We start from the raw sequence: 41,927 nt of genomic DNA on the forward strand, positions 1-41,927 counted from the left end.
CGTCGCTGACCGAGGTGACGGCGACACGCAACTCCGGCCATGCAGTGTCGAGCAGGAATTCGAGCCGCGACTGCACATCGGCCGCCTTGGCGGTCGAGGTGGTCATGAAGAAGCGCGTTTCCGAGAGCCGCGTGGTCGTGCCGTCGTCGAAGACGATGCCGTCATCGCGCAGCATGACACCGTAGCGGGCGCGGCCGACCGGCAGCTTGGCAAAGCCGTTGGCATAGACACGGTCGAGGAAAATGGCCGCGTCCGGGCCTTGCACGTCGATCTTGCCGAGGGTGGAAATATCCATCAGACCCGCGGCGCCGCGCACCATGCGCATCTCGGCGACATAGGCCTCATTCACGTCGCGGCCGGCGGCGCGATAGAAATACGGACGCATCCACAGCCCCACCTCGAGCATCTCTGCGCCATTCGCCATATGCCAGTCGTGCATCGGCGTGCGGCGAACCGGCTTGAAATGGTGACCGACGGCGCGGCCGGCGAGCGCAGCGATGGCGACCGGTGCATATGGCGGACGAAAGGTCGTGGTTCCGGTTTGCGGGATCGTCTCTTGGCGTAACGCCGCCATCGCTGAAAGTGCGGCAAAATTACTGGTCTTGCCCTGGTCGGTGCCCATGCCGAGCGTGGTGTAGCGCTTCAGGTGCTCGACCGATTCATAACCCTCGCGATGAGCAAGCTCGATGTCCTTGGTGGTGACATCCATTTGGAAATCGATGAAGGCTTTCCCGCGCCCAACGAAGGAGATCGCACGGAACGCGTCGGCTGCGGTTTCGCCGAGATCGAGCCTCGCGGAGGGCGGTGGCGTTGTAGATTTTCCGCAGAAGATTGCCGCATCGGTGCCGGCGCGGTGTCCATCCTCGATGGCATTGGTGGTCGAGAAGCGGCCAATCATCGCGCCCGCGCCAAAATGCCCTGCCGGAAAGCCGCCGGGAATGAAGCCGTCCAAATCGTCGCGATAGACGGGTTTGACACCGAGATGCGCGGTAAGATGCACGGTCGGTGACCAACCGCCGGACATGCAGACGAGATCGCAAGGGATCTCCGTATTGCCGTCCGGCCCGGTAAGCTTCGCGCCCCTGACCGCATGGCCGCCACGCAGATCGGCGATTCGGGTCCCGGATCGGATCGCGATGTTCAGGCGCTTCGCTTCCGCGGTCAGACCGGCAGGCGAGGCGCTGCGCTGATCTGCGACTGTCACTTGCGCACCGGCGGCGGCAAGGTCGATGGCAGTGCGATAGGCGCCGTCATTGGTGGTGGCAACCAGGATCCGTCTCCCAGGCAGAACGGCGAACCGGTTGAGGTAGGTCCGCGCGGCCGATGCCAGCATGACACCCGGCCGGTCGTTGTTGGAGAACACCAGCGGCCGCTCGATGGCACCGGCCGCGAAGACGATGGAGCCTGCACGAAGCATGGTGAAGGCCTGCCGTGCGCCTTCCACCGCCGGATCGTCGTTTCGTTCGATCAGACCCAAGGTGTTGCCGTCATAGGTGCCGAACGCCATCGTCTTGCGCAACACGGTGACGTTGGACAGGCCTGCCAGTTCGGTCACGATTATCTTCAGCCAGGCTGCCGCTTCGCCATCGGAGCGCTCCGACAGCAGCTGGCCGCCGAGAAGGAAATCCTGCTCGATCAGGGCGACGCTCGCGCCGGCGCTTGCCGCGGCGCGCGCCGCCGAGAGGCCAGCAGGGCCGCCGCCGACGATCGCCACGTCGGCAAATGCGTGGCGCATCTCGTAACGGCCGGGATCGGGCTCGGTGCCGGCCCGGCCCAGGCCTGCCGCCCTGCGGATGAAATGCTCATAGAACATCCAGGCGCGCCGCGTCGGTCCCATGAAGGTCTTGTAGTAGAAGCCGGCGGAAAGGAACGGCGCCAACAGCCCGTTGATGCTCTGCAGGTCGAAGGCAAGTGACGGCCAGCGGTTCTGGCTTTCGGCAGACATGCCTTCCGCCAGTTCGAGCGTGGTGGCCGGCAGGTTCGGTTCGCGCCGTCCCCCGCTCCCGAGCGTGACCAGAGCGTTCGGTTCTTCGGGGCCGGCCGAGAAGATGCCGCGCGGCCGGTGATATTTGAAGCTACGTCCGGTGAGTGTGATCCCGTTGGCCAGCAAAGCCGAAGCCAGCGTGTCGCCTTGGTAGCCGTTCAGCGTGCGGCCATCGAAGCTGAAGCCAATCGGTTGCGCACGGTCGATGCGGCCGTCTGCTGGCAAACGTCTGTCATTCGAGTTCATGCTTCTATGTCCTGGCGAAGCCGACGGAGAGGATGGAATGGTCGCGGGTGTCGCGCTCGACGACGAGCCATTGCCGGCAGCCGGCGACATGTTGCCAGAACTCGCTGTGCGGCCCGGGCGGGTTTTTGCGGACATAGACATAACGATACCAGGTCTCCGGGTCCGGATCGTCATGACCTGGACGCGTGACCGAAGCGTCCCCGCCATAGCGGAACTCGTCATGGTCGCGCGGGCCACAGCACGGACATTCGATGCGAAGCATTTGTCTTGCCCTTTATTGAAGCCAGGCGGAGGGGCCGGCGCCAGCCTCGTCGAGTGTGTGGCCGGAACGGAAACGGTCGAGCCCGTAGGCGGCGATCAATGGATGCGGCTTGCCGGTCGCCAGCGTGTGCGCAAAGCACCAGCCCGAAGCCGGCGTCGCCTTGAAGCCGCCATAGCACCAGCCGCCGTTGAGATAGAGTCCGTCGATCGGTGTCGGGCAGATGATCGGGCTGGCGTCGGGCGTCATATCCATCACGCCGCCCCAATGGCGCAGCATCCTGACGCGTGAGATGCAGGGCATCAGCGCGATCGCGGCCTCGGCCACCTCGCGCACGACGCCGAGATTGCCGCGCTGGGCGTAGGAGTTGTAGCCGTCGAGATTGCCGCCGAAAACCAATCCACCCTTGTCGGACTGGCTGACATAGAAATGATCAGCGCCATAGGCGACGACATGGTCGACCAGCGGCTTCAGCGGCTCGGTGACGAAAGCCTGCAGCACGTGGCTTTCGATCGGCAGTTCCAAGCCGGCCTTCTGTCCGAGCACGGAGGTATGGCCGGCAACAGCGAGACCGACTTTGCCGGCGCCGATCCGGCCCTTGCTCGTCTCCACGCCGACGATCCTGTCGCCGTCCCGGACAAAACCGGTCACTTCACAGTTCTGGATGATGTCGACGCCATGGCCGTCGGCGGCACGTGCATAGCCCCAGGCGACAGCATCGTGACGGGCCGTGCCGGCACGGCCCTGCAGGATCGCGCCATGGATCGGAAATCGCGCCGTTTCGGAAAAATTGAGATAAGGGACCAGCCGCCGCACTGCGTCGCGATCGAGTATGTCGGCATCGATGCCGTTTAGCCGCATGACATTGGCACGGTGGCTGAAAGTATCGAGCTGGTCCGCCGAATGGGCAGTGACGATCTGGCCGCGTTGCGAGAACATGACGTTGAAATTCAGCGCCTGCGACAGGCCTTCCCACAGCTTGACCGAGAATTCGTAGAACTGGGTGTTGCCGTCGAGCAGGTAATTGGAGCGGATGACGGTGGTGTTGCGGCCGACATTGCCGCCGCCGATATAGCCCTTCTCCAGCACGGCGACATTGCGGATGCCGTGATTCTCCGCGAGATAGAAGGCCGTGGCCAGCCCGTGTCCGCCACCGCCGACGACGATCACATCGTAAGCCGGCTTCGGCTCTGCGGCGCGCCAGGCGCGCTGCCAGTTCTTCTGGCCGGACAAGCCGTTGCGGAAAATCGAGAACGCAGAATAGCGCGACATGTTCATGGTCTAGCGGACGATCGAGCCGGCCGGGGTGCGGGTCAGCACTTCAGCGCCTGCGTCGGTCAGCAGCACCGTGTTTGACATGAAATGGTCGCCGCGGCCGGTGCCCATCAGCCAGGACAGGATGTGGAAGCTCATGCCAGTCTCGATTTCGAGATCGGAATCGTGCCTGAGGCCGGTCACCGAATTGCCGCCGGTCCAGGATGGCGGCTGGCCAATGCCGACCAGATACCCGCAATGATGGCGCCGATAGTGCGAGAGACCGGCTTCGTCGGCGACGCCTTGCCAGGCGGCATAGACGTCGCGCGCTCTGACGCCAGGTCTGAGCGCCTTGACGACGGCATCGAATGCCTTGGCCGTCACCTCGGCCATCGCCGCGTCTTGATCCTTGGTGCTGCCAATACGGATCAGCCGGCCAAGCGGCGCATGATAGCGCGAGACGCAGCCGGAGAGTTCGACGAAGACAGGCTCGCCGGTGCGGTAGATGCCGTCGCCCCAGGTCGTGTGTTCTTCCCCGAGCCTGGTGGCGGGACGAATGAACGGGCCGAAGCCCGGCGCGTGGCCCCCGGCGCGGATCATCGCCGCCACGCATTGGGCGGCGACCTCCTGCTCGGCGGCGCCGGCGGAGATTGCCGCGATCGCCGCACCTGCAGCAGCGTCCGTAACCTTGGCGGCGCGGCGCATCAGCACCTGTTCCTCGGCACTCTTCACCAGCCGCATCTTGTCGACGAGCCCGGAAACGTCGCTCCATTTGCCGTCGGCCCGCACCTCGAGCCTCAAGGCGAGGCCATGGCTCAGACCGGAGGTCCAGTGTTCGAGGCCGATCTGTTTGCCTGCCAGGCCAAGCTCGAAAATGAGGCGCGCGGCCAGATCGGCAGCGGTTTCGCTGTCGGAATGACCGCGGAAATCCGCCGCCTTCACCTGGTTCTCTATCGTCACCTTTTCCATTGACCGGGTGACCAGAACCGGTCGACCGTCGAGTGGGACAATCAAGAGGTGTGGCGCGAAATAGCCCCAATGGTCGAGGCCGGTGAGGTAGAAGATATTCTCAGGGGAAGCGAAGATAGCGGCATCAAGCCCGCGTTCTGCCAGCGCCGTGGACACCTTCGACAGGCGGCCGGCGATTTCGGCTTCGGAAAAGGGATTGCGGTCCATTGGGTATCCTTGAGGTTACCGGCTCTTGGGCTGGTGGTCAGTCAATGACGATGAGATCGCGGGTCACGTCGCAAAGCCGTTCGCCGCCGCCTTCGGTAACGACGAAGGATTCGGAAATGGCGACGCCGAAATCGTCGAGCCATACGCCGGCCATGAAGTGGAAGCACATACCGGGCTGCAGTTCGGTCTTGTCGCCAGGCCTCAGGCTTGCGGTGCGTTCGCCCCAATCCGGCGGATAGGCGAGGCCGACAGGATAGCCGACGCGGCTTTCCTTCTTCAGCCCGTTTCTACGCAGCACCGCCTGCCAGGCGGCCTCGACCTCTTCGGCGGTGTTGCCGGGCCGTGCCAGATCGAGGCCCGCATCGACCCCTTCGACGATCGCCTTTGCCATATCGGAGAGGGCGGTCGGCGGCTTGCCGAAATGCACCGTCCGGGTTAGCGCCGCGTGATAGCGCCGTCGCACACCGGCGATCTCGATGATGGCCAGCCCGCTGTCCGGAAGAGGCGCGTCCGACCAGGTCAGATGCGGTGTGCTCGTGCCTTCGCCTACCGGCATCAGCGGGCAGATTGCTGCGTAGTCGCCGCCGACGCCTGGCAGGCCCATGATCTGGGCGTGATAGATTTCCGCGATCACTTGGTTCTGCGGCACGCCCGGTCGCATCTTTTCGACCGCGCGGTTCATGGCATTGTCGCAGATCGCGCCGGCTTGACGGATCAGCACCAGTTCGGCCTCCGATTTTACCAGCCGCGCCCAGTTGACGAGGTCGTGATTGTTGCCGAAACGCGCTGCGGGCAGGCCGCCGACAAGATGGGCATGACAGCGCGCCGTGTAATAGTGCGCGTCCATCTCGACGCCGATGCGCGCCTGTTCCCATCCGCGTGCCCGGATCAGGCTGGCGAGTTCGTCATACGGATGCTCGATAGGCTGCTGTACCAGCCGCTCGGAGAACGCGACGATGTTTTCTTCGGGCAGGCCGGTGGTCAAGCGGGCGCTCCTGGCGTCCTGCGCCCTGCCGAACCAGATCGGCAGATTTTCCTCCAGATGGACGAGCACGCATTGCGGCACGTAGAAGGACCATCCGTCGTAACCAGTAAGCCAGCACATGTTTGCGGGATCCTGGCAGACGATGAGATCGAAGCCGGCCTTCTCCATGCGCCGCTTCACGCCCGTCAGGCGCTGCGCGTATTCCGTTTTCGTGAAGTTGGCCGACCTGCTCAAAACTCGTCCCCGTGACCATCGTGATCGATTGCAAGTCCGCCGCTCCATTTCGAGGCAGATACCTCTAATTGTGCACAACTAGCAATCGATCCAGCCGCGCATTCGGGCTGATATCAACGATTTTCCAGATTCGTACAGGGTGTCTTGCGATATGTCCAGATGAGTTGTATACGTCTTACATGTTCGATGCGACGATGGAGAAACGTCCTTCGAGCCGGTAAGCTCATCCAAAAAGAAAAGGGGAATGCATGCTCATGTCACAGATATCTCGCCGCACGGCCATGAAGACGGCTGCCTGCCTTGCGCTCGTCGCGACTATGTTAACGGCGCTTCCGGCTCAGGCCGAAACGACCCTCGAACGCGCCAAGAAGGACGGTTACATCCGCGTCGGTTTCGCCAATGAGGCGCCGTTCGGGTTCGCAACGCCTGACGGCAAATTGACCGGCGAAGCGCCCGAGGTCGCCAAGGCTGTGCTCGCCAAGATGGGCATTTCGCAGGTGGACGGCGTGCTGACCGAATTCGGGTCGCTCATACCTGGCCTGAAGGCTGGGAGATTTGACATCATCGCTGCCGGCATGTTCATCAATCCAAAGCGTTGCGCGGAGATCAATTTCTCCGAACCGTCCTATGGTATCGGTCAGGCCTTGCTGGTGGCGAAGGGCAACCCGAAGGGCATAAAGGATTATTCGAGCGTCAAGGACAATCCCGATCTCAAGCTCGCCGTGATGGCGGGCGCGGTCGAGGGTGGATACGCCAAGGATGCAGGTGTCGCGCCAGGGCAGATCGTCGCTTTGCCTGACCAGTCCAGTCTCGTTGCCGCCGTCCAGGCAGGGCGCGCCGACGCCGCCGCGCTTACCGCATTGTCGATCGCCGATATGGCCAAAAAGGCCGATGGCGTCGAATCGACCAAGCCCTTCGGCGAGGTTGCCGGCAAGTCGGTTAAGGGGCACGGCGGCTTCGGCTTCCGCAAGGAGGACACCGATCTCCAGGAAGCGTTCAATGCCGAACTGAAGAAATTCATCGGCTCACCGGAGCACATTGCGCTGGTCGAGCCACTCGGCTTCGGTAAGGATTATCTGCCGAACAAGACCACCGCGCAGCTCTGCAAGGGCGAATAAGTTCCCAACTGCTGGGCGGCGTGAAAGCGCCGCCCTTTTTTTGCTCGGAGAAGCAGATGGGAATTCGCACGCTCGTTGCCATGCTGGTTGTCTCGCTGGCCGTGATCGCCGTGCTTGCAACACAGGCAACATACAGGCTGTTCCTGCCGGGGCTGCTGCAGGGCGCCGTCCTGACAATGGAGATCGCCATCCTGGGCAGCCTGCTGGCGGTCATCATGGGCGTGCTCGCCGCCTTGGCACGTATGTATGGCCCGGCGCCGCTTAGATGGCTGGCGACGGTCTATGTCGAGATCTTTCGCGGCACCTCGGCGCTGGTGCAATTGTTCTGGCTGTTTTTTGTGCTGCCGCAATTCGGCGTCACGCTAGACGCATTTCTCGTTGCCGTACTGGCGCTCGGCCTGAATGTCGGGGCTTACGGATCCGAATGCGTGCGGGGGGCCATCCAGTCAGTCGCGCGCGGCCAGTGGGAAGCGGGAACTGCGCTCAACATGAGCCGCGCGCAGATGCTGCGCCGGATCATCCTGCCGCAGGCCTTTATCGCCATGATCCCGCCTTGGGGCAATCTGTTCATCGAGTTGCTGAAGTCGACCGCGCTGGTCTCGCTGATCACCCTGTCGGACCTTGCCTTTAAGGCGCAGCAGATGAACCAGAACACGTTCAAGACCATTCCAATCTTCACGCTGGTGCTGCTGATGTATCTCGCCATGTCGCTCACCGTCTCCATCGGCATGCGGCTGCTCGAAAAGCGGGCCTCGCTCGGCTTGGCGCGAGGGAAGGCAGCATGATCTGGGATTGGAGTTTTGCCCTCGAGATCCTGCCGGTGCTGGCGCGCGCCGCGGTCATCTCGATAGAGGCGACGCTGCTCGGTTTCGCCATCGCGGCCTCGCTCGGCCTGGTCCTGGCGGTGATCCGCATCGCCGTGCCGTGGACCGGTTGGTCGATCTCGGTGCTGGTCGAGCTGATCCGCTCGACGCCATTGCTCATCCAGATATTCTTCCTCTATTTCGTCTTTCCGAAATTCGGCCTTGTGCTCGACGCGTTCACGGCTGGTGTCATGGCGATTGGCATTCACTATGCCGCTTACTGCTCGGAGGTCTATCGCGCCGGCTTCGACAATATCCATCGTGGTCAATGGGAAGCCTCGATCGCGCTGAATCTCTCGTCCTGGACGACCTTTCGCGACATCATTATCCCGCAGGCCATCCCGCCGATCGTGCCGGCGCTCGGCAACTATCTCGTCGCGCTGTTCAAGGAAACGCCGCTGCTTTCGGCTATCGCCGTGCTGGAACTCATGCAGACAGCCAAGATTATTGGCTCCGAGACTTTCCGCTACACCGAGCCGATTACCCTGGTCGGCCTGTTCTTCCTTGCGATGAGCCTGGTTTCTGCCGCGCTTATTCGTGCCCTCGAACGCCTGCTCAACCGGAGGAACACGCGATGACGGAACAACCGATGGTCCGCTTCGACAATGTTTCCAAACGCTACGGCGCGTTGACCGTTCTCGACGGCTTGAACCTCGAAATCGCGCGCGGCGAGAAGGTTTCCGTCATTGGCCCGTCCGGTTCGGGCAAGACCACCGTGCTGCGCATGCTGATGACGCTGGAGACGATCAATGACGGTGTCATCTGGGTCGAAGGCGAGCCGCTGACGCACATGCAGCAGGGCGGAACGCTTGTGCCTGCCAACCTTGCTCACATCCGTCGCATCCGGGCAAAGATCGGTATGGTCTTCCAGTCCTTCAATCTGTTCCCCCACATGACGGCGATGGCAAATTGCATCGAGGCGCCGATAACCGTGCTTGGCATGAAAAGGGCGGATGCCGAGGCGCGGGCGGCCGAGCTTCTCGACATGGTTGGGCTGTCGCAGAAGAAGGATCATTACCCTTCCCAGCTTTCCGGTGGCCAGCAACAGCGCGTCGCCATCGCCAGGGCGTTGGCGATGCGACCCAAGATAATGCTGTTCGACGAGGTGACCTCGGCGCTTGATCCGGAACTTGTCGGCGAAGTGCTGCAAGTGATAAGGCAAATCGGCCGCGAGCATGATTTGACGATGCTCATGGTCACGCACCAGATGGGCTTCGCCAAGGAATTTTCCGATCGCGTCTGCTTCTTCTACCAGGGCAAGATATGCGAGCAGGGACCGCCAGGCGAGCTGTTCGGTGCCCCTAAGAACGAGCGGACACGGCAATTCCTGCATGCTGTCCTGGAGGCTGGATGACACTGGAGACGGATGCCTCGGTCACCACGGCGATCCTGGAGGCGCCGCGGCCGCTTTCGGCGCGGGAACGGTTCGAGCGTATCTACCGGATCCTGCGAGACCGCATCTGCCTGCTCGACTACCCGCCGGGAAGCCGGCTCTCCGAGGAAGAACTCGCTCAGGAATTCCAGATCAGCCGCACGCCGGTCCGCCGCGTGCTGGCACGTCTTGAATCCGAAGGTCTGGTTCAATCCGTGCACGGCGTCGGCACCATAGTCACCGATGTCGACATCGAGGAATTGCAGCAGGTCTATCACTTGCGCCTCGAATTGGCGCTTCTGGTCGGCAAGCTTTCGCCGATCCCGCGGACGGCGGCCGACCTGGATCGAATCCGGACGCTCATCGCGCGCTGTGATTCCGACATGCTCAATCCGGATCAGCGGGCTTTCCTGCAGCTGAACATGGACTTCTTTTCTGAACTGACCGCCATGACCGGGAACCAGCCCCTGCGCGAGATCAGCGAGAGACTTTATTTCCAGGTGGCGCGTGTCGTCCTGAAGATGATGCCTCAACTAGGGCTTGTGGAAGAGTTCACCGCGTTTCGACGTGAGATGGAGGAAGTCTTGGCCGCAGCGGAGATCGGCGACTGGGAGTCGATCGGGCACATCAGGCGCGCGCATATCTCAATGAGCTTTCGACGCATGATGCGGCATGGGGACCATGCCAAGGACACGAACAGCGACCGCTTGGTACGGCAAGAAGAATAGTTTCTTTGCCCGAAGTTCGAAACGCCATTGGCGGATATCGTTGAAAAGGCGGCCAGCACCAGGCCGGTTGGGCCGGCGCCTACGATCAGGACGTCACTGCGGGTCATGGCTTCCTCCCTGACGGCGATTGCAGTCGGGCGGTTTCAGATCAGCAACACCCAAATATGGCCCCAGCAGTCACGGACAACGCCACTGGATCGGTTTCCGCGGTTCCATCGAGAGCATGGGCTGGCGGAGGAACGTCGTCCCGACGCCCATCGACCTGCTTGCCGATCGGCGAACATGCCTCCAAATAAACGGCCTGAAGAATCAAAGCCCGTGCTATAAAAACAGAGACGGCAAAACTCCCAGGAGGAGCGCGCATTGGCGCTGAAGAACAAACCGGTCCCGCGTGAGCCATTGCCTGACGCCGACGTCCATTCGGAAGGGTTCCGGCAGACGCGCGAAGCGCGCCGCAGCGCACTTGTCGAGGACTATGTCGAGCTGATCGCCGACCTGATCGAGGACGGCAACGAGGCGCGCCAGGTCGATATCGCCGCTAGGCTCGGCGTCGCCCAGCCGACAGTGGCCAAGATGCTGACCAGGTTGTGCGCCGACGGGCTGGTGTCGAGAAAACCCTATCGCGGTGTGTTCCTGACCGAGGCCGGCCGCAAGGTTGCCGAGGAGAGCCGCATCCGCCACCACACGGTGGAAGCCTTCCTGCGCTCGCTCGGCGTCAGCGCCGAGACGGCGCGCATCGATGCCGAGGGCATCGAGCATCATGTCAGCGCCGAGACGCTGGAGGCGTTTCGCAAGGCGATGACGGTGCGCTGATCCTTCCGGGTGACTTCCTCGGGCGGACCAGCGAGCGGAACCGCCTAATCATACGCACGTTGCTTCCGAGATCGCGCGATTGTCGCGCCAGGGAGAAGACGATGGGCGTCGAACAAGCACCGACCGGGAAGGGCAAGCAGGCCGCAAAGGGATTGCGGCAGGCTGCGGCCAGGGATGAGCGCAAGACGGAAGCCGAGACAGGCCACCCCTTGAAAAAGGGAGCGGAGCGGTTCGAGGAACGTTCGAAAAGCTCCGATGGCAAGAGCGCCGGCGCCAAGCAGAAAGACTGAGCACTCTTCTGTCAACGGCTATACCGACCGCGCGGGCGGAGACCAAGTGCAGGTCCGAGCAGGCGGCTGACGATCATTCGTAAAAGTCCTCGCATCCCTCCATGGGGGCGATGCCATAGGCCTTGGCTGGTATCGGCCAGAGCGGTGAAGCCGGCATGCCGGCGCTGCGCCAGCCACGAAAAATGCTGTGACTTGGCGCAACCATTGGGATAATTGTTTGTTGGGTTGGGCCGGCCATACCGGAACAACGCGAAGTTCGCAGCGCTAGGAGTTGCCATGCTCTGGAGAGGCCGTCGTCAGAGTGACAATGTCGAGGACGACCGCGGCGACAGCGGCTCCGGCGGTGGGCTCGACGGCGGCGGCCCCGGCCAGTTCCGCATCCCCATCGGCGGCGGCGCGGGCGGTGGCGGCATGTCGCTCTCGGGCCTCATCATCTTCGCGGTCGTCGCGCTCATTGCCTGGGGTGTTTTCGGCATCAATCCCCTGCAACTCCTGAACGGGGACGGCGGCGCGTTGCTGCCGGGCGGCGGTGGCCAGATATCGGACAACAGCGGCGGCCAGGGCAACGGCGCCGCGCCAGCCAATGATGAAATGAAGCAGTTCGTGGCGACCGTCTTGGCCGAGACCGAAGACACCTGGACCGGCATCTTCAAGTCGCAAGGCCTGACCTATGAGGATCCCAAGCTGGTGCTGTTTTCCGGCCAGATCCGCTCGGCCTGCGGGTTCGCTTCCTCGGCGGCTGGTCCGTTCTACTGCCCCGGCGACCACAAGGTCTATCTCGACATGACCTTCTTCCAGCAGCTCGACCAGCAGTTCGGCGCCTCCGGCGAATTCGCCCGCGCCTATGTGATCGCGCATGAGGTCGGCCACCATGTGCAGAACCTCACCGGCATCATGTCCAAGTTCAACCAGATGCGGCAAGGCATGAGCGAAGCCGATGCCAACCAGCTGTCGGTGCGCATCGAGCTGCAGGCCGACTGCTTCGCCGGCGTATGGGCCCACTACACCGCGCAGAAGGGCATTCTGGAACCAGGCGATTTCGAAAGCGCGCTCAATGCCGCCAAGCAGATCGGCGACGACACGCTGCAGAAGAAGATGCAGGGCTATGTCGTGCCGGAAAGCTTCAACCACGGCACCTCGCAACAGCGGCAGACCTGGCTGGCGCGCGGCTACAAGAGCGGCAAGCTGTCGGACTGCAACACGATGAGCGGCCCGCTCTGAGCACCGATTCCACGGCGATACCCTGACGGAAACGATGCCGTCAGGAAGTGTCAGGATCAGGGCTTCCTACGTGTTCCCTCATTGTTCCTTTCGGCGGGCTCGCCTATAAGGTGCGTCCGCCTGTGCCCCGGGCGGCCAGAGGAGCTTGACCCATATGATCGACCCCAAAACCGCCAAGCGGGGCCTTGCGCTCGTTTTCACCACGCTGCTGCTCGACATTGTCGGTTTCGGTATCATCATGCCGGTGCTGCCGGCCTATCTGCAGGAGCTGTCCGGCGTCAGCATCAGCGGCGCGGCGATCGAGGGCGGCTGGCTGTTCTTCGTCTATGCCGCCATGCAGTTCTTTTTCGCGCCCATCATGGGCGGTCTGAGCGACCGGTTCGGCCGGAGGCCGATCCTGCTCGCCTCGGTGCTGACCTTCTCCATCGACAATCTGATCTGCGCGGTCGCCTGGTCCTATCCGATGCTGTTCATCGGCCGCGTGCTGGCCGGCATTTCAGGCGCCAGCTATTCGACGACGTCGGCCTTCATCGCCGACATCTCCGACGATGAGAACCGGGCCAAGAATTTCGGCTTGCTCGGCATCGCCTTCGGCGTCGGCTTCGTCATCGGACCGGTGCTGGGCGGGTTGCTCGGCACGTTCGGGCCGCGCGTGCCGTTCTATTTCGCCGCCGGGCTCGCCTTCGTCAATTTCCTGATCGCGATGTTCCTCCTGCCGGAAACGCTCGATGAAAAGCACCGCCGCCGCTTCGAGTGGAAGCGCGCCAACCCGGTCGGCACGCTGCTGCAGATGCGCCAGTACCAGGGCATCGGCTGGATCGGGCTCGTCTTCTTCCTGATGACGCTCGGCCACATGATGTACCCGGCGGTCTGGTCGTTCGTGTCCAACTATCGTTATGGCTGGAGCGAGCAACAGATCGGCTTCTCGCTTGGTGCCTTCGGCCTGTGCGGTGCGATCATCATGGGCACCGTTCTGCCGCGCGTGATCGCCAGACTTGGCGAGTGGAAGACAGCAGTGATCGGCCTGACCTTCACGGCGGCCAGCGCCTTCGGCTATGCCTTCGCCACGCAGGGCTGGATGATCTATGCGGTGATCGTAGCCGGTTGCCTTGAAGCCTTGGCCGATCCGCCGCTCAGGAGCCTCGCCGCTGCCAAGGTGCCACCTTCGGCACAAGGCGAACTGCAGGGCGCGATGACCTCGATCTTCTCGATCACCTCGATCATCACGCCACTGCTCTACACGGCCATCTTCTCGTGGTTCACCGGGCCCAGCGCACCCGTGACTTTCGGTGGCGCGCCCTATCTGGTCGGAGCGTGCTTCCTGGTGCTGGCGCTCATCGTCTTTGTCACCAAGGTGGCGAGGACGGCAGCGGCCAGGACCGTCACGACCGAGGTCGCCGAAGACGGAGCGCAGGTATGAGCCATGACAGCCGCATCGCGCTGACCAAGGATGGAGTGTCGCTGTCGCGGCTGGTCTTCGGCGCCTAACGCCTGCTCGATGGCGGTGCCCGTCCGGATGCCGATCAAGTCGCCCGGCTGATCGGCACCGCATCGGTGCCGGCGATCTCGTCACCGTCGCCATTGCCTGGCTGCTGCGTCACCCGGCCCGGCTGGTGCCGGTACTCGGTTCAATGAAGCCGGAACGGCTGACGGCCACGGTCAAGGCGCTGGCGATCAGCCTCGACCGCGAGCAATGGTTTGTCACGCTGGAGGCGAGTGAAGACGGGCCGGTGGCGTGAGGTCGGGAATCAGGATTCAATCCATTCGCTAGGAACATCCAACGCCTTTGCCAGCATCGCCGTGGTTTGCGCAGACGGTTTGCGGCGATTGGATTCGATATCCGACAGGAAGCCCTGACTGACACCGATGGCATTCGCCAACTCGGCTTGTGTCAGCTTGCGCCAATTGCGGAGCGCCTTGAGGCGGCCGGAGCCTCGCAAAATATCCATAGTCACATCAGCGGGCAGGGCTTTTTCCGTTTTGAGATCAGCTTTCCGTTCGTCGTAGATGGCGACATCCGCTGCGTCTTCGAGGGCTTCTTCGGCGGCATGCAGCAAGGCCTCGTAGTCAGCCTTCGGGATAACGACCAGTTCTTCGCCGGTTGAAGTCTTTATGATTTGCGGGGCGTTCATGGCATTCTGTCCTATGGCCAGCTGTAAGTCGTCGTTTCACGCTTGCCGATGTAGACTGCAAGGATCGTGATGCGATCTTCATCGAATATGACGCGGCAGCGGCCAATCCGCAGCCTGTAACCGCCCCTGCCGGAAAGACGCTTTACATCTCCACGGCCGTAGGCGATCAAACCTTCGGAGACCTGCTCGCGGACGTCAGCGGGTAGGTTGTCGAGATCGCGAGCCGCCGATACCGAAAGGATAATCGTCTTCACAACAGCGGTATCGCAGATTTATCGCTTTGGGTTAAGCGATATTATCGCTTGTTGCCGATCCAGGAAAGATCAGGCTCGTTCTACCAGCAGTTCCTCGCCGCGCTTTTCGCGGATCAGGTTGACGAAACGGCGGAACAGATAGTGCGAGTCCTGCGGGCCGGGCGAAGCTTCGGGATGATGCTGGACAGAGAACACCGGGCGGCCGGTGAGCGCGATGCCGCAGTTCGAGCCGTCGAACAGCGAGACATGGGTTTCCTCGACGCCTGATGGCAGCGAGTCGGCGTCGACGGCGAAGCCGTGGTTCATCGAGACGATCTCGACCTTGCCGGTGGTGTGGTCCTTGACCGGATGATTGGCGCCGTGATGGCCCTGGTGCATCTTGGCGGTCTTGCCGCCCAGCGCCAGTGCCAGCATCTGATGGCCGAGACAGATGCCGAACACCGGAATGTCGGTCTTCAGCAAGTCCTGGATGACCGGCACGGCATAGTCGCCGGTGGCTTCCGGGTCGCCGGGACCGTTGGAAAGGAAGATGCCATCCGGCTGCATGGCCAGGATTTCTTCCGAACCAGTCTTGGCCGGAACCACCGTGACCTTGGCGCCGAGACCCGCGAGCAGGCGCAATATGTTGCGCTTGACGCCGTAGTCGATGGCAACGACATGCATGGTCGGCGCGTCCTGCTCGGCAAAACCCTCGTTCCACACCCAAGGCGTCTCGCGCCAGACCGAGGACTGGCCCGAGGTGACCTCCTTGGCGAGATCGAGCCCGATCAGGCCCGACCATGCGGCGGCGCGCCGCTTCAGATCGTCGAGGTCGAAGACGCCGTCGGGCGCATGCGCGATGACGGCGTTGGGCATGCCCTTTTCGCGGATCAGCGCGGTGAGCGCCCTCGTGTCGATGCCCGACAGCGCGACGATGCCGCGCTTCTTCAGCCACTGGTCGAGATGGCCGGCGGCGCGGTAGTTGGACGGGTTGGTGACATCGGCCTTGAACACGGCGCCGACGGCGCCGGTGCGCGCGGCCGGATTGAGGTCCTCGATGTCCTCGCCATTGGTGCCGATATTGCCGATATGCGGGAAGGTGAAGGTGACGATCTGGCCGGCATAGGAGGGATCGGTGAGGATCTCCTCATAGCCGGTGAGCGCCGTGTTGAAGCAGACTTCGGCGACGGCGGAGCCGGTGGCGCCGAGACCGCGGCCCTCGATGACGGTGCCGTCGGCCAGCACCAGAAGGGCGGTCGGCTTTTCGGTTGCCCAGGCGGGCGTCATCTCGGCCATGTCGGCACTCCTATGAGGCTGCGCGCTTCCACAGGCCCAGCCGGCCATCCGCGCAGCAAATGGCGCGGAGCGGCGAATTCGCGGCCTCCACGCACCCAAGCTTCAGTTCATGCAAGGCCCAGTACATAGGGGAAGGGGGCAGGCCGGTCAATGACGATGCGAAATGCGGCTTCGAATTATTTCATTGAGGAATATCATAGGCTTGCCCCGCCATATCAGGGTTTGCGTTGGCTTGCCCCCGGCGTTATTGTCCACGCCGACCGAAGGAGAAAGCACGATGCGCGCGAAAATCGCCGAATCCCTGAAGAGCGCGATGAAGGCGCAGGACAAGCACCGGCTGCCGACATTGCGGCTGATCCAGGCCGCCATCCACGATCGCGATATCGCCAATCGCGGCGCCGGCAAGGAACCGGCCAGCGACGAGGAAATCCTGCAGATACTGGCCAAGATGGTGAAGCAGCGCGAGGAATCGGCCAAGGCGTTCGAGGACGGCAAGCGGCCGGAACTGGCCGCTCAGGAGCGCGGCGAAATGGAGATCATCCGCGACTTCCTGCCGACGCAGCTCGACGATGCGGCGATCACGGCCGCGGCGCGCGAAGCGATTGCCGCGACCGGTGCCACCAGCCAGAAGGACATGGGCAAGGTGATCGCCGCGCTGAAGCAGAAATATGCCGGCCAGATGGATTTCGGCAAGGCGAGCGGCATCGTCAAGAGTCTGTTGCAGTAGGGACTTTCCCGCCACGACGGCAGCGATGCCCGGTCTGGATCGAAATAGGGTCTGGCCCGGAGCCCGCGGAGGCCCAACTCATCAGTCTATTGCGGCGCGGTGCTGTTTTCCCACCCTCTGGGTCGAGCGGACCTCACGGCTCCTTGCAGATCGGCAGCGGCTGCGCGGGCGGTGCGGGATGATCCTTCTTGTACTGGGCGATGATCGGCTCGAGGGTTTTGCGCGGCCAGAATTTCGGCGCGCCGATTTCCTTCAGGCAGGATGCGTTCCAATAAGGCCCGTCGCTGGATAGCGAATGGCCCTTTCCCGCCGCCTGCGCGACGGCGGCGATGTCGCGCGATTCCGGATAGATGTAGAGCGTCGTCGGGTTGTCCTTCACCATCGAAATGATCTGCCGCGCGTCCGCCGGCGACCAGCTGGTGCAGCCATTGCTGCGGCCGCCGGCATACGCCACCAGCTTGCCGAACGGCACGAAACCGTCGTGGTCGGCATAGGAACTGTTCGGGCTTTTGCGCATGCACATGGTGCGCAGCACCTGCGCCGCGTGGCCGCCGATCACGCGTTGCCTGGCGTTGGCGGCTTCGCCCTCGCCATCGAACTGTATGAAGGTGCGCAGGAAGGCGGCATCCTGTTTGGCGCCGGCGCGATAAAAACCCTTGAAGGACGTCTTCGCCTCGCGGGTCATATAGGCGCCGCCGGCGGTCAACTCCGAATCCATGGCGTTGCCGAAGTTCTTGGAGCACCGCCTGCCGTTTGAAAAATCCGCTGCGCCTTTCAGGTTCCGGCCGCCGCCGTGACCCGATGCGATGGCGCGAAAGGACTGGCTGGCTTCGCAGATGACATAATAGCGGCGCCCGAGCACGCCATTGCCGAGATCGCCCGGACGCGTGGCATCCATGGCGAAATAACAGGGGTTCGCGACCGCGCCTTGCGTCGCCTTCTTTTGATAGAGCGCGCGTGCCCGCTCCAGCACCACTTGCGAGATCTGGCCGTCGCTGTCGCCGACATGAGCCTGCAGCCAGGCCGGGACGGAGGAGGGCGCGGCGAAGGACCGGACCGACGCCGTCAGGGCGATGATGACAAGGAGGCTGAGGGTGATGACGACACCCAACGGGACAGATCTCAACCGCACCAGACCCATTCTCCTGCCGAACCGTTTTTACTTCCCCGGTGAATCATTCGAGCCATCATAAAATGCCCTGTGCCAATCGGCGAAACACATCTTGTTTAGCGCACCGGCAAACCTGCACGAAGAAACAGGTCGGCGCACAAAATGTCCATAGGCCGGGATGCTGGCTCAAGGCTTGCGGCGCGCGTCCTCGCATCGGCTGACATTCGCGATCTTGGATCCGCCGATTTTCGACCCGTTCGGATTGCGCTATGATCTGATTCTGGCGCGGCCCGCGCCTCCTCCCTCCGCCGGGAAAGCATCAGTTCATGCAGGGCTATCCGATCACCGGACCGACTGTTCGAGCACAAGGCATAAGGAGGGGTTGCGAAAACTGCTCGCACCAGGAGGCTTTGCGATGGAGCTATCCCAGCCCGTCTATCATCTGAAGCGTCAGGCCAAGCTGTTGTCCCGGGAAGCAAAAATCCCGCTCCACCAAGCGCTTGACCATATTGCGGCACAGGAAGGTTTTGCGAGCTGGAGCCTGCTTGCGGCCAAAGCTTCTGAAGCCACACCGGCCGGCAGGCTGTTCTCGCGGTTGGCGCCGGGCGACCTAGTTCTGGTCGGTGCGCGGCCAGGCCACGGCAAGACCCTGATGAGCCTCGAACTCGCGGTCGAAGCGATGAAGCATGGCCATCGCAGTGCCTTCTTCACGCTGGAATATACGCGGCGCGATGTGCTGGAGCGGTTTTGCGCCATCGGCGCCGATCCGGCCCGGTTCGACCACCTGTTCGAGTTCGACAATTCCGATGCCATCAGCGCCGACCATATCGTCAGGGCGCTGGAATCGGCGCCGCGCGGCACGCTGGCGGTCATCGACTATCTGCAACTGCTCGACCAGAAGCGGGAAAACCCGGCCCTGATGGATCAGGTCCGTGCGCTGAAGGCTTTCGCACGCGACAGGGGCGTTATCCTGGTCTTCATCTCGCAGATCGACCGGTCCTACGATCCGTCGACAAAGCCGTTTCCCGATATCAGCGACATCAGGCTGCCGAACCCGCTGGACCTGTCGCTGTTCAGCAAGGCGTGTTTCCTGAACAGGGGCGAGATACGCTTCCAGCAGGCTTGAGCGTTCCTCCGGCCAAAGCTATGCCCTGGACCATGATCGAGATCGTCAAACCCGCGCTGGAGCATCTGCCGTCCTACAAGGCGGCGCTCGAGCGCGGCTGGTCGCCGGACAATGTGCGGCTGGAGGTTGCGAGGCGCGAGCAGCTTGCGGCTATAGACGAGGATCCCGTGGCCTTCCTGGCCAGCCTCGACGATCCCGAGGCCAAGGGCCCACCCATCACCTTGCCCGACGGCAGACACGTGCCGCGCCTGCCGAGTTTCAGGCGCTGGATCTGGGACGGCGAGGCATCGGGCTCGATCGGCCTGCGCTGGCAGAAGGGCACGGCGGAACTGCCGTCCCATGTGCTTGGCCATATCGGCTATGCGGTGGTGCCGTGGAAGCGGCGGGGCGGCTATGCCACCGAGGCCTTGCGGCTGATGCTCGAGGAGGCGAGGGCGGTCGGCCTTCCCTATGTCGAGATCACCGCCAAGCCCGCCAATCCAGCCTCACACAGGGTGATCCTGGCCAATGGCGGCCAACTGGTCGACCGCTTCTTCGAGGATGCCGCCTATGGCGGGATGGAGAGCCTGCGGTTCCGGATCGATCTGTAGAGCGCCTTATCGCCCTTTGGCCTGATCGCGCAGCCAGTCGGCCAGCGATGCGCGATGCTTGCCGCCCCTGCCGGTGAAGGCCCCGGCGGACAGCATGGAGTTCAGCACCGCCTCCTGCGTGGCGTCCGCCGCCGCCCGGAAAAGCATGTCGATGCGGGCTTCGTTGAGCGTCAGTTGCGGCACCAGATCGCGGCTTTCGTCGTGGTCAACCAGGGTGCCGGTGCTGAAGGCGATGGCGATGTCACCACTGCCATGGCCCCAGAAGGAACCGAGCCTGGCGATGCCGGCTCCGGCGCGGCGCGCCACCCTCTCGAGCTGGCGGTGTTCCAGCGGCACATCGGTCGCCAGCACGACCATGATCGAGCCGCGTTCGGCCTCGGCCGGCCGCCTCGGGTCAGGCCGGCGCCCGTCAGGCAGCAAGAGGTCGCCGGCCCTGCCGAAGTTCGACAGGACGAGGACGCCCAGGTGATGGCCGCCGCCAAGTGCGATCTTTCTCGACGCCGAGCCGATGCCGCCCTTGAAGCCGAAGCAGCTCATTCCCGTTCCGGCGCCGACATTGCCCTGTTCAACCGCCCCCTCCCGCGCGTCCGCAAGCGCGGCAAGCGCGTGCTCCTCCGATATCGCCAGCGCCTGGATGTCGTTCAGCGGGCCGTCATTGCACTCGCCGACCACCGGATTGACGGTTCCGGTTGTGCGGCCGATGTCCGGGTTCCGGCGGATGGCGTCGCGGATAAGCGCCGTGGCGCAGGTGCCGACCGAGAGCGTGTTGGTCAGGAGCACAGGCGTTTCGATGGTGCCGAGTTCCTGCACCTGCATCAGGCCGACGGTCTTGCCGAAGCCGTTGATGACATGGGCTGCCGCAACCACCTTCTTGCGGAACAGGTTTCCGCCATGCGGCAGGATGGCCGTCACGCCGGTGTTGATGTCGCCGTTGCGCAGCGTGCGGTGGCCGACGCGCACACCGGGCACATCGGTGATCGCATTGTGCGGACCCGTCGGCAAGCTGCCGCAGGTCAGGCCGAAATCGCTCGCTATGCCCATCTCTGCTCCGGTTTCACAAACGGTCCGTGCGGGCCTGTCGTGGTCATGCGGTCCGGCACGGCGTGGATGACACGCGGCCAGGGTCGTCGGTTCTGATCTACTCGGCCGCGGCCGGCAGTGGCGGCCTGATGTCGCTGCGGCGTTCCCAGACATGCGAGGCCACAGCGACGAAGACGGCGACCAGCATGGCAAAGGCGCCGAGCAACGACAGGCTGCGATAGCCGTAGCCGCCATTGAGCATGGCGGCGCCCAGCGATGCGGCCAATGCGATGCCGATATTGAAGCCGGATGGGATGAGCGAGGCGGCGAGACCGGATGCGTCGGCCGTCCAGGCCAGGATGCGGGTCTGGATCGGCGTGCCGATGGCGAAGTTGAGTCCGCCCCAGATGACGATCGCCACGATCATCGGCAAGGGGTAGGGGCTGACGGCGTAGATCACCGCCAGCGTCACCGCCTGCAGGAAGAGCATGGTGATCAGCGAGGGCATCAGCTTCCAGTCGGAAAGCTTGCCGCCAAGGAAGACGCCCAGCGTGGCGCCGACGCCGTTGAGCAGCAGCACCCAGGGCACCAGCCTCTCGTCGAGGCCGGTGACCTCCAGCAGGGTCGGCGTGATGTAGGTGAACAGGCCGAATTGGCCGATCATCAGCATCAGCATCAGGATCAGCGAAGTCCAGACCTGTTGGCGTGCCAGCACGCGGACCTCGGTGGCGAGATCGGCGGGCTTGGCCTGATATCCGGCGGAGCGCGGCAAAAGGGCGGCCATGGCAAGGGTTGCCGCCACGCCCAGCGCGCCCATCACCCAGAAGGTCGCGCGCCAGCCCCAGATATTGCCAATCGCGGTGCCGGCCGGCACGCCGATGACGTTGGAGACGGTGAGGCCCGACAGGATGACGGCAACGGCCATGCCGCGCTGGTCCTCGCGCACCAGGCCGACCGCGACCACCATAGCGACGCCGAAATAGGCGCCATGCGCGACCGCAACGGCAATGCGCAACAGCAGCATCGAAGTGAAGTCGGGCGCCAGCGCGCAGGCCGCCTGGCCGATGGTGAAGGCAATGGCGAGGCCGAGCAGCAAGGTCTTGCGCGACAGCGACTTGGTGGCGAGCGCCAGCAGCGGGCCGCCAATGGCGATGCCGCAGGCATAGCCGGAGACGAGATAGCCTGCGGAGGGGATCGAAACGCCGAGGCCCTGCGCCACCTGCGGCAGCACGCCGGCGATGACGAACTCGGTGGTGCCGAAGGCGAAGGCGGCGATGAACAGGGCGATCAGCGGAAGCGACATGGCGGGAAATGGGATCCTCGAATGCAGGTCTCAAACCACGGATGGGCGTTGCCAGCAATCCAGAATTTTTTGTCCCCGCTTTAGCTTTTCTTGACCGGTTCCCTTGTGCCAGCCAGTGGCGTGGCAACCGGGCGGGGCGGTGCCGGCCGGCAACGGACGGGGCGCTATGCCGTGTTCTTGCGCCCGTAGGGAACCTTCAGCCACGCCCGCTCGTGGAAATAATAGAGCAGCGATTTGGTGAAGACCTCCGTTACGCCGATGGCGGCCGCGAGCTTGACGCTTCCGGTCACCACCAGCGAGATGATTATCGTGTCGATGGTGCCGGTTACCCGCCAGGAAAGCGCCTTGGCGAAACTGCGCGAATGGGTATCCATCGATCTCCTCCCGGTGGCATCAGATGCTTAGCCGACGGATGGCAGGATGAGCAAAGACTAATTTTGCCGTTGAGGCCGGGATGACGCAACCTTGTTCCAAGTTGATGCCGGTACGGGAAAAAGGTTGCGCCTCAGCCCGCTTTCAACCTCGACCCCGTGAGCAGGCCGCGTTCTTCGAGAACCGGATAGGCCATCGATGCCAGCAGCGAGTTGATCTGCTTGAGGTCGCGGATGGTGTCGAGGTGGATCGAGCTGGTTTCGACGCTTTTGGCGGTGCCTTCGCGCAGCCGTACGAAATGGCTGGCGCTGGTTTCCTTCTCGCGGTCGCGCAGCTGGTCCTTCTCCAGCACCAGCTGACGGGCCGTTTCGGGATCGCGCGAGACCAGCACGTTGAAGGCGAGCCGCGCATTGGCCAGCACCGAGCTGTGGAAGGCGCACAATTCGCTCCAGCCTTCGTCGGTGAATTCCAGCCTGCGATCGAACTTCTTCTTCACATGCACCAGCATGTTGCGCACGATGATGTCGCCGACCTGCTCGAGCTTGACGCAGGCGCCAATCAGCTCCTGGCAGCGCAGCGACTCGTCCTCGGTCAGCGGGTTCTTGGTGACCTTGGCGAGGTAGAGTTTTATGGCCGCGTGCTTGCGGTCGACGCGGTCGTCGAGGGCGGCAAGCGCCTTGATCTTGTCGGTATCGGCGTCTTCGTAGAGCTCGATGATGCGTTTCAGCATGATCTCGACTGTCTCGCACACCCGCACCACCTCGCGCGTGGCGTTGGCCAGCGCCTGGCTCGGCACGTCGAGCGCGCTCTCGTTGAGCGCCGAGAGCTCGATCACGTCGAGCGAGGCTGCCGGCGCCGGCTTGGTGCCGAGCGCCACGATCTTCTCGGAAGCGCGATAGACGAAGCTGGCCAGCGGCAGGCCGGCGACCAGGATGATGACGTTGAACAGGATATGGGCGTTGACGATCTGGCCGGCCGCCGTGGCGCCGAGAAAGCCGACATGCGGCCTGAAGATCATGAACAGCACCAGCATGACCAGCGACCCAAGCCCGCGCATCAGGAGATTGCCGATCGGCACGACGCGCACGGCGGGGCTGGCCGAGCGGGTCAGCATCGGCGCGATGATCGAGGAACCGAGATTGACGCCGAGGATGAGGACGATGCCGAGTTCGGGCGTGATCAGGCCGCGGCCAGCCAGCGTCGCCATCAACAGGACTGCCGCGATGCTCGACTGGAACAGCCAGGTGATCAGCGCCGCCAGCAGATAGGCGGTGACGGAATCGGTGGAGAAGTAGTTGATGATGACAGGCATGAGCTGACTGTTGCGCAACGGCTCCGAGGCCTGGCCGATCATTTCCAGCGACAGGATCAAAAGGCCGATGCCGACCAGGATGCGGCCGGTCTGGCGCCAGTCGCGCCGCTCGGTGGCCATGAACATCACCGTGCCGGTGATCAGGCAGAGCGGCACCAGCAAGGTGAGATCGAAGGTCAGCAGCTTCACCACCAGCGCCGAGCCGATCTCGGCGCCGCGCACCGCCAATTGGCCGGCGGCGCCCGAGACGATGCCTGAATGCTGGCCGCCACGTCGCTCACCGGCCAGGCGGCGCCGATGAACGCGCCGGTCGCGCCGCAGTCGAACTACACAAAGGTCGATTGGCAGAAGCCCGGCAGGCATGTCGAGAAGCGCGTCGTGAAGAAGAAGGTCGTCGTGAAGCGCAACTATTGGCGTAATGGCCAGAAATATTCCAACTGGAAGCGTCACCAGCCGATCCGCGACTACGGCCGCTACGGCCTGCACCGTCCCGGCCGCGGCCAGGAATGGATCCGCGTCGGCAATGACTACGTGCTCGTCGGCGTCCTCTCCGGCGTGATCTTCGGCGCCATCGCCGCTCAGTAGGCTCTAGCTCCACGGCAGCTTGCCGGATGTAACAAGAAGGCGGCCCGCAATGGCCGCCTTCTTTTGGCGTTCATGCCTTTTTGCGACCGTCTCGACGGGCCGAACTGCTTGCACAAAATATCACAATATGCGATATTTTTGAGGTGAAGCGGGTCATTCTTCTCCCTCTGGCCGCCAAGGCGCTGCGGAAGCATCGGGCGGATGCCGAGAGGATCCTGTCGAAGATAGAAGCCTATGCCCACGACGCGAGCACGCTTGCGAACAGTGTCAAGGCTCTGCAGGGATCGACCGCTCTGCGTTTGAGGGTCGGTGACTATCGGGTCATTTTCGAGGAGACAGACCAGGAGATCATCGTCACCAAGATTGGGCCACGCGGATCTGTTTATGATTGAAGGGATGCGATGATGAACAACATTGCCTATGTCACGACGCCCGGTGGCGAGGAATTGGCCATCCTGCCGCGCAGCGAGCTTGAGGCATTGCGGGAATCATTGGACCACGCACAGGCGTTGGGTAGCTTTCGCGCAGGCCAGATACCAGGTTTGACCACGGATGAAGCGCGGGCTCTGGTGGCGGCGACTTCTCCGCTTGCCTTCTGGCGCAGATATCGCAAGCAGACCCAGGCCGTTCTCGCGGCTTCCGTCGGTGTCACTCAGAACTATCTTTCAGACATCGAGAACGGAAAACGTGGCGGCGATGTCGCGCTTTGGCTGCGACTGGCCCGAGCACTTGAAGTGCCGGTGGAAAGTTTGGTCGACGAAGGCGATTAATCGGCATATCGCCGTGATTGCCATCTCTTAGCCTGTGAAAAGACCCGCCTGTGGAAAGACCCGCCCTGTGGAAACCGGGTATGGCCCCTATTGGGGGTCGTCGGACTTCGCCGGCGTGATTATATGGTAGGGAAACGAGTTTCCTCATGCGCTTTCCGCCCGCCTTCCTCGACGAGATACGCGACCGCGTGCCGATTTCTTCTGTCATCGGCCAGCGCGTCGCGTGGGACCGCAAGAAGACCAATGCGTCGCGCGGCGACTACTGGGCCTGTTGTCCGTTCCACGGCGAGAAGAGCCCATCCTTCCACTGCGAGGACAAGAAGGGGCGCTATCACTGTTTCGGCTGCTCGGTCTCGGGCGACCATTTCAAGTTCCTGACCGAACTCGAAGGATTGAGCTTTCCCGAGGCGGTCGAGAAGATCGCCGATATGGCCGGCGTGCCGATGCCGGTCCGCGACGCGCAGGAGGAGCGGCGCGAGAAGGAACGTGCCAGTCTGACCGACGTCATGGAAATGGCGACGGCTTTCTTCCAGGAGCGGCTGCAAGGACCGGAAGGCGCAAAGGCGCGCGCGTATCTGCGCGACCGCGGGTTGACGCCGGCGACCCAGCATTCGTTCCGGCTCGGCTTCGCGCCCGACAGCCGCAACGCGCTGAAGGAGCATCTGGCGGCAAAGGGCGTGTCGAAGGCCGATATCGAGGCCTGCGGGCTGGTGCGGCACGGCGACGACATCCCGGTGTCCTATGACTGGTTCCGCGACCGCATCATGTTCCCAATCCCGGATTCGCGCGGCAAGATCATCGCCTTTGGCGGCCGTGCGCTGGCGCCCGATGCGCCGGCCAAATACATGAACTCGCCCGACACCGAGCTCTTCCACAAGGGCAATGTGCTCTACAATTTCGCCCGCGCCCGCAAGGCGCTGGCCAAGGGCGGCACGGTCATCGCGGTCGAAGGCTACATGGACGTGATCGCGCTGGCGCAGGCCGGTTTCGAGAATGTGGTCGCGCCGCTCGGCACCGCGCTCACCGAGAACCAGCTCGAGCTGTTGTGGCGCATGGCGCCGGAGCCGATGCTGTGCTTCGACGGCGACAAGGCCGGGCTGAAGGCGGCGTGGCGGGCCGCCGATCTCGCGCTGCCATCGGTCCAGGCGGGGCGCTCGGCGCGCTTTGCGCTGCTGCCGGAAGGCAAGGACCCCGACGACCTGGTCAAGGCCGAGGGGCCGGACGCATTTCGCGCCGTGCTCTCCGACGCACGGCCGCTGGTCGACCTGTTGTGGATGCGCGAGACGGCGGGTGGCGTCTTCGACACGCCGGAGCGGCGAGCGGAACTTGAAAAGACGCTGCGCGAGTTGACCAGCCGCATCCGCGACGAGAGTCTGCGCTACCACTACCAACAGGAGATGCGCGAGCGGGTGCTGAGTTTCTTCGGCTCGCAGCGCGGCTCCCGCCAGGGCCGCGACAACAACAGCGGCCGGCCAGGAGCGCGCGGCCAGGGCAAGGCTGCCGCGCCCGGCGGACAGTTCGCCAAGGGCGGCGGCCGCATCGCCATCACCGAAAGTCTCGGCCAGTCGGCGCTGGTCAAGCGCGGCGAGGGGATGTCGGTGCGCGAGGCGACGATCATCGTGGCGCTGGTCAACCATCCGGCGCTGATCGACGAGAATTTCGCGCATGTCGAGTTTCTCGATCTCGCCAATTCCGACCTGAACCGGCTGCACGCGGCCATCCTCGATGCGATGGCGCATGACATGGCCAATGACCGCCATGCCGTTGTGGCGACGATCGAGCGCGCCGGCTGCGCCGAGATCTGGGAACGCGCCGTGGGCCTGATCCGGCGGGCGCGGCAATGGCCGGCGCTGGAGACGGCGGCGCTCGAGGATGCCCGCGACGCTCTGAACCAGGCACTGCACTTGCAGCGCAGCGCGCGCACCTTACATAAGGAGCTGAAACAGGCGGAAGCGGCTCTCGAAGCGGATCCTTCGGACGAAAACTTTCGCCATCTGATCGAAATTCAGGCGCAATTTCAGGATGTACAAGCGACGGAAGCGCTGATCGAAGGGTTCGGCGTCTCTTCGGGCAGGGCCGGGCGAGCCTAAGTGCAAGCGGGTACGGAATGAGAGCGTGGCCGGGCTTCCCAGAGAGCCGGGCGCGCTAAGTCGGGTAATTGATTCGCTTTTTTCATGCGAATCATGCCAGAGGCGCTTGACCTTCCGGCAGAATGGCGGAATCAGGACGATTCGAAACGTTCACCCGCACCCGTGTCGACGGGAAGTGCAGCGATAAGAGGTCCTGGTCACTGGACAGGCAGACAGCCTGCCACAGATATCAGGGTTAATCTGGACTTAATGCATGTCGCCCAAAAGTGGAAACCGGTTTTGGGGCGACGACATGCACCAAACAAAGAGTGGATGCAGTTCGTGGCCCGGGTGAAGCGCGTTTAGAAAAACGAGCATATCCAATTTGACTGGTCCGACAGCTTATGCGGCCCGATGCCCGGCCGCTAGGAGAAGATAAAGACTATGGCGACAAAGGAAAAGGAAGAGGTCGAGACCGAACGCGAAGGCGCCACCGATGGGCCTCTGCTCGACCTTTCCGATGATGCTGTCAAGAAGATGATCAAGGCCGCCAAGAAGCGCGGCTATGTCACGATGGACGAGCTGAATTCGGTGCTGCCTTCCGAGGAAGTGACCTCCGAGCAGATCGAGGACACGATGGCGATGCTGTCCGACATGGGCATCAATGTCGTCGAGGACGACGAGCAGGGCGAAGAGGCCGAGGCCAGCGACACCGCGGCGGACGCTGAGGAAGACGCCAACGAACTGGCCGAGCAGACCGGCACCGCCGTTGCCGCCACCACCACCAAGAAAGAGCCGACCGACCGCACTGACGACCCGGTGCGTATGTACCTGCGCGAGATGGGCTCGGTCGAGCTTCTGTCGCGCGAGGGCGAAATCGCCATTGCCAAGCGCATCGAGGCCGGCCGCGAGACGATGATCGCGGGCCTGTGCGAAAGCCCGCTGACCTTCCAGGCCATCATCATCTGGCGCGACGAACTCAACGAATCCAAGATCCTGCTGCGCGAGATCATCGATCTCGAAGCCACCTATGCCGGCCCCGAGGCCAAGCAGGCACCGGTCGTCGAGCGCATCGAGGAAGCGCCCAAGGCTGACGAGAAGTCGCGCCGCGGGCGCGACGAGGAAGACGACATCACCAATGTCGGCGCCGACACACGCGGCATCGGGGACGACGACGAGGAAGACGAGGACGAGGCGAGCCTGTCGCTGGCGGCGATGGAAGCGGAACTCCGTCCGCAGGTGATGGAGACGCTCGACGTCATCGCCGACACCTACAAGAAGCTGCGCAAGCTGCAGGACCAGCAGGTCGAGAACCGTCTGGCCGCCGCCGGCACGCTGTCGCCCAGCCAGGACCGCCGGCTGAAGGAACTGAAGGACCAGCTGATCAAGGCGGTGAAGTCGCTGTCGCTCAACACGGCGCGTATCGAGGCGCTGGTCGAGCAGCTCTACGACATCAACAAGCGCCTGGTGCAGAACGAGGGCAAGCTGCTGCGCCTCGCCGAAAGCTATGGTGTGCGCCGCGAGGAGTTCCTGAAGGAATATCAGGGCTCGGAGCTCGATCCCAACTGGACGCGCTCGATCGCCAATCTGACCTCGCGCGGCTGGAAGGAATTCACCAAGAACGAGAAGGATGCGATCAAGGATCTGCGCGCCGAGATCCAGCATCTGGCCACCGAAACGGCGATCTCGATCCTGGAATTCCGCAAGATCGTCAACCAGGTGCAAAAGGGCGAACGCGAAGCCGCGATCGCCAAGAAGGAAATGGTCGAGGCCAATCTGCGCCTCGTCATCTCCATCGCCAAGAAATACACCAACCGTGGCCTGCAGTTCCTCGACCTGATCCAGGAAGGCAATATCGGCCTGATGAAGGCGGTCGACAAATTCGAATACCGCCGCGGCTACAAGTTCTCGACCTACGCGACATGGTGGATCCGGCAGGCGATCACGCGTTCGATCGCCGACCAGGCGCGCACCATCCGCATCCCGGTGCACATGATCGAGACGATCAACAAGATCGTGCGCACCTCGCGCCAGATGCTGCACGAGATCGGCCGCGAGCCGACGCCGGAGGAACTGGCCGAGAAGCTCGCCATGCCGCTGGAAAAAGTGCGCAAGGTCTTGAAGATCGCCAAGGAGCCGATCTCGCTCGAAACGCCGGTCGGCGACGAGGAGGATTCGCATCTGGGCGATTTCATCGAGGACAAGATGGCGATCCTGCCGATCGACGCGGCGATCCAGGCCAATCTGCGCGAGACCACCACGCGCGTTCTGGCCTCGCTGACGCCGCGCGAGGAGCGCGTGCTGCGCATGCGCTTCGGCATCGGCATGAACACCGACCATACGCTGGAAGAAGTCGGCCAGCAGTTCTCGGTCACCCGCGAGCGTATCCGCCAGATCGAGGCCAAGGCGCTGCGCAAGCTCAAGCATCCGAGCCGAAGCCGCAAGCTGAGAAGCTTCCTGGACAGCTGAGGCGAGTTTTATCTGTCACGAAAATCAAGGGCGCCGACTGGTGCCCTTTTTCGTTCCAGGCGGGTTGGCTTCTACAAGGGCACGTTCAGCCGCGTGCCCTTGACGATGATGCCGCCCCGGTCGCCGATGTCGATCGAGCCATAACGCTGCCTGAAACAATCGGGAAGCGGGCGGTCGCCGGGCACTGACAGCCATAGGCGCAGCATATGGCGACGCTTGTCCGGATCCGGCCAATCCCGAAAACCCATGCGGTCGTGAAGCAGCGAATGATTGTAGACAAACTGCATGTCGCCGGGCCGTAACCGCATCGACAGGTTCAGCTTCGGGTCATTGGCAAGGCTGTCGAAGAGATCCAATGCTTCGACATGCGCAGCACTCAGGCGCATGGAATCTGGGAAGCGCTGCGCGCTGTCGATGTACTGGCGCTGATAGATCCCGGTCAGCAGCCCCGCATGCCAGTTGAGGACCGGGATTTCGAAGTAGGGCTTCTGCCCTTCCGGTATCTCGCCGCGCCGGTCGGTGGCGATGGGATCAAACAGCAGCCGGACCAGATCAGGCCGCCTTTTGCGCATCTCGTTGTGGATCGTCACCGTGCTTACCAGCAGGGACTCGCCGCCTTGCATGGCATCTTGCAGGCAGAGCAGGCCGACGACATCGGCGGAGTCGGTGTGGAACGTCTGGCGCTCCGAGGTCTGGTAGATGCGTGTCGTGGCGTCCTTCGCGTCGGCGCCTATGTCGCGGACATGGCCGAGTATATGGCCCTGGGCGTTCTGGGACCGAGCGCTTCCCAGATGGGCGCCAATCCCACAGAAGATCGTTGCCGCCATTCGCGCGGAGTATCCTTCGACCGGGAGACCGCGAAGCACCTCGAACCCTATGCCGGCGATCAGTTTTTCGCGAAGGGCGGCAAGATGGCCAGCAAGCCGGGGCAAGGGGAAATCAGCCTTGGTCAGACCGCCGATATCGTGCGAACCGGCAAGAAAGCCGGTGGCGGCGGCTTCCAGTTCCGCGACGTCCCGCGCGTCCAATTCGACCAGCCATCGTTCAGGATGCTTCGCCATGTCCTCGCCGGTCCACGCGCCGGGAATTTCGATCCGTTCCGGCGGCAGGTCTGTTGTTTCGCGCATGAAGCTCTCCTGCGGCTAGACTTGGCCTCGGACGTTGGCCGGTGTTTGCCGTGTCTGACGGCCAAGACGGAGACTGCCGCAATCAGGCGGGTTTTTAAACCGGCTTTGGCTCATCGCGGCCGACTGATTTGTGGCCGTCGCCATGCCAGCGCCTTTGTGTCGGCTGGCACGAGGATCGCGCCCACTCGGCAATACGGTGCCGGCGCGGTAGTGCTTGCGGGACGCTGGCAGCGGGAGGATAATATGGTGACGGATGCATTTTCTGGGCGACAACCCCGGAAGCCCGCCCCGGTCGAGGCCGTCGTTTCAGCGGTCTCAATGCCGTGTTCCGTGGCCCGGAGAGAGGTGTGCCATGACGACTTACATCGTGCTGATGAACTGGACCGAGCAGGGCGCGAAAAATGTGCGCGACTCGCCCAAGCGGCTGGACGCCGCCAAGAAGCAGCTCGGCGAGATGGGTGGATCGTTCAAGTCGTTCTACCTGACCATGGGCGAATTCGACATGGTGTCGGTGGTCGAAGCGCCTGATGATGCGGTGCTCGCCCGTTTCGCGCTGATGCTGGGCTCGGGCGGCAGCGTCAAGACGCACACGCTCAAGGCCTTCCCGGAATTTGCTTACCGCGAGATCATCTCCTCGCTCGGATGAATCCATCGGCAGGTTTCTCGAAGTCGATGGTCATTGGCGACGCCTTGCCGCAAGGCAAGGCGCTTCGCCGCAATAGCGTGCGGCTAGGGGATCGCGATGAAGATATTGGTTGCCGGCCTGGCCGCACTGTCCTTAATACCGACCGACGTCGGCGCTGCGGCGCAAAAACCAGTCGGCATGGCCAACCCGGCATCCGTCCATTGCGGCGAGGTCGGCGGGCGCCTGGCGATGAGGAAGGACAAGGCCGGCAATGAATAATGCATCGGGCCGAAGACGGCGATGCGCGGCAAGTGAGCCTTGACAGGATCACGCCTTTGCTGACTGTCTGGTACAACACACATTGTCCGGTCTGCGATGCCGGCATCGGCAGGCAGAAGCGGCGGCTGATCGAAGCGGTCAAGGCCGGACGGATCGAGTTTCGCGACATCAACCTGGAGCCGGCGGCCCTTGCCGGACACGGCGCCTCGCTGGAGGATATCCGCCGCCGGCTGCATGCCACCGATGCGGACGGCCGGTTGCTGGTCGGCGCCGACGTTGCGATTGCAGTGTGGGCGATGACACCTGGCGAGGGCTGGCTGGCTGGATTGCTCGGCAATCCGATCGCCTTGCCGCTGACCCGCTTTGCCTATGATCGCTTCGCGGACCTGCTCTACGCCTGGAACCGCCGCAAGGGCCGGTGGTAGCGCCCTGCTGTGAAATCGGGTGAAATCAATGATGGCGGTGCGGACGCATCTGGTTCGGGATGACGCGTTCAAACAGTCCGCCCGCCTCTATCCATGCCCGGGTCGATTTTTCGGCGTCGTCGATCAGCGCGCCAGTGCGGGTGAAATCGTAGGGCGAGCCCACCAGCGGGCAGAGCGAGGGGACAATCGCGTAGTCGATCTCGGCCGGCATGGTGTCGAGTTCGCGCACCAATTGCCGGGCGATCAACAGTGTCAAGGCATGCAGGCCGTTGGCAACCGCGCCTTGCGGCGGCGCGCGCAGATTGCAGGCGAAGCCGGTCGGTAGCACGATCAGCCGGCGCGCGCCGAGGCTGATCGCAACACCGACCGGTGTATTCGAGGTCACGGCGCCGTCGATCAAGAACCGCTCGCCGACCCGCACCGGCGCGAACGCAACCGGAATGGCGCTTGAGGCGGCGATCGCCTCGGCCGCGTTGCCTTTCGAGATCACCACCGCGTCACCGGAGAAGAGATCCGTCGCGATGATGTGGATCGGGATCGGCGCCTCCTCGAGGTCGCGATAGGGCAGGTTGCGCTCGATCAGATTGCGGATGCCGTGCGAGGCGGATAGAAAATCGCGCCGGGCCGCAAAGCCCAGCATCGACCGCCAACTGACGGGAAACACGTCGTTGCGGGTGATGCCCCGCCACAGGGCCTCCAGCCGCGCGACGGTCTCCATTGTGCCGGCGGCGGCGTAGTAGGCGCCGTTGATGGCGCCGACGCTGGAGCCGACGACGAAATCGGCGGTCACGCCGGCGGCGACCAGCGCCTTCAGCATGCCGACCTGCACCGCGCCGAAACTGCCGCCGCCCGCGAGCACCAGCGCGACCTTGTCTGTTCCTGATGGCATGGCACGACCTCGTTGCATGGCCCGCTCAAGGGTTCGCCGGCGTCGGATTGTTTGTTTCGTAGAATTCTCCCCATGCCAGCACGTCTTCGTGAAGCGCCGCTCGCGCCGGAAGCCAATTGGCGGCCAGCGCCAGACGAGTGAACCGGCCGCCACGAGGCCCGCAGCAAAACTTCTCTGTCGCGGCATTCAGATACATCGTAAGATATATCTTGACTCCAGGGAAGAGCGTGCCTAATTAAGATATATCGTAAGATAGAACTCAAGGAGCAATCAATGCACAAAGATTTCGGGCGCGGCCATTTCGGCGAGCGCATGTTCATGCACATGGCCGGCAAATTCGGCGGTCGCGGCGGCGGTTTCGGTCCGTTCGGGGGCAGGGGCGGCGGCGGTCGCGGCGGCGCGGGCGATATGTTCCGCGCCGGGCGCATGCTGGCCGACGGCGATCTCAAGCTGATCACGCTGTCGCTGCTGGCCGAGGCGCCGCGGCATGGCTACGACATCATCAAGGCGCTGGAAGAGCGCACCTCCGGCATCTACAGCCCGAGCCCGGGCGTGGTCTACCCGACACTGACCTTCCTGGAAGAGGCCGGCTATGCCGTCTCGTCGAGCGAGGGCAACAAGAAGGTGTTTTCCATCACCGAGGCCGGGCAGGCGCATCTTGCCGACAATCGCGAGATGATCGACAGCGTGCTCGAACACCTCGAACGCTTCGGCCGCAAGATGGCCAAGGCGCGTGAATGGTTCGGCTGGAATGATGACAGCGAGGACCGTCGCGGGGGCCGAGGCGGGCGTGGCGACCGTTCGGAGGCGCGCGACGAGTTCCGCGCTATCCGTCACCGGCTGCGCGCGGCGCTGAGCGACATCGTCGATGCCCCGGCCGAAAAGCAGGCCGAGGCCATGAGCATCCTCGAAGCCGCGGCCGAAGCGCTGGAAGCCTTGTCGCGCAAGTAAGGCGAGGGCGCCTGGCATGGGAAACGCTTGCGTTCCTCGCCCCGAGGAAACGAGGCGAGGAACCAGCGTTCTGCCAAGCCGGCGCCAGTACCCCCACCCGGACCTGCGGTCCGACCTTCCCACAAGGGAGGTGGGAGCGGTGGACGCACAAAAGCCCGGGCGAACCCGGGCTTTTTTCGTCCGAATGGCGCGGATGGCGTCATTCCTTGCCGACATATTCGCTGATCAGCTTTTCGTTGCGCGCCTTCTCGATCTTGGCGGTGGTCTCGGCCGAGATGCGCTCGTCGGTGCGGTACTTCACAAGGTTCACAAGGCTGCCGGTGAGCAGCAGGATGCCCATGGCCCAGTAGCCCTTGGTCGACAGGTCGACGGGCGCCAGCCACAGCGACAGGCCGAGCATGAAATAGGCGGCACCGACCGAGATGGTGTTGAACATGATGTAGGTCTGATTGGCGTTCATCGGAGTTCTCCGTTGCTTTGACGAGAGTTGGATTGATGGAAGTCAGGTCCGGGAAGGCGGTTTCAGTTGATGGTCTTCAGCCGTTCGAGCACATCCTTGGCGCGCACCTTCACCGCCGGACCGTGGCCGGCATCGGCAAGGCGGTCGCGGATTGCCTCGTGACGCAATTCGCCGTCGATCTCGTCGAGGATGCCGGCCTCCTCGAACGGGTCGCTGGCTCCCTTGATGCGAGCCAGAAGTTCCTCCGCTTCGTTGAGGTTTGCCGAATGGCCGATCGACCTGACGAGGCGTGACTGCGCCTTGCGTTCGGCATCGATGGCGCGGGCCGAGATCATGCCCTGGTTGAGGTCGATGATACGGCGATGCGCCCGCTCCACCGAGACGCGCATCCGCAAGGTCTTTTCGCCAAGGCTCTGCACGGTGGCGCGGCGGACTTCGCGTTCGTTCTCCAACTCGGCGATGGCCGCGGCACCGCTTTCGGCGAGCCCGTTGTTGCCGGCGGCCAGCGCGCTCAGCGTGCGGGTTTCCAGATCGGCGTGGCGGCGGTCGAGCTGGTCGAGGCCGGCCTGCTCGGCGCGCTGGCGCACGATCAGGGTGGCAAGCGTCTGCTTGGCGGCGGCAAGTCCCGCCTCGGCGTCGCGGATGCGCTGCGCCAGAAGGTCGATGGCAAAGCGATCCTTCAGGCCGTCCTCGGCACGCGCGCTGGCGCCGTCGAGCAATGTTCTGATCAGGCTAAGCATGTTCTTCTCCCTTCGAATTTTCCCGTGAACAATGTTCACAAAGCCAAAATATAACAGGAAATGAACATTGTTCAAGATATTTTTGAACGCTGTTCACGACGCTCGGGGTATGGTAAACGAGCAGTCTGGGTGGTTCCTGACAGCGTTCCGTCCGGCAAGGATGCGCATTCACAGGGAAAAGCATGGCACTGGACAAGGAAGAGACTGGCGAGCGCGTGCTGGCCATTGCCGAGACGCTCATCAACGAGGGCGGCATGGACAATCTGAAGGCGAGGACCATTGCCGAGCAGGCGGGCATCTCCGTCGGTTCGGTCTACAATCTTTTTTCCGATCTCGACGGCGTGCATCGTGCCGTCAACATGCGGCTGCTGGACCGGCTGGGGGCCGCGGGGGCGGCGGCGATGGCCGACCTCACCAAGCGCGGCATCACCGACGTGCGGCAGCGCCTGCTGGCATTGGCCGGCGCCTATATGCGCTTTGTCGAGGCGCATCCCGGCAGCTGGCCGGCACTGCTCGCCTTCAACAGGCGCCGTCCGACGCTGGCCGAGCCGGATGCCTATGAAGCGCGGCTCGACCAGCTGTTCGACATTATCGCCGCGGTGCTCGCCGGCGGCGACTTCGATCTCGACGACGAAACGCGCCGGGTGGCGGCGCGCACATTGTGGTCAAGCGTGCACGGCATCGTCACCAGCGGCTATGCGGCGAGATCCGTACGCCGGCAGGCGGACGAGATCGAGCGGCAGGTGGAACTCCTTGTGACCGTCTTCATCAGGGGGCTGGAACGCGGCGGCACATTCGCGCATGCTGGGCCAACAGCGTCGTGAATCGCCGACAAGAAGCGGTTTGCAGGGGCGAACAAGGAGATTTGAGCCATGTCTTTTCTGAAGCGTCTTTTCGGCGGCGGTGAAGCGGCCGAGTCCAGAAGTGCCGCACCCGCCAAGCAGGTCGAGCACAAGGGTTTCCTGATCAGCGCCACGCCCTACAAGGCCGAGGGCCAGTACCAGACCTGCGGCGTGGTCTCCAAGGAGATCGACGGCGTGATGAAGGAACACAGATTCATCCGCGCCGATCGCTTCGCCGGCCTCGACGACGCCGTCGACATCTCCATCAAGAAGGGCATCCAGCTGGTGGATGAACAGGGCGATCGGATGTTCGGGTAGGCGGGGCGGGCCGAGGCGGCGATCGTCGGTATTGCGCCGCAAAGGGCAATGCCAGATGGCAGTTCTTGCTGGAAGGCGCGCAAAGGCATCTCGGGGGAATGGCTGGATTTCCGAACCACCGAATCCGGCATCCAGGTCGTCGGCATCTTCCGCGACAGATGCGGCGGCCGATGCCCAGACAACCGAAAAGACGATGCAGAAATTTCGCGCAGTGCTGAAAGCCCAGTTCACGCCAAGCACATGATCCCGGGCAGCGGCCCGGGATTTGCTGTCTTGAAGTCGGTGCGGGGCGCCTAGCGCCCGGCAAGCCTTATCCGCGCTTTTTTATGACGCCGTACAGCACGTTGCGGTTCTCGCCGAAGTACACCTGCGCCTCGACAGTGTTGCGGTCGACGCTGGCATTGATGATGTTCCACATATCGGTTTCCGTGCGCAGCAGCAGAACCCAGTCCATGAACGTCTCCCAATACCCCGCGCCGGAATTACTTTCGGCGTAGTTCGCGAACAGGAATATCCCATTCGGCTTCAGCATCTGCAGGCAGGTCTTGGTGAGCTTCACCGCGACGTTGTGCTGGAGATAGTCGTAAAGGCCGGAGGCGTAGATGAAGTCGAACTTGCCCAGTCTGTGGCCTCTGGTGAGCAGGGTTCGCACCGAACCGTCGATGGCCTCGACGGCGGTGCCCTGGAAGTCGCGCGCTATCAGTCCGACGCTCTGGGGGTCCTGATCGAGCGCGACCCAGCGCTTGAGGCGGCCTTCGGCCAGGGCGGTGGAACGATTGGCTTCCCGCAAATGGCCGGCCGCGATCGCGAGAACCTCGGTTTGCCGCCCATTTTTGTGCGCAATCTCATCGACATAGCGCGTCAAGAGATCGCGCCGTTCCCGCGCTGCGATGGACGAGGGCACGTCCTTGGTATAGTTATAGAGTGCCTTGCCGACCTCCGAGGCGTTCGCCACGCTCTCGGCCACATGCGGGTCGCAATAGATGTAGTCGAGCAACTGCGCGTCGCCGGAATAACCTCTGGGCTTGGTGAAGGACCAGCGCGTAAGCGGATCCTCGAGAAAATATTTCACGACCGGGTGGTTCTGCACCACCGGTATCAAGGCTTGCCAAACGTCGCGATGAACCTTGGAGCGCGTCGCGCTGAGGTACGACGTCAGACGACGAATGATCTCGGCGGGGTCCTTATGTTGCTCGATCTGCTGCTGTGTCGCGTGGAGTATGAGTGCAAGCTCGGCGCGAGCGGTTTCGAAAGCTTCGCCGTAATGCTCGATCTTTCCTCGAGGTAGCCCGTCGGCAATCAGCTCGGCAGTAATCAGGCTTTTGCCGTCAAAGACAGTTTGCACACGGATGCTCCATAGTTAACAGTTAGTTAACTTATTGCGTAGAATGCTCCATTTGCCAATGTCGGCTCATGAGCATTCTATCGATATGATTAATTTCCCGCTAACCATATCAATTCTTTGGGGTTTTTAAGGAGCGATTCCGGGTTCGAGTTAACGAAAACTTGTCCTGCATCATTGCATTTGGCTGCGCGGGCAAGACATGTCGCACCCAAGGAGTCGGTCTGCGTTGGGGGCAGAAGCTGCAAAAGAATTCGGATCGCGAAATCCCCTTCAGCCGGGATTTGTGAACGAGCGCGTGTCATCCCGAGTGGCCGATGCGGTGGATTCGGAACCGCACGATCCGCGCCAGGAGTTGGGGGCGACCGAACTTCGTATCCTTTACCGCAAGGAAGCTGAAGCAACGCGAAGAGTGGAAGCCAGGCCAGGGCTTTGGATCGCCGTTGCCATCTATCTGCTGTTTTCGGCAATGGATCTGCTGCTCATTCCAGACGTGGCGGCCTACACGATCGAGGCGCGCTTTGCGGTCGGATTGGCAGCGCTTTTGACCTTGGAGGCGCAGCTTCGCCGGGGAGTCGGAGCAGAATGGCTTGATGTCACCTGCGCTGCGGCCATTATATTTGGCTACCTTGGTTGGTTATGTCCAACGATCTTGTCTGCGGAGAAAGAGAGCGTTTCTTATTATATGGTCTTCGGCACCATTTTTATGATGGGTGCAAATCTCTTCTTTACATTTCGATTTAAGCTATCTATTGTAACATCCGCTATAATATTATTTTTACTATTCATTGTTAATTATTTCGTTCCTTCTACTCCGACGTACAAGCTAATATTAGCTATTTTCTATATTTCATGCTTCACGTTCACCTCATATGTGAACTGGAAGCTGAACGAAGAGCGTTACAACGTCTTCCTGAATGCCTTGGAAGCCAAAATTCAGCACAGGGAGGCCACCGAGCGCGGCAAGGCGCTGCTCAGGCTGTCGCGGACGGATCCGCTTACAGGTCTGGAGAACCGGCGGGCGATCGACGAGAAGCTGCGGGACTACTGGAGCGACTGGCAGAAGCTTGGCACAGGTTTTGCCGCGATCCTGATCGACGTGGACTTCTTCAAGAAGTTCAACGACTGCTACGGCCATCAGGAGGGCGACCGTTGCCTGATCCATGTCGCCAACGCCCTCAGCGATCTGATCAAGGGCTATGATGGTTCGATCGGGCGCTACGGCGGTGAAGAATTCATCGTCCTGGCGCGCATGGACAAGAAGGACCAGGTCGCGGATCTCGCGGAAGCCATTTGCCGCACGGTGGAGAACCTGGCGCTTACCCACGAACTGCGACGGGACGGTATTTCGATCGTGACGGCGAGTGTTGGCGCTGCCTTCACCAGGAAGCAGTCCGGCGCCAAGCTGGAGAAGATCATCCACGAGGCGGATCGCGCGCTCTATCTGGCAAAGGCCAGCGGCCGAAACTGTGCCCGGCTGTTCGACCCAACCGATCCCCAGAGCAGCGACGAGAGCGAGAATCTTGCGGCCTTGCTGAAGATCGCGATCGGCCAGGATCTGGTTTCGCTCGTCTATCAACCCATCCAGGATGTCAAATCGGGAAGGCTCGAGGCCGTGGAAGCGCTGATGCGCCTCAAAATGCTGGACGGCACCTTGGTTCCGCCGAGCCTGTTCATTCCCGTTGCCGAACGCACTGGCGCGATCCTGGAACTCGGGCGCTGGGCAATAAGGACCGTGTGCACCGAGCTTCTGGCTGGCGATCACGTCCGCGTTGTCAGCGTCAACGTCTCGCCGATCCAGCTCAAGACGCCCGGCTTCGCCGCATCCGTCGCGACCATCCTGGGCGAGACCGGCGTGACCGGCAACAGGCTGGCCTTCGAAATCACCGAAGGGCTGGAAATGGAGATGCACTCGGACATCCTGCGGTGCATCAGCGACCTGAAGCTGCTGGGCATCAAGATATGGCTTGATGATTTCGGGACCGGCTTCGCCGGCCTTTCGTGGCTTCGTCTGATCGATTTCGATACGGTGAAGATCGATCGTTCGTTCCTTCATGACTGCGCCACGCCCAAGGGCATGGCCATGCTGCAGGACATCATCGCCCTGGTCCGCAATCGCGGCCACAAGATCCTCGTCGAAGGGGTGGAAACCGAGCAGCAGATGGGCCTCATGCGCGAATACCGCATAGACAAGGTCCAGGGCTTTCATGTCGGCCGCCCGCTTCCGGCAGCGAATTTCCAGGCAAAGCGGGCCATCCAGAAACGCTCATTTCCGGTTCTCAAATCCGCGTAGCGACAGGCCAGGCGGTAGCAGCATGCCACCGCCTCCCTCAAGCTGGCAATCGAGCCGATCCCACAATCCGGTTGCATTTTTAATCCAGTCTGAAACGACGCTGTTCTTGGCCGCTCTTGCGCTTGTCAGATCGGCAGTTCCAGCGTGTATTTGATCGTCTGGCTGGGGACGTCGGTCTTGACGTTCTGGACGCCCCTGATGCGGCTCAGATGCTCCGACTGGAAGCGGCGGTAGTCGTCGATGCTGGCGGCCACCACGCGCACCATGGCGTCGCAGTCGCCCAGCATCAGATAGCATTCCATGACCTGGGGCAGCCTGGCCACCTCAGTGGCGAAATGCTCGATCGTGTCCTCGTCCTGCGCCTTCAGCCAGATGCGGGTGAAGAAGGTGAGGCCCTTGCCGATGCTGGCCGGGTTGAGCACGGCGACATAGCGATCGATGATGCCGGCTTCCTCCAGGAGTTTTACGCGGCGCAGGCAAGGCGAGGGGGAGAGGCCGACCTCATTGGCCAGGTCGTTGTTGGCCATGCGGCCGTCGCGCTGCAACGCGCGCAGGATGCGTTTGTCGATGTCATCGAGCTTCATGGCGTTGAATTCCATTTTCTTTTTAGTTTGCGGCATTCAATGCCAAAATCAGGTGAGACACAACAATCTTCGCGACCAAATTGCGCAAAAATGTGGGTATGTTTGCCGCCGGTATCACGAGAATTCAAACCCAGGGAAGCGGCGGCCGCGAGGCCGGCCGGTGGCAAGGCATGAGCATTTCACAGACAGCCGAAACAGCGGGCGATGGCTCGGGATCGGAACTCCGCCGAGGCGTGGCGTCCTGTGCGCCGGTGCTGTTGGGCACCATCCCCTATGCGCTGGTGCTTGGCGCCCAGGCCTCCCAGAAAGGATTGAGCACGGTCGAGTTGTCCATGATGACGGGGCTGAATTTCGCCGGGGGATCGGAATTCGCGGCAATCCAGTTGTGGACGTCGCCGCCGCATGTCCTGCTCATCGTCGCCATTACCTTCCTGGTCAACAGCCGTCATCTGCTGATGGGAGCGGCGCTGGCGCCGTTCCTGCGCGACCTGCCGCGGCGCGAGGTGTTCCCGGCGTTGTTCTTCATGTGCGACGAAAGCTGGGCGCTGGGCCTAGCCGACGCCAAGCAGCGTGCCGCCGACGGGATCAGGCCGGCCTTCAGCCCGCGCTACTATATGGGCGCGGCGCTGGCGATGTATGTGACCTGGGTGGCCTTCACCACGCTCGGCGCCTTGCTCGGTCCGATGCTTGGCCATGTCGAGACCTACGGCTTCGACATGGCTTTCCCGGCCGTCTTCCTGGTGCTGATGCGCGGCATGTGGAAGGGTATGAAAGCGGCGCGGCCCTGGCTGGTGAGCCTCGTAGTGGCCGCACTTGTCTATCTCTTCGTTCCCGGCGCCTGGTATGTCGCGGCGGGCGCGGTGTCCGGGCTGCTTGCCGCCTGGCTGATGGCGGGTGAAGCATGATTGACATGGCGACCTTTTTCACCATCGTGCTGATGGCCGGCGTCACCTATCTGACGCGGATCGGCGGCTATGTCGTGCTGCGCAACCGCGTGCTCGGCGCCCGTGCCACGGCGGTGATGGAAGCCGCACCCGGCTGCGTGCTGATCTCGGTCATCGCACCAGCCTTCGTGTCGCGCAATCCGGCCGACCTCCTGGCGCTGGCCATCACCTTGGTCGCCGCGACGCGGCTCTCCATGCTGCCGACCGTGTTGATCGGAGTGGTGGCGGCGGGGCTGCTGAGGCATTTCATTGGATAGAAAGGCAGCTGCCGGTTAGAGCAGAATCTGATCACTCTGGCTCGTAACCTGCGGCGCTGAAGTGGTTTGTGCATTCCTCGGCGGTGAAGCGGGGCAGCGCGTCGCGGATAGTGTCGCAGAGCTCGGGGATGTTGCGGGCGGCGGCTTTCCTGAGGATCGACTTCAGCTTCGAGAAGGCATTTTCGATCGGGTT

45 protein-coding genes and 2 pseudogenes (1 of these 47 cut by a window edge) are annotated in these 41,927 nt (G+C 62.8%); 27 read left to right on the forward strand and 20 right to left on the reverse strand.

Translation table 11 applies throughout. The annotated features are described in order from the left end of the window. The 5 genes in view from FJ958_RS17700 to FJ958_RS17720 are tightly spaced (at most 37 nt apart) and all read right to left on the reverse strand, a layout consistent with a single transcriptional unit that may run on beyond the window. Nucleotides 1-2,230 carry the 5' portion of a sarcosine oxidase subunit alpha family protein gene (locus tag FJ958_RS17700; RefSeq protein ID WP_140744478.1) on the reverse strand. It extends 716 nt beyond the left edge of the window, so the window shows 2,230 of its 2,946 coding nt (coding positions 1-2,230); the start codon lies at nucleotides 2,228-2,230; its stop codon lies beyond the left edge, outside the window. Between the two features lie 4 nt (nucleotides 2,231-2,234). Beyond that, nucleotides 2,235-2,492, reverse strand: coding sequence for a sarcosine oxidase subunit delta (locus FJ958_RS17705; RefSeq protein WP_140744479.1), 258 nt, complete (start codon nucleotides 2,490-2,492; stop codon nucleotides 2,235-2,237). A 12-nt stretch (nucleotides 2,493-2,504) separates the two neighbouring features. Next, nucleotides 2,505-3,761, reverse strand: coding sequence for a sarcosine oxidase subunit beta family protein (locus FJ958_RS17710; RefSeq protein WP_140744480.1), 1,257 nt, complete (start codon nucleotides 3,759-3,761; stop codon nucleotides 2,505-2,507). A 9-nt stretch (nucleotides 3,762-3,770) separates the two neighbouring features. Next, nucleotides 3,771-4,919, reverse strand: coding sequence for a Xaa-Pro peptidase family protein (locus tag FJ958_RS17715; protein ID WP_140744481.1), 1,149 nt, complete (start codon nucleotides 4,917-4,919; stop codon nucleotides 3,771-3,773). Nucleotides 4,920-4,956: 37 nt separating this feature from the next. After that, on the reverse strand, nucleotides 4,957-6,138 hold the full coding sequence (locus FJ958_RS17720; protein WP_210243450.1) for a M24 family metallopeptidase: 1,182 nt from the start codon (nucleotides 6,136-6,138) through the stop codon (nucleotides 4,957-4,959). Nucleotides 6,139-6,392: 254 nt separating this feature from the next. Here FJ958_RS17720 and ehuB point away from each other — a divergent pair, with 254 nt between their 5' ends. The 10 genes from ehuB to FJ958_RS17770 all read left to right on the forward strand — a co-directional run bounded on the left by ehuB (nucleotide 6,393) and on the right by FJ958_RS17770 (nucleotide 14,282). After that, nucleotides 6,393-7,256, forward strand: a complete 864-nt coding sequence (gene ehuB, locus FJ958_RS17725; RefSeq protein WP_246679619.1) for an ectoine/hydroxyectoine ABC transporter substrate-binding protein EhuB — start codon at nucleotides 6,393-6,395, stop codon at nucleotides 7,254-7,256. Between the two features lie 56 nt (nucleotides 7,257-7,312). Continuing rightward, a complete protein-coding gene (ehuC, locus tag FJ958_RS17730) occupies nucleotides 7,313-8,041 on the forward strand; it encodes an ectoine/hydroxyectoine ABC transporter permease subunit EhuC (protein ID WP_140611641.1) in 729 nt (242 codons plus the stop codon). After that, nucleotides 8,038-8,697: an ectoine/hydroxyectoine ABC transporter permease subunit EhuD gene (gene ehuD / locus FJ958_RS17735; protein WP_140744484.1), complete on the forward strand. Its 660-nt coding sequence runs from the start codon at nucleotides 8,038-8,040 to the stop codon at nucleotides 8,695-8,697. Before ehuC ends, ehuD begins: the two co-directional genes overlap by 4 nt. Next, nucleotides 8,694-9,473, forward strand: a complete 780-nt coding sequence (gene ehuA / locus FJ958_RS17740) for an ectoine/hydroxyectoine ABC transporter ATP-binding protein EhuA (protein WP_140692363.1) — start codon at nucleotides 8,694-8,696, stop codon at nucleotides 9,471-9,473. The genes ehuD and ehuA overlap by 4 nt, the downstream gene beginning before the upstream one ends. Further along, nucleotides 9,470-10,219 (forward strand): GntR family transcriptional regulator, encoded by a 750-nt coding sequence (locus FJ958_RS17745; protein ID WP_140611647.1) that lies wholly within the window; start codon nucleotides 9,470-9,472, stop codon nucleotides 10,217-10,219. Before ehuA ends, FJ958_RS17745 begins: the two co-directional genes overlap by 4 nt. A 363-nt stretch (nucleotides 10,220-10,582) precedes the next feature. Next, entirely contained in the window at nucleotides 10,583-11,032 is a 450-nt protein-coding gene (gene mntR / locus FJ958_RS17750) for a manganese-binding transcriptional regulator MntR (RefSeq protein ID WP_140744485.1), read from the forward strand. A 101-nt stretch (nucleotides 11,033-11,133) separates the two neighbouring features. After that, nucleotides 11,134-11,322, forward strand: coding sequence for a hypothetical protein (locus tag FJ958_RS17755; RefSeq protein ID WP_140744486.1), 189 nt, complete (start codon nucleotides 11,134-11,136; stop codon nucleotides 11,320-11,322). A gap of 276 nt (nucleotides 11,323-11,598) precedes the next feature. Next, nucleotides 11,599-12,543 (forward strand): neutral zinc metallopeptidase, encoded by a 945-nt coding sequence (locus FJ958_RS17760; RefSeq protein WP_140744487.1) that lies wholly within the window; start codon nucleotides 11,599-11,601, stop codon nucleotides 12,541-12,543. Nucleotides 12,544-12,697: 154 nt separating this feature from the next. Next, nucleotides 12,698-13,963, forward strand: coding sequence for a TCR/Tet family MFS transporter (locus FJ958_RS17765; RefSeq protein ID WP_140744488.1), 1,266 nt, complete (start codon nucleotides 12,698-12,700; stop codon nucleotides 13,961-13,963). Between the two features lie 130 nt (nucleotides 13,964-14,093). Then, nucleotides 14,094-14,282, forward strand: a complete 189-nt coding sequence (locus FJ958_RS17770) for an aldo/keto reductase (RefSeq protein WP_281406664.1) — start codon at nucleotides 14,094-14,096, stop codon at nucleotides 14,280-14,282. A gap of 9 nt (nucleotides 14,283-14,291) precedes the next feature. On the opposite strand, the gene FJ958_RS17775 is transcribed toward FJ958_RS17770, so the two are convergent. The 3 genes from FJ958_RS17775 to carA form a co-directional block, all read right to left on the reverse strand. Continuing rightward, a complete protein-coding gene (locus FJ958_RS17775) occupies nucleotides 14,292-14,675 on the reverse strand; it encodes a helix-turn-helix transcriptional regulator (protein ID WP_140744489.1) in 384 nt (127 codons plus the stop codon). Nucleotides 14,676-14,686: 11 nt separating this feature from the next. Continuing rightward, the gene (locus FJ958_RS17780; protein WP_140744490.1) at nucleotides 14,687-14,929 is read right to left on the reverse strand and encodes a plasmid stabilization protein; all 243 of its coding nucleotides are present in this window, start codon (nucleotides 14,927-14,929) and stop codon (nucleotides 14,687-14,689) included. A 69-nt stretch (nucleotides 14,930-14,998) separates the two neighbouring features. Then, nucleotides 14,999-16,204 carry a glutamine-hydrolyzing carbamoyl-phosphate synthase small subunit gene (carA, locus tag FJ958_RS17785; protein WP_140744491.1) on the reverse strand — a complete coding sequence of 402 codons (1,206 nt, stop codon included), beginning with the start codon at nucleotides 16,202-16,204 and terminating at the stop codon, nucleotides 14,999-15,001. Nucleotides 16,205-16,481: 277 nt separating this feature from the next. Here carA and FJ958_RS17790 point away from each other — a divergent pair, with 277 nt between their 5' ends. Beyond that, a complete protein-coding gene (locus FJ958_RS17790) occupies nucleotides 16,482-16,931 on the forward strand; it encodes a GatB/YqeY domain-containing protein (protein WP_140744492.1) in 450 nt (149 codons plus the stop codon). Between the two features lie 133 nt (nucleotides 16,932-17,064). Here the strand turns inward: FJ958_RS17790 and FJ958_RS17795 are convergent, their stop codons facing one another. Beyond that, nucleotides 17,065-18,063, reverse strand: coding sequence for a hypothetical protein (locus FJ958_RS17795; protein WP_140744493.1), 999 nt, complete (start codon nucleotides 18,061-18,063; stop codon nucleotides 17,065-17,067). A 394-nt stretch (nucleotides 18,064-18,457) separates the two neighbouring features. Here FJ958_RS17795 and FJ958_RS17800 point away from each other — a divergent pair, with 394 nt between their 5' ends. Both FJ958_RS17800 and FJ958_RS17805 read left to right on the forward strand, forming a co-directional pair. Continuing rightward, on the forward strand, nucleotides 18,458-19,168 hold the full coding sequence (locus tag FJ958_RS17800; protein ID WP_140744494.1) for a DNA helicase: 711 nt from the start codon (nucleotides 18,458-18,460) through the stop codon (nucleotides 19,166-19,168). Nucleotides 19,169-19,200: 32 nt separating this feature from the next. After that, nucleotides 19,201-19,758 carry a GNAT family N-acetyltransferase gene (locus FJ958_RS17805; RefSeq protein WP_140744523.1) on the forward strand — a complete coding sequence of 186 codons (558 nt, stop codon included), beginning with the start codon at nucleotides 19,201-19,203 and terminating at the stop codon, nucleotides 19,756-19,758. 6 nt (nucleotides 19,759-19,764) lie between these two features. Here FJ958_RS17805 and FJ958_RS17810 read toward each other — a convergent pair whose 3' ends face one another. From FJ958_RS17810 to FJ958_RS17825, 4 genes and pseudogenes are all read right to left on the reverse strand, one after another. Next, nucleotides 19,765-20,799, reverse strand: a complete 1,035-nt coding sequence (locus FJ958_RS17810; protein WP_140744495.1) for a P1 family peptidase — start codon at nucleotides 20,797-20,799, stop codon at nucleotides 19,765-19,767. A 97-nt stretch (nucleotides 20,800-20,896) separates the two neighbouring features. After that, the gene (locus tag FJ958_RS17815) at nucleotides 20,897-22,081 is read right to left on the reverse strand and encodes an MFS transporter (RefSeq protein ID WP_140744496.1); all 1,185 of its coding nucleotides are present in this window, start codon (nucleotides 22,079-22,081) and stop codon (nucleotides 20,897-20,899) included. Nucleotides 22,082-22,245: 164 nt separating this feature from the next. Further along, complete coding sequence (locus tag FJ958_RS17820; protein WP_140744497.1) at nucleotides 22,246-22,455, reverse strand: DUF2061 domain-containing protein; 210 nt, start codon at nucleotides 22,453-22,455, stop codon at nucleotides 22,246-22,248. Between the two features lie 131 nt (nucleotides 22,456-22,586). After that, nucleotides 22,587-24,023: pseudogene (locus FJ958_RS17825) on the reverse strand (Na/Pi cotransporter family protein); the annotation flags it as partial. Here FJ958_RS17825 and FJ958_RS17830 point away from each other — a divergent pair. The 5 genes from FJ958_RS17830 (at nucleotide 24,024) to rpoD (ending at nucleotide 29,658) form a co-directional block, all read left to right on the forward strand. Next, nucleotides 24,024-24,350 (forward strand): RcnB family protein, encoded by a 327-nt coding sequence (locus tag FJ958_RS17830; protein WP_140744498.1) that lies wholly within the window; start codon nucleotides 24,024-24,026, stop codon nucleotides 24,348-24,350. A 143-nt stretch (nucleotides 24,351-24,493) separates the two neighbouring features. Beyond that, nucleotides 24,494-24,742 carry a type II toxin-antitoxin system RelE/ParE family toxin gene (locus FJ958_RS17835; RefSeq protein WP_140744499.1) on the forward strand — a complete coding sequence of 83 codons (249 nt, stop codon included), beginning with the start codon at nucleotides 24,494-24,496 and terminating at the stop codon, nucleotides 24,740-24,742. Between the two features lie 12 nt (nucleotides 24,743-24,754). Beyond that, nucleotides 24,755-25,120, forward strand: a complete 366-nt coding sequence (locus tag FJ958_RS17840; protein ID WP_181176421.1) for a helix-turn-helix transcriptional regulator — start codon at nucleotides 24,755-24,757, stop codon at nucleotides 25,118-25,120. A 146-nt stretch (nucleotides 25,121-25,266) separates the two neighbouring features. After that, nucleotides 25,267-27,210, forward strand: a complete 1,944-nt coding sequence (dnaG, locus tag FJ958_RS17845; protein WP_140744501.1) for a DNA primase — start codon at nucleotides 25,267-25,269, stop codon at nucleotides 27,208-27,210. Between the two features lie 423 nt (nucleotides 27,211-27,633). Continuing rightward, nucleotides 27,634-29,658 (forward strand): RNA polymerase sigma factor RpoD, encoded by a 2,025-nt coding sequence (rpoD, locus tag FJ958_RS17850; protein WP_140744502.1) that lies wholly within the window; start codon nucleotides 27,634-27,636, stop codon nucleotides 29,656-29,658. A 71-nt stretch (nucleotides 29,659-29,729) separates the two neighbouring features. Here the strand turns inward: rpoD and FJ958_RS17855 are convergent, their stop codons facing one another. Beyond that, on the reverse strand, nucleotides 29,730-30,785 hold the full coding sequence (locus FJ958_RS17855; protein WP_140744503.1) for a TauD/TfdA family dioxygenase: 1,056 nt from the start codon (nucleotides 30,783-30,785) through the stop codon (nucleotides 29,730-29,732). A gap of 352 nt (nucleotides 30,786-31,137) precedes the next feature. Between FJ958_RS17855 and FJ958_RS17860 the strand changes: the two genes are divergently transcribed. From FJ958_RS17860 to FJ958_RS17870, 3 genes are all read left to right on the forward strand, one after another. Next, nucleotides 31,138-31,431 carry a GYD domain-containing protein gene (locus tag FJ958_RS17860; protein WP_140744504.1) on the forward strand — a complete coding sequence of 98 codons (294 nt, stop codon included), beginning with the start codon at nucleotides 31,138-31,140 and terminating at the stop codon, nucleotides 31,429-31,431. 96 nt (nucleotides 31,432-31,527) lie between these two features. Beyond that, the gene (locus FJ958_RS17865; protein WP_140744505.1) at nucleotides 31,528-31,689 is read left to right on the forward strand and encodes a DUF333 domain-containing protein; all 162 of its coding nucleotides are present in this window, start codon (nucleotides 31,528-31,530) and stop codon (nucleotides 31,687-31,689) included. Between the two features lie 56 nt (nucleotides 31,690-31,745). After that, nucleotides 31,746-32,114, forward strand: coding sequence for a DCC1-like thiol-disulfide oxidoreductase family protein (locus FJ958_RS17870; RefSeq protein WP_140744524.1), 369 nt, complete (start codon nucleotides 31,746-31,748; stop codon nucleotides 32,112-32,114). A 25-nt stretch (nucleotides 32,115-32,139) separates the two neighbouring features. Here FJ958_RS17870 and FJ958_RS17875 read toward each other — a convergent pair whose 3' ends face one another. After that, nucleotides 32,140-33,003: a patatin-like phospholipase family protein gene (locus FJ958_RS17875; protein WP_140611694.1), complete on the reverse strand. Its 864-nt coding sequence runs from the start codon at nucleotides 33,001-33,003 to the stop codon at nucleotides 32,140-32,142. Nucleotides 33,004-33,276: 273 nt separating this feature from the next. Here FJ958_RS17875 and FJ958_RS17880 point away from each other — a divergent pair, with 273 nt between their 5' ends. Continuing rightward, on the forward strand, nucleotides 33,277-33,954 hold the full coding sequence (locus FJ958_RS17880; RefSeq protein WP_140744506.1) for a PadR family transcriptional regulator: 678 nt from the start codon (nucleotides 33,277-33,279) through the stop codon (nucleotides 33,952-33,954). Nucleotides 33,955-34,153: 199 nt separating this feature from the next. Here the strand turns inward: FJ958_RS17880 and FJ958_RS17885 are convergent, their stop codons facing one another. Further along, nucleotides 34,154-34,414 carry a YiaA/YiaB family inner membrane protein gene (locus tag FJ958_RS17885; RefSeq protein ID WP_023770145.1) on the reverse strand — a complete coding sequence of 87 codons (261 nt, stop codon included), beginning with the start codon at nucleotides 34,412-34,414 and terminating at the stop codon, nucleotides 34,154-34,156. A 62-nt stretch (nucleotides 34,415-34,476) separates the two neighbouring features. Continuing rightward, nucleotides 34,477-35,154 (reverse strand): PspA/IM30 family protein, encoded by a 678-nt coding sequence (locus FJ958_RS17890; protein ID WP_140744507.1) that lies wholly within the window; start codon nucleotides 35,152-35,154, stop codon nucleotides 34,477-34,479. 182 nt (nucleotides 35,155-35,336) lie between these two features. Between FJ958_RS17890 and FJ958_RS17895 the strand changes: the two genes are divergently transcribed. Together FJ958_RS17895 and FJ958_RS17900 are read left to right on the forward strand one after the other, a co-directional pair. Then, the gene (locus tag FJ958_RS17895; protein WP_140744508.1) at nucleotides 35,337-35,978 is read left to right on the forward strand and encodes a TetR/AcrR family transcriptional regulator; all 642 of its coding nucleotides are present in this window, start codon (nucleotides 35,337-35,339) and stop codon (nucleotides 35,976-35,978) included. A 48-nt stretch (nucleotides 35,979-36,026) separates the two neighbouring features. After that, complete coding sequence (locus FJ958_RS17900; RefSeq protein WP_140744509.1) at nucleotides 36,027-36,314, forward strand: HlyU family transcriptional regulator; 288 nt, start codon at nucleotides 36,027-36,029, stop codon at nucleotides 36,312-36,314. Nucleotides 36,315-36,624: 310 nt separating this feature from the next. Here the strand turns inward: FJ958_RS17900 and FJ958_RS17910 are convergent, their stop codons facing one another. Then, nucleotides 36,625-37,659 carry a class I SAM-dependent methyltransferase gene (locus FJ958_RS17910; protein WP_140744510.1) on the reverse strand — a complete coding sequence of 345 codons (1,035 nt, stop codon included), beginning with the start codon at nucleotides 37,657-37,659 and terminating at the stop codon, nucleotides 36,625-36,627. Nucleotides 37,660-37,885: 226 nt separating this feature from the next. Here FJ958_RS17910 and FJ958_RS17915 point away from each other — a divergent pair, with 226 nt between their 5' ends. Continuing rightward, nucleotides 37,886-39,949, forward strand: coding sequence for an EAL domain-containing protein (locus FJ958_RS17915; protein WP_246679621.1), 2,064 nt, complete (start codon nucleotides 37,886-37,888; stop codon nucleotides 39,947-39,949). Nucleotides 39,950-40,074: 125 nt separating this feature from the next. Here the strand turns inward: FJ958_RS17915 and FJ958_RS17920 are convergent, their stop codons facing one another. After that, nucleotides 40,075-40,533 (reverse strand): Lrp/AsnC family transcriptional regulator, encoded by a 459-nt coding sequence (locus FJ958_RS17920; protein ID WP_140744511.1) that lies wholly within the window; start codon nucleotides 40,531-40,533, stop codon nucleotides 40,075-40,077. A 170-nt stretch (nucleotides 40,534-40,703) separates the two neighbouring features. Here FJ958_RS17920 and FJ958_RS17925 point away from each other — a divergent pair, with 170 nt between their 5' ends. Both FJ958_RS17925 and FJ958_RS17930 read left to right on the forward strand, forming a co-directional pair. Beyond that, entirely contained in the window at nucleotides 40,704-41,438 is a 735-nt protein-coding gene (locus FJ958_RS17925) for an AzlC family ABC transporter permease (protein WP_140744512.1), read from the forward strand. Then, the gene (locus FJ958_RS17930) at nucleotides 41,435-41,734 is read left to right on the forward strand and encodes an AzlD family protein (RefSeq protein WP_140744513.1); all 300 of its coding nucleotides are present in this window, start codon (nucleotides 41,435-41,437) and stop codon (nucleotides 41,732-41,734) included. Before FJ958_RS17925 ends, FJ958_RS17930 begins: the two co-directional genes overlap by 4 nt. A 31-nt stretch (nucleotides 41,735-41,765) precedes the next feature. Here the strand turns inward: FJ958_RS17930 and FJ958_RS32015 are convergent. Continuing rightward, nucleotides 41,766-41,927: pseudogene (locus FJ958_RS32015) on the reverse strand (IS630 family transposase); the annotation flags it as partial.

Source organism: Mesorhizobium sp. B2-3-5 (assembly GCF_006442395.1).
Classification (GTDB): domain Bacteria; phylum Pseudomonadota; class Alphaproteobacteria; order Rhizobiales; family Rhizobiaceae; genus Mesorhizobium.

Coding starts and splice junctions, on each gene's coding strand:
- FJ958_RS17705 (WP_140744479.1), bottom strand. CDS start 2,492: ATGCTTCGCATCGAATGTCCGTGCTGTGGCCCGCGCGACCATGACGAG.
- FJ958_RS17710 (WP_140744480.1), bottom strand. CDS start 3,761: ATGTCGCGCTATTCTGCGTTCTCGATTTTCCGCAACGGCTTGTCCGGC.
- FJ958_RS17715 (WP_140744481.1), bottom strand. CDS start 4,919: ATGGACCGCAATCCCTTTTCCGAAGCCGAAATCGCCGGCCGCCTGTCG.
- ehuB (WP_246679619.1), top strand. CDS start 6,393: ATGTCACAGATATCTCGCCGCACGGCCATGAAGACGGCTGCCTGCCTT.
- ehuC (WP_140611641.1), top strand. CDS start 7,313: ATGGGAATTCGCACGCTCGTTGCCATGCTGGTTGTCTCGCTGGCCGTG.
- ehuD (WP_140744484.1), top strand. CDS start 8,038: ATGATCTGGGATTGGAGTTTTGCCCTCGAGATCCTGCCGGTGCTGGCG.
- ehuA (WP_140692363.1), top strand. CDS start 8,694: ATGACGGAACAACCGATGGTCCGCTTCGACAATGTTTCCAAACGCTAC.
- FJ958_RS17745 (WP_140611647.1), top strand. CDS start 9,470: ATGACACTGGAGACGGATGCCTCGGTCACCACGGCGATCCTGGAGGCG.
- FJ958_RS17755 (WP_140744486.1), top strand. CDS start 11,134: ATGGGCGTCGAACAAGCACCGACCGGGAAGGGCAAGCAGGCCGCAAAG.
- FJ958_RS17760 (WP_140744487.1), top strand. CDS start 11,599: ATGCTCTGGAGAGGCCGTCGTCAGAGTGACAATGTCGAGGACGACCGC.
- FJ958_RS17765 (WP_140744488.1), top strand. CDS start 12,698: ATGATCGACCCCAAAACCGCCAAGCGGGGCCTTGCGCTCGTTTTCACC.
- FJ958_RS17775 (WP_140744489.1), bottom strand. CDS start 14,675: ATGAACGCCCCGCAAATCATAAAGACTTCAACCGGCGAAGAACTGGTC.
- carA (WP_140744491.1), bottom strand. CDS start 16,204: ATGGCCGAGATGACGCCCGCCTGGGCAACCGAAAAGCCGACCGCCCTT.
- FJ958_RS17790 (WP_140744492.1), top strand. CDS start 16,482: ATGCGCGCGAAAATCGCCGAATCCCTGAAGAGCGCGATGAAGGCGCAG.
- FJ958_RS17800 (WP_140744494.1), top strand. CDS start 18,458: ATGGAGCTATCCCAGCCCGTCTATCATCTGAAGCGTCAGGCCAAGCTG.
- FJ958_RS17805 (WP_140744523.1), top strand. CDS start 19,201: ATGATCGAGATCGTCAAACCCGCGCTGGAGCATCTGCCGTCCTACAAG.
- FJ958_RS17810 (WP_140744495.1), bottom strand. CDS start 20,799: ATGGGCATAGCGAGCGATTTCGGCCTGACCTGCGGCAGCTTGCCGACG.
- FJ958_RS17815 (WP_140744496.1), bottom strand. CDS start 22,081: ATGTCGCTTCCGCTGATCGCCCTGTTCATCGCCGCCTTCGCCTTCGGC.
- FJ958_RS17820 (WP_140744497.1), bottom strand. CDS start 22,455: ATGGATACCCATTCGCGCAGTTTCGCCAAGGCGCTTTCCTGGCGGGTA.
- FJ958_RS17830 (WP_140744498.1), top strand. CDS start 24,024: ATGCTGGCCGCCACGTCGCTCACCGGCCAGGCGGCGCCGATGAACGCG.
- FJ958_RS17840 (WP_181176421.1), top strand. CDS start 24,755: ATGAACAACATTGCCTATGTCACGACGCCCGGTGGCGAGGAATTGGCC.
- dnaG (WP_140744501.1), top strand. CDS start 25,267: ATGCGCTTTCCGCCCGCCTTCCTCGACGAGATACGCGACCGCGTGCCG.
- rpoD (WP_140744502.1), top strand. CDS start 27,634: ATGGCGACAAAGGAAAAGGAAGAGGTCGAGACCGAACGCGAAGGCGCC.
- FJ958_RS17855 (WP_140744503.1), bottom strand. CDS start 30,785: ATGCGCGAAACAACAGACCTGCCGCCGGAACGGATCGAAATTCCCGGC.
- FJ958_RS17860 (WP_140744504.1), top strand. CDS start 31,138: ATGACGACTTACATCGTGCTGATGAACTGGACCGAGCAGGGCGCGAAA.
- FJ958_RS17865 (WP_140744505.1), top strand. CDS start 31,528: ATGAAGATATTGGTTGCCGGCCTGGCCGCACTGTCCTTAATACCGACC.
- FJ958_RS17875 (WP_140611694.1), bottom strand. CDS start 33,003: ATGCCATCAGGAACAGACAAGGTCGCGCTGGTGCTCGCGGGCGGCGGC.
- FJ958_RS17880 (WP_140744506.1), top strand. CDS start 33,277: ATGCACAAAGATTTCGGGCGCGGCCATTTCGGCGAGCGCATGTTCATG.
- FJ958_RS17885 (WP_023770145.1), bottom strand. CDS start 34,414: ATGAACGCCAATCAGACCTACATCATGTTCAACACCATCTCGGTCGGT.
- FJ958_RS17890 (WP_140744507.1), bottom strand. CDS start 35,154: ATGCTTAGCCTGATCAGAACATTGCTCGACGGCGCCAGCGCGCGTGCC.
- FJ958_RS17895 (WP_140744508.1), top strand. CDS start 35,337: ATGGCACTGGACAAGGAAGAGACTGGCGAGCGCGTGCTGGCCATTGCC.
- FJ958_RS17900 (WP_140744509.1), top strand. CDS start 36,027: ATGTCTTTTCTGAAGCGTCTTTTCGGCGGCGGTGAAGCGGCCGAGTCC.
- FJ958_RS17920 (WP_140744511.1), bottom strand. CDS start 40,533: ATGAAGCTCGATGACATCGACAAACGCATCCTGCGCGCGTTGCAGCGC.
- FJ958_RS17925 (WP_140744512.1), top strand. CDS start 40,704: ATGAGCATTTCACAGACAGCCGAAACAGCGGGCGATGGCTCGGGATCG.
- FJ958_RS17930 (WP_140744513.1), top strand. CDS start 41,435: ATGATTGACATGGCGACCTTTTTCACCATCGTGCTGATGGCCGGCGTC.